Origin of the sequence: Roseibium aggregatum (assembly GCF_014692675.1) — a bacterium.
GTDB classification, from domain to species: domain Bacteria; phylum Pseudomonadota; class Alphaproteobacteria; order Rhizobiales; family Stappiaceae; genus Roseibium; species Roseibium aggregatum_C.
In genome coordinates this window covers 1-56,821 of the sequence record NZ_JABFCZ010000024.1, presented here as the reverse complement: position 1 = coordinate 56,821, position 56,821 = coordinate 1, and the positions used below count along the sequence as shown (strand labels likewise).

Genomic DNA, 56,821 nt, shown 5'->3' with positions numbered 1-56,821 from the left:
ATGTTCGACGAACCGACCGCCGGCATGAGCGTCGACGAAGTTCCGGTGATCCTCGATCTGATCAAGACGCTGAAGCAGGACATGGACCGAACCATCCTGCTGGTGGAACACAAGATGGACGTCATACGCTCGCTCGCCGACCGGATCATCGTTCTGCACAACGGCGCGCTTGTGGCCGACGGAGAACCGGCAGAGGTGATTGCCATGCCGATCGTGCAGGAAGCCTATCTCGGCAAGGCGCCGGAGGCCGCATGATGAGCGAACCGCTTCTCCAGCTTTCCGGCGTCCACACCCATATCGGTCCCTACCATATCCTTCAGGGCGTCGATCTGACCGTTCCAAAGGGCGGGGTTTCGGTTCTGCTCGGACGCAATGGCGCGGGCAAATCCACCACCTTGCGCACGATCATGGGGCTCTGGACCGCAAGCAGCGGGTCGATCACCTTCCAGGGCAGGGATATCACCCGGATGGAGACGCCGGCGATCTCCCGGTCCGGTATCGCGTTCGTTCCGGAAAACATGGGGATCTTCACGGATCTGACCGTGGCGGAGAACATGACTCTGGCTGCAACCAAAGGCCCCATCGATCCGAAACGGCTCGCCTGGATCCAGGAGCTGTTTCCGCCCGTCCGCACCTTCTGGAACTCGTCGGCGGGTACGTTGTCGGGCGGTCAGAAACAGATGCTTGCCGTCTCGCGGGCGATTGTCGAGTCGCGTGTGCTGATCCTGATCGACGAACCGACCAAGGGTCTCGCGCCGGCGATTATCAACGCGATGACCGATGCGCTGAAGGAACTGAAGGAAACGGACACCACCATTCTGCTGGTCGAGCAGAATTTCGCCATGGCCTCGAGCATCGGCGACACGGTCGCCGTCATGGACGACGGCCGGATCATTCACGACGGCGACATGGCGGAAATGGTTGCCGACAAGGAGCTGCAGGAACGGCTCATGGGGCTCAGCCTGGAGGCGCACCAATGAGCGAAGCAACGATCAAGCCGCGCATCGAAAAAGCGCCGCTCGGCGAGCGCATGATCGAAAAGCTTCCGGTGGTGCTGGTGCCGGCACTTGCGATGCTGGGGCTGATCGCGGTCGGCAATCCGGCCACCTGGCTGACGCTGACCGTCGCCGGTCTCGCCATGGGGCTGATGATCTTCATCATGGCCTCGGGGCTGACGGTGGTCTTCGGCCTGATGGACGTGATCAATTTCGGCCACGGGGCCTTCATCTCGGTCGGCGCGTTTGTCGGCTTTACCGTCCTGATCTGGCTGGGCGGCTGGACGTCCTCGCCGAGCGTCTTCCTCAATCTGTCGGCCGTCTTCATGGCCATCCTGGTGGCAATGCTTGCGACCGCGTTGATGGGCTACGCGTTCGAGCGTGTGATCGTCATGCCCGTCTACGGCGAGCATCTCAAGCAGATCCTGGTGACTATGGGCGGCCTCATCGTCGCGCAGCAGCTGATCTATGTCTTCTGGGGACCGGACGAGATGCATGTGGCCCGGCCGGAAAGCCTGCAGGGGTCGTTTGTGCTCGGCGAAGCGGCTGTTGAGAAATACCGGCTCGTTGCCGTCGGCATCGGGGTCGTTCTGTTCGTCGCCATGCGCTACGTGCTGAAATCCACCAGGATCGGCCTACTGGTTCGCGCCGGCGTCGAAAACGGCGAGATGGTCGAGGCATTGGGCTACCGGGTGCGCCGGCTGTTCCTGATGGTCTTCATGGCCGGGTCCGCGCTCGCCGGTCTGGGCGGCGTGATGTGGGGGCTCTACCAGGAGACGATTACCGCCCACATGGGGCAGGAGATCATGGTGCTGGTGTTCATCGTGGTGATCATCGGCGGGCTCGGGTCGGTCGAGGGTTGTTTCATCGGCGCCCTGCTGGTCGGCCTGTTGTCCAACTACACCGCCTTCCTCGCCCCCAAGGTCGCCCTGGTGTCGACCATCGGCCTGATGGTGATCATCCTGATGTGGCGGCCGCAGGGGCTTTACCCCGTCGTCAAGGCGAAGTGAGGAGGCAGGCCATGCTCACCAGATTGCTTTCCGGCGACAAGCCGCGCAGCCGGGTCCTGACGCTTCTGCTTCTGGTTATCGTCATCTCGCTCGCCTTTGCGCCCTTCCTGTTTCCGGGCACGAAGTCCCTGGAGACCGCGGCGCGGATTTGTATCTTCATCGCGCTGGTCGCCAGCTATGATCTGCTGCTTGGCTATGCGGGGATCGTGTCCTTTGCCCATACGATGTTTTTCGGCATCGGCGCCTATGGAACGGCGCTGGCCCAGTCCGTGACCGGGCCTAGTTTCGTGTCGATCCTGTGGGGCACGGCCGCAGGCGCCGTCGTCGCTGCGATCTTCGCGCTGGCGATCGGCCTGTTCTCGCTTCGGGTCAAGGCGATCTTCTTCGCCATGGTGACGCTGGCGGTCGCCAGTGCCTTCGCGGTCCTGGTGTCGCAGATGTCCTGGCTGACCGGTGGCGAAGACGGGCTTAACTACAGGATCCCCCGTGAGCTGACACCTGCCTTCAAGCTCATCAAGGCGAAGGTTTTCGATGTGCGGATAGACGGCAAGCTGCTCGCCTATTATCTCGTGTTCTTTGCTTCGGCCTGCCTGTTCCTGGTGATGCTGCGCATCGTCAATTCACCCTTCGGACGGACCCTGCAGGCGGTCCGGGACAACGCCTTCCGGGCGGAGGCCATCGGTTACCGGGTCGTCTGGTACCGGACGACGGCGACGGTGCTGTCTGCGGTCATTGCGGCCCTTGCCGGATCGCTGCTTGCCATCTGGCTGCGCTACACCGGGCCTGCGACCACGCTCTCCATGGAGATCATGATCGATATCCTGCTGATGGTGGTGATCGGCGGTATGGGCACGCTTTACGGCGCGGTGCTGGGCGCAACGATCTTCATTCTGGCCCAGATGTATCTTCAGGAACTGATGGGCGTTGCCTCCAACGCGACGAGCTTCATTCCCTTTGTCTCGGATTTGATCGCCGCGGACCGATGGTTGTTGTGGCTTGGCGTGCTCTTCATCCTGTCGGTCTATTTCTTCCCGACAGGGATCGTCGGCCGGCTTCGGGCTTCGCGCGGATGAGCGAAACGGGTCTTCATGTCCGCGTTGACGAGGGGAGCGGTCCGCCGCTTGTCCTTCTGCATGGCTGGTCATGCCATGGCGGTTTTTTCCAGCCTCAGATAGAGGCCCTTTCCGGCCGGGCACATGTTCTGGTGCCGGATCTGCCCGGACACGGCGAAACAGGGTCGCGGCTGCCGCTGACGATCGAAGCGGCCGCGGATGCGGTCGCTGACCTGATCGAAAACCGAAACCTCTCGGATGTCACCTTGTGCGGCTGGTCCATGGGCGCCCATGTCGCCTATTCTTACGCCGAGCGTCATGGAACCGAACGGCTGAGGCAGATTGTTGCCATCGACATGTCGCCCAAGGTGCTGAACGCGCCCGACTGGCCGAACGGCTCTCTCGGCGGCCTTGATGCCAAACGCAATATCCATGTTCTCGAGGCCATGGTGCCCGACTGGCCGAAGCTCGCGCCCAAGGTCGCGGAGCGTATCTTTGCCCGGGGGCTGGTAACGGATCCGGAGCTTCTGGCCTTCGCCAAACAGGAAATCGGGAAGGCGGATCCGGACCTGCTCAGGCCCATGTGGACCTCACTGACTGCGCAGGACTTCCGGCCGTTCCTGGAACGGCTCGACATTCCGCTGCATCTGGCTTTCGGGGCAAGGAGCGCGCTTTACGGGGCAGGGGTGCACGACTGGCATGCAGCGCATGTCCCCGATGTCAGCTTGCGCATCTTCGACAGGTCCGGGCATTGCCCGCATCTGGAAGAAGCCGACGCCTTCAATACCTGGCTGACGGATTTATTGGGCAAAGCCGGACAGGACGGCGAAGTCGCAACCTCCGCCCGAACCTGATCTTCTAGGCCTTGCCGACATCCTCCACATAGACGAGCGCCCGGCCTTCGCAGACGCGGGTACCGCTTTCGCTCATGCAGACGGTTTCCAGATCGACGAGATGCTTTTCCGGACGCAGTCGGGTAATCGTGACCGACGCAGTCAGGGCCTCGCCGAGGGGGGCGTCCGCCAGGAAGCGCATGTCCTGCTTCAGGTAATTGGTGCCGGGGCCGGGGAGTTTCACCCCGAGCAGATAGGAGAACAGCGCGCCGATCAGCGGCCCTGGCACCGTTTGTGGCACGTCGCCGTCTAGCCCTGCCTGACGGGCGAAATCGGTCATGTCCGCACGGGTATAGGTCCGGATGACTTCTGTGGTCTGGCCGATGTCGAAGGTCATTGCATGTCTCCGGAAATGAGGCATTCGCCTGAAAGGGTCACGAGCCCGTCGGCCTTGCGGGTAACCTCGACCCTAATTCTGTTCGGATTGTCTGCGGCGGGGTTGAGCCGGAACACCAGTTCTTCACCGGCGTAAGACGGATTGGGAAACATCAGCGACTGCATGTCATGGCTCGTGCCGGGCCAGTGCTTGCGCAGGAGGCCATAGACGCGGGAATAGAGCAGCATGCCGTGGGAGACGGTACGGCCGAAGCGGGTGCTTGCGGAAAAGGCCGGATCGACGTGGATCGGGTTGTCGTCGCCGGAAAGCCGGGCAAAGTCATCAAAGTCCTGCTGGGTCGGGACCCAGCTCTCCTCGATTGCTGAAATGGTCGCGGTCAACGGACGGTCTCCGGTTCTTTTGAAAGCGTTTCCTTGAGGATGTTCTTGCGGACCTTGCCGGCGGCCGTGCGCGGCAGATCATTCGCCACCTGGAAGCTCTTCGGGATCTTGTAGGGGGCGAGCCGTTCGCGGCACCAGGCCGACAGGCTTGCGGTGTCGATGGTTGTCCCCGGACGCTCGACCAGGAAGGCCGCTCCGACCTCGCCCCATTTTTCGTCTTCGACCCCGATGACGACCGCCTCGAGGATTGCCGGATGGGTGGTCAGGACCTTTTCCACCTCGGCCGGATAGACGTTTTCGCCGCCGGAAATGTACATGTCTTTGATGCGGTCGACGATGTAGTAGTAGCCGTCCTCGTCGCGGCGGGCGACGTCGCCGGACTTGAGCCAGCCGTCCCGGGTAAAGGCAGCTTCCGTCGCTTCCGGGTTGTCCATATAGCCAGGGGTGATACCGGGTCCGCGCAGCTGCAGTTCGCCTTCGCCGGCGCCTTGCACGATGTTGCCGTTCACGTCTTCAAGCCGGACCTCGGACAGGATCTGCGCCTTGCCGACAGACCCGATCTTGTCCGCAGCACTTTCCGGATCCATCAGGAAGACGGTCGGGCCGGTCTCGGTCATGCCCATGCCGTTGCAGATGGTCGCGCCACGTTCCATGAAGTCGGTGAGCAGATGGGCGGGCACCGGCGCGCCGCCGCAGCCGAAGGAGTTCAGCTTCGCAAAATCGACGTCATTGATCCGCGGATGCAGGGCGAGCGCCTGATAGATCGCAGGTACGGCGAAAAACGAGGTGATTTCGCCCTTCGCCAGATAGTCTACGACCGCATCGGCGTCGAACTTGGCCAGGATGTAGGAAAGGCCGCCCATCAGGAAAAGCGGCAGGGTCGGCAGGTTGATACCGGCAGTATGGAAGAGCGGCAGGTAGTTGACGCATCGGTCCGCGCCGGACAGGCCGGTTGCCTGGGAATAGTTGATCATGTTTGCCCAGGCCATGCCTGCTGTCTGAATGACCGCCTTGGGCATGCCGGTGGTGCCGGAAGTGAATAGCAGATACCACGGCGCGCTTGCGGCGATGCGGCCGTCGCCGACCGGATCAGACGGGGCCGCGGTAATAAGAGTTTCCAGACCGTCGGCTTCCTTCGACCCAAACGCGTAATGCGGAAGCTTCAAGGTGTTCGCCAGGTTCTGAGCGGTTTCACGGAACTCTTTGTCGTGAATGATCAGCTTGGCCCTGGACAGCGCAAGGATCGGTTCCAGTTCCGCCGGCGGCTGGCGCCAGTTCAAGGGGACCAGGATGACCCCGGTCTTCTGGGCGGCAAACAGGAGGACGAAGAAGTCGGCCCGATTGAGGCACAAGACCGCAATCCGGTCGCCCCTCTGCAGCCCAAGGGACAGGAGTGCATTGGCGGTGCGGTTGGCGCGGTCATTGACGTCTGAAAACGTGAATTCCGTCCCCGTATCATGGTCGACGAAGGCGATTTTTTGCGGCGACAGTTCGGCTCTCTTTGCCGCCATGTCCGTAAGCCATTCCATCATGTCCTCCCAACACGGTTTCGGAGCGGCAGCTCGTTTGCTTATGGTCTTCCGGTAAAGCGTTTCATGCCTTCAAGGGTGTCAGGGGCGGTGACGCGCTCCAGAAACCGGCGTTTTTCCTGATCCAGGCGTTCGCGGACGGCCGCTATGCGGGCCCTGTCCCAGACATTGGCCCGGGTTGCCTTGAGGGTGTTTGCGTTCATGTCGGCGATGGACGCCGTCCAGGCATCGATCTGGTCTTCGATGCCGCCTTCCGGAACGACGGCGTTTGCAAGACCAAGCCGAAGGGCGTCCCGGGCCGATAGCCGGGAATTCAGATATTGAAGTTCCAGCGCCTTGGCCGTTCCGACCCGTTCCGGCAACAGCGCGGTCCAGCCACCGTCGGGACCGAAGCCGACGACACCGTAGTAAGGCTGCAGGAAGGCGATTTCACTCATGGCGACAAGGTCCGCCGCGAGGATGAGGCCGAGCGATCCGCCGGTGACAGGGCCATTGACGGCCGCCAGAATCGGGGCAGGAAATTCCAGGAGGTCGATGATCACCTCATGCAGGGCACCGACGATCCGGTCGGAATAGGCAAGCAGCTCGTCCGGGTTTTCCGTATGCTCCATGAAACCGCCTATGTCGCCGCCGGTTGAAAAGCTCCGTCCCTCCGCCGACAGCACCAGTGCGTCCGGGGCGACGCCACGGGCAAGCTCCAGACAGTTTCGCAGATCGTCCAGGAGGCCGGGCACCAGCGCGTTGTGCCGCTCCGGACGGTTCAGCCGGACGCTGGCGATATTCCGGTCATGGGAGAATTTGACGAGCGAAGGCATGGGGGATCACGGCTTCAGACCGTTGACGATCAGGTCGTGGGCGGTTTCGACGACGTCTTCCACCGGGGTCTTGTCCCCCCAGATGACGGCCCGTTCGCCCAGGGAGCGGGATATGCCCATCAGGGCCCAGGCGCGGGTATCGGCATCGCCGGGTTTGATCTGTCCGGCCTTCACTGCCGCCTCAAGCCCGCTCCGGTAGCCCTCGGCAAAGGTATGGTAATAGGCGTGATAGGCTTCCGGATCGACGAAGAGCGCTTCCTGAATGATGCGATAGAGATCCGGGTGCGCACGGATGAATTCTAGGAAGGCGGTGAGGCCGGCCTTTTCGGCATCGAGACGGTTTTCAATATTCTGGGTCGCCTCGCTGAGCGCACGGCGGACCAGCCGGCCCATTTCAAGAACCAGCTCGGAAAAGACCTCGTCCTTGCTCTTGAAATAGATGTAGAATGTCCCCTGGGCGACGCCGGCTTCGCTGGTTATGTGGCCGATGGAGGCCTCGTTGAAACCGCGCTCGCCGATGACCCGTTCGGCGGCCGACAGGATCGCCTTGCGGGTGGCTTCGCCCCGGGCGGTCTTCGGCTGGATCTGCCCATTCGACTGGTCGGTCCCGGTGCTTGTTTTTCGCGCTGCTTTTGCCAAGGCCCAACTCCGGACATGTGCTTAACTGAAACATGAATCAGTATTCATATTTGTCCGAAAGATGCAAGCTTTTCCGTTTGGCGCAACGCGTTGGAGGACTTGTTGTCACCGGTGCCGGGCCCAGTGGCCCTGTCGGTGAATGGGAAAGACACGTGGCCTTAGCCGGGGCCGTTTCGGATATCGGACCAGGTCCGGGAAATCGCGGGCCAGAAAGTGACCGCGGTCCGGTACATGTTTTCGGCAGCGGAAGGATCGAGGAAGGATGCGATCGCGGTCCGGTAACTGTCTCTCTTTTTCGAGCGCTCCAGCCAGCCGGATACTTCGGGAAACTCGTCTTCCCACAATCCGTTCATCGCCAGACGGTCGAGGCGGTCGATATAGGCGAGAAGGGCAATATCTGCGAGCCCGTAGCCCGGTCCGCTGACCCAGTCGTATCGCTCCAACGTGACCTTCATGTCGGCAAATGCGGATCTCATTTCCCTCAAGGCTGCTTCGACGTGGATGGAGGCGACGCCGTTGTCCAGAAGATCGCGCCGTTTCTCCCTTGAGATGGGATCGGGGATTTTCCGGAGCATGGTTTCAAGCTGTTCCGGCGTTTTGCCCGCCATTTGTTTTGCCCGATTCACCGTTGCAAAGCTGAGGGAATTGATGGCGCCGTGGATAGCGAGGCATCGGAGCAGCCAGAGCTTCGTTTTGGCTTTCAGGTCCGGATCCGCCGGCATCAAGCCGCCCGCATTATAGGTCTCGTCCAGGTATTCCAGGATCAGGCTCGATTCAATCACGACCATCCCGTCGTCGACCAGAGTCGGGACGACTGCATTGGGATTGAGTTTCAGATAGTCGGGATCGAACTGGTCCCCTGTCATCAGATCGAGCAGGTGACCCTCGTAGGCCAAGCCCAATTCGGCCAGGCCGAGGCGTACCTTCTGGGAACAGACGCTGGTAGCGCCGTGGTAGAGGATCAACATGGGACCGTTTCCCTTCAAAGGTGAAGCAGTTCCATGGCGTTCTGATAGCAGACTTTCGTTCGTTCCTCGTCAGACAGTGGCGCGGCGTCGATCCACTTGCCGGCTTCCTCCGGCCGTTCGAACGGATAGTCGACTGAGAACATCACACGCTCGGCGCCCATGGCGTCGATGGCGCAGCGCAACGGCTCATCGGAACAGACACCGGCCGTGGTGCACCAGATGTTGCGGTGGAAATAGTCCGAGGGCTTCATGTCGAGCCTTTTGCTTCCCCGGTTGCTGATCTCCCAGCGGCTGTCGAACCGCCAGAGCTGATAGGGCAGGGTTTCGCCCATGTGGCCCAGGATCAGTTTGGCCTTGGGGAAGCGGTCGAAGACACCGCCGAAGACCAGACGCAGGGCATGGTTGCCGGTCTCCACCGTCCAGGACCACACAGGTCCGAACAGTTCCGAATGGCCGTGGTACATGTAGGGCACGTCCGGCGGATTGTAGGGGTGAATATAGACCGGTGCATCCAGGTCGGCCGCCCGCTCCCAGAAGACCGAATACCGGTCGTCGTCCAGATAGGCGCCGTTGGTCTGGCCGTTGATCATCACGCCGGAGAACCCGAGTTCCTTCACCGAGCGTTCCAGTTCGTCCGCTGCGGCCTTCGGATCCTGCATGGCGAGATGGGCGAAGCCGCCGTATCGGGTCGGATTCTTTGCGATTTCGGCGGCGAGGAAATCATTGCATTCACGTGCCTTGCGCACCGCAACGGCGGTATCCGTTTCCGCCTGCACACCGGGACCGGACAGGGACAGGACGGCTTTTTCCACTCCGATGCTGTCCATGTTTGCGATCCGGATTTCACCGAAATCCTGCAGGGCGTTCAATGCCTTGCCGAACAGCTCCGGACTGATGTTGATCGACGTCTTGTTGAAATAGTCGATAAAACCGGGCGCCATGAAATGTTCTTCCAGCGCGATCTTTGCAACAGGGTTCGTCACGGGACGTTTCCTCTAGTCGATTTCGAAGATTTTCTTTTCGGTCTTGTGCAGGCAGGCGCCCGGTCCGTCGGGGCCGATCATGTAGTTGTCGCAGATCACCGCGAAGACGGTACCGTCGTCGTAACCGGGGTGGACGGCGAGACACATGTTTTCGGCAATGGTCATGGTCTCGTCGCGCCGGATTAGCGGTCGTTCGACCATGTCGACGCCTTGCCCGTGGGCATAGAGTCGTCGCTCGACCGGCAGGCCGCGCGCCGCCATCCAGTCATCGTGTTTTGCGGCGACTTCGGCGGCGGGGACACCCGGCTTCAGCAGGGAGAGGTTGTAGTCCTGGGACTCCTTGACGGTGGCGAAGGCGTCCTTCAGGGCCTGGGTTGCCTGGCCCAGTACCATGGTGCGGGCGATCTCGACATACATGCCGCCGGGGCCGTTGACCTCGATCAGCATGGAGAAATGTTCGCCTTTCCCGATGGTCCGGCCCTGCAATTGACGCGGAGCGAAGCGCGAGGCTGAACCGAGGGGTGCGGAGGTGCCGAGGAAAATGCCCTGATCACTGCCGAGGCGGTGCGCCTCTGCCTGCGCAAAATTGGCGAGATCAATGTCCCTGAGGCCGGGCCTGATATAGCCGCAGACGGCGGCGAAGACTTTGTCCTGCAGGTCTGCGACTTCGCGGATAAGCGCGATTTCCTCCGGGCTCTTGATCGCCTTGATCGTGTCGACGAGGTCGGTTGCGTCCACGATTTCGACGCCCGTGCCGAGTTCGTTCTTGAGTGCGGAGACGAGCGCGAAGGGCAGGGCGCCCGGTGTCAGGAGGCCGATCTTTTTCGGTCCGTTCCGCTTTAGCTCCTCCACGAGCAGATCCGCGTCATAGGAATTGGTATAGCCGATGGAGACGAAGGACGGCGTGTTGACGATCCGTCCGACGCCACGGTGGATCGGGTCGCGGCCATCCAGGTCGCGGCTTGTGTCGAAAGAACCCATTTCGATCACGGTCATCGGTTGAACGGCATAGAACACGACGGTGCGCGGATAGCCGTTGGTCGCGGGGATATCGGTGAACCACCGGGCATAGCCTCCCACCCAGTCGCTGGTGTTCTGCATGACCAGCGCGTCCAGTCCTTCCGCGCGCATTGCCGAACGCACCGCCTCCCAGCGGCGTTCGAGTTCCGCGGTCGAGGTCTGGGAACGGTTGACCGGTCCTGTCATTGGGAAAAGCTCCTGCTAGCTGGGACGTTCGATGACATTCTTGAGGGCGGTGGCTCCGCCTCTGGCAAAGGCATTCAGGTTTTCGGCGACGATCGGCTGCGCCTGCTGGGCGTAGCAGTCGGACATGCCGCCAATATGCGGGGTGATGATCAGGTTCGGTGCGGACCAGAGCGGGCTCGTCTCCCGCAGGGGTTCCGTGTTGAAAACGTCGAGCCCGGCACCTGCGATCTCTCCGTTTTTCAGGGCCTCGACGACGGCATCCTGGTCGACGCAGCCGCCGCGGGCGATGTTGATCAGATAGGCGCTCTGCTTCATGGCCTTGAGAACATCGGCATTGACGATGTGATGGGTCTCGGGACCGTAGGGCACGATGACGACGACGAAGTCCGCTTCGGCAGCGGCCTCCTTGATCTGGCTGCGTTTGAAAATGCGGGCGAAGCCCTCGACTTCAGACCGTCCGTCGGAAACGCCGGTAACGCGCATGCCGAATGGATTGCAGCGGGCCGCCAGCGCTTCGGCGATCACGCCGAGGCCGACGATGCAGACGGTCTTGTCCTGCAGGAGCGGCTGCGGCCACTGCTTCCAGGCAGACGTTTTCTGGTTGGCGAGCATCGCCGGAAACTGGCGGGCGAGGGACATCATCAGCAGGACCGCAAGTTCCGACATCTGCGGACCGTGCATGCCCCTTGTGTTGGTAATGACCACGTCGGAAGCGAGCTCCGGCATGTGGAGCAGATGGTCGACGCCGGTGGTCAGCGCCTGGATCCATTTGAGCTTCGGCATGGCGCGGATCATGTCGACCGGAATGAAGGGCGCCAGTCCGCACAGGATTTCCGCATCCGCGGCCACCTTCAGCGCGTCTTCGACGGTGACCGCAGGCAGGAATGCATATCCCGGACACTGTTGTGCAAGCGTCTCGCAGTACCACTGCGCATCCGGGTCGAAGATCAGGACTTGTGTGTCGGCCATGGGGTGCCTCGGTCAGTAAAGGGCTGCGGGCAGCCAGAGCGCCAGCCCCGGCAGCAGGAACAACAGCAGGATGAGGAAGACCGGCGCGATCAGAAAGGGGCCGATGCCGGAATAAAGGGCCTTGAGGCTGACTTCGGGCGCCTGGGCCTGGATAATGAACAGGTTCATGCCGACCGGCGGCGTGATCAGGCCGAGCTCGACGACGATCACGACCAGCACGCCGAACCAGACCGGGTCGTAGCCGTAGCTGGTGACGATCGGCAGGAACACAGGCACGGTGATCAGGACCATGCCGATCCCTTCCAGGAAGCAGCCCAGGATGATGTAGAGGATGATGATCAGGGTCATGATCATCAGCGGACCGAGCCCGACTGCCTGGGCGGTTTCGATCAGAAGGTTCGGCAACCGGGTCTGGACCACGAAATTGGCGAACATCGACGCGCCGATGATGATCATGAACAGCACGGCACTGGTGATGGTCGTGGTGCGCAGGGCCCGGATCAGGTTTTCCACGGTGAGGCGGCGGCTGAGGAAACTGATGACGATGGCGGCGAAGGTGCCGACACCGGCGGCTTCGTTCGGGCTAAAAATGCCGCTGTAGATGCCGCCGATGGTGATGATGAACAGCAGATAGAACTGCCAGGGTTCAAGCAGCGCCTTCAGCCGTTCGCCGAAGGACACCTGATCGGCGGTTGGAACCTGGCCGGAGACCCGGTGGGCGACGAACAGGGCGATCGCCGCATAAAGGATCAGCAGCACAATGCCGGGGATCATGGAGGCGGCGAAGAGTTTCGGGATCGACTGTTCGGCAATCGCCCCATAGATGATCAGAATGATCGACGGTGGGATCAGAATGCCGAGCGTGCCGCCGGCGGCCACGGAGCCGGCGGAAAACGCATCTGCATAGCCTGCCTTGCGCATTTCCGGCATGGCGATCCGGGTCATGGTTGCCGCGGTCGCCACCGACGAGCCGCAAATGGCGCCGAAGGCCCCGGAGGCGCAGATCGTTGCGACCGATAGCCCGCCGCGCAATCCGGACATGATCACCCGCGCCGCGGAAAACAGTTCCGACGAAAGCCGCGACGAGGTTGCGATTTCCCCCATCAGGACGAACAGCGGCACGACCGATAACCCGTATTTGGAGGCCATGTCGAATGTGGTCGATCCGGCCATGAACTGGGCGACCTGGACGTTCGACAGGGCCGTATTCCCGGCAATGCCACAGATGGCGAGCGCCAGCCAGACCGGGGTGCGCAGGAACAGGAGGACGAACATGATCGCGATGAACAGCAGTCCGACAATCGATGCGCTCATTCCGATGCCCCCTTGTCCGCCGGGTAGGCGGGACTTCCGGAAAGTCCGCCGAACAGGTTCAGGATGGAGGCGAGAACACCGCCTGCCATGCCGCCGAGCGCGATGACCCAGACAATCCAGACCGGCAGGTTCAGTTCCAGTTTCAGGTCGCCGTAGAGATAGGCCTGTCGTGCCGGGTCGATCATCGACAGGAACATGAAGCCGAGGATCAGGGCGGAGAGAAGGCTCGAAAATCGCCGGAGAAATTCGACGAACCCGGGCGGAACAAAATGATCGATCAGGTCGATGATGATTTCATGCCGCCCGGCGATCACGGCCGGAAGGCCGTAGAAGACACTGATGACAAGCAGGATCTCGACGCCGTCATAGGCCCCGGTCAGCGGCTTGTTGATGGCAAACCGCATGGCCACGTCCGCCACGATGACCAGAATCATGAGGAACAGGGCGGTCATGGCTATTGCGAGCAGCGCACGCAGTATCGCAGCCGAAAGACGATTCAATCCGGACATTGCATCCACATTACCTGTTGCCCAAAGAAAAGGGGAAGCCGGAAACCGGCTTCCCGTGCGCTGAGCCTATTTCGTGTAGGCGTCGTAGAATGCGCGTCCGGGCTTGCCGGATTCATCGACAGCATTGATCGAAGCATCGATCATGGGTGTCACGATTTCGGTCAGTTTCTTCACCTGACCGTCGTCGAGAGTGACGATGTCGATGCCGTGATCAACCGCATACTGGCGGCCCTTGGCTTCACCTTCGTCCCACATGGCGCCGAAAGCCGCGGCGCGGGCAGGCCCGGTCGTTTCCATGATGAGCTTCTGGAACTTCTCAGGCAACGCGTTGAAGGAGTTTTCATTCATGACCACGGCGAAAGTTGCCGATGCCATTCCCGGTTCAAGTGAATATTTCACCACCTGGCCGAGATCGAACGCCATGACGGCTTCGAACGGGAAGGTCGCGCCGTCGATGACACCCTTCGCCATGGCTTCGGAGACTTCGCCGGGGGGAACCGGCATGGGGGAAGCGCCGAGGCTTTCGATCATCTGCTGGAAGACCTTGCCGGCATAGCGGATGCGCAGACCCTTGAGGTCATCGAGCGTAGCCGGCTTCTTGTCTGCGAGATTGATCTTCAACGGCGGGGTGACCGCCATCCAGAGGATCTTTGTGCCCGGATGTTCCGCAGCCAGGTATTCCGGCGCGAGTTCGGTGAGCCGTTTGGATGAAACCGCGCTGTTCGACCCTTCCGAAGGATAGGAAAGGGGCATGGCCGCAAGCCCGGTCATGGGAAACCGGCCCGGCGTGGCGGCATGCAGCACGACGGAGATGTCGGCAGCGCCCGAGGCGGCCAGATCATACTGGCGCGGAGCCGGGCCAAGCTGACCGGCGGGAAACAGGTTGATGGTGAGCTCTCCGCCGGACTTTTCCGCAAGCTCTTCCCCCCATTGGGTCAGCATGCGGTTGAAGGCATGTTTCGGCGGCAGAAAGGTCGATACTTTCAGGGTTTCTGCAGATGCGGATGCGATCGAGGCGACGCCGACAGCGAGCGCAATCCCCACTTTGCAGATAAAGGCATGTTTCATGTTTTTCCTCCCACAGTGCCGTTTGTCAGGTTCGATTATTTTTGTTCTCAACCTGATTTGCGATACACGTGTACCGTATCGTAGAACGTTTTGAATTGTCAATTTGTTTTGCTGGAATTATGCGGAAAAACACGAGCTTTTTCCGTGGTTTCATCCGGGAAAGATGACATGCACGCCTCCGTTCACGCGTTCGATAAAACGCATGTCGTGAGCCGGGAAATGAAGGCCCGATACTTCAGAAACGACCTTGGAAAATCAGGTTCTTCCGATCACTTCCAGCCTTGCAAGCTGGTCGAGGGTTTTCAGCAATTGGGCCACCAGCTTGGTTTCGGTCAGATTGAAACGGGAACTTGGGGTCGGGATCGACACTGCGTAGATTTCGCCCTGGCGATCGCCGAAGGCTGCGCCGACCGCGGAGATGCCGTCCGTATGCTGATCGCGATCGAAGGCAATCCGGTTGCTGCGGATATCATCGATCTCGGCAAGGAAGGCCTCCAGTTTTTTCGGGTCCTCGGCAACGTCCGGCGCTTCGCTCGCCATGAGTTTCATGATCCGGCCCTCGTCCATAAGAGCGAGGCATGCCTTGCCGTTGGCCGTATCGAAGAGCGGGAAACTTTCGCCGACGAAGGACACCGTGCGCAGACGATGGGTCCCGGGGATCTGGTCGATAAAGATCAGCCGTTTTCCGCGCAGCACGGCGAGATCCACCGTTTCGCCGGTGGCCTTGGCAAGTTCCACCAGATAGGGGCGCAGGATCTCGCCCATGTCGATGCGTGCGGATTCCGCCAGTGACGTGATTTCGGGACCGAGGCGGATCCCGCGGCCCGGGCTGGCGGCGATCACCAGATGTTCTGCCTGCAAGGCGCCGACGATCCGCTGAACGGTCGAGCGCGGGAGACCGACCCGTTCTGCAATCTGACCGAGGCTGAGACCGTCGTTCTCGTTTCTCAGGCTGCGCATGATTGCGACCGCACGCGCAATCACCTGCACGCCGGATCTGGAATCTTCAGTTTCTTTTGTCTTGCCAGCCATCGTCATCGCTTCTTTATCGTTCTTGCGCCGATCTCCTTAGCATGCCCGCCCGCTTTGCCAAATGTTCTTGATGGCGGGCGGTGGAGGGCTAGAAGGCGGTTCGATCCGCACCTTTCAGGTCGAGGATCTCGCGGGCTTCATCAGGTGTGGCGATCTCACAGCCCAGCTCCTCGACAATGCCGCGGATCTTGGCAACCTGCTGGGCGTTGCTTTCGGCGAGCTTGCCGCGGCTGATGAAGAGGCTGTCCTCCAGTCCGACGCGGACATTGCCGCCCATCTGGCTGGCGGTCGTGGCCATGGGGATCTGGGCCGAGCCCGCGGCCAGAATCGACCAGCGGTAATCGTCGCCGAAGAGCTTGTCGGCTGTCTGTTTCATGAACAGCAGGTTGTCGATATCGGCGCCGATCCCGCCCAGAATTCCCATGACGAACTGGATGAAGATCGGCGCCTTGAAAAGGCCGATATCCATGCAGAACTTTAGATTGTAGAGGTGGCCCACGTCGTAGCACTCGTGCTCGAACTTGATGCCGTGCGGCGCAAGCGTTGTTGCAGCTTCCTCGATGTCCCTGAACGTATTGCGGAAGATGTTGCCGTCGGAATTGGCGACGTAGTCCTTTTCCCAATCGAACTTCCATGAGTCGTAACGCTTGGCGAGCGGATGAAACGAGAAGTTCATCGACCCCATGTTCATGGAGCACATTTCCGCGCTGAAGGTGGCGGCCGGCCTGATGCGGTCCTGAATGGACAAGGTCAGGGAGCCGCCGGTGGAGATGTTTACCACCGCGTCGGTCGCCTGCTTGATCCGGCCGAGGAAAGGCTTGAAGTCCTCCGGGTCGACGGACGGCGCGCCGGTTTCGTTGTTGCGGGCATGCAGATGCAGGATCGATGCACCGGCCTCCGCCGCGGCGACCGCCTGCTGCGCGATGTCGTCATAGGTGTAGGGCAGGGCGTCCGACATGGTCGGCGTGTGGATCGCTCCGGTGACTGCGCATGTGATGATGGTCTTTTGACGCTTATTTGCCATGTCGGCCGTCCTGGGTTTCTGAGGGTTTCACCACCCGCCGTGCCAGCGGGAAAAATTCAATGCCGACCTTGGCCCGGAGCATGCCCCAGAGGCCTTTCGGAGCTCGCAACATGACGACGATTGCCACAAGTCCGAGCACCAGGAGATAGATCGTGCCAAGGTCGGCAAGGGTTTCGCGCAGGGCGAAAAAGATAATGGTTCCGATGATCGGCCCTTCCAGGGTGCCGATCCCGCCGATCACCACGATGAAGATCACGAAGGCGGTCCAGTCGTTGACTGAAAAGGCCGCGTCCGGGGAAATCCGCAGCTTCTGCAGGAAGATCAGTGCCCCGGTCGCGGCTGTCAGGGCGGCGGTCACGATATAGACGACCAGCTTCGTCTTCCAGATATCGATGCCGAGGCTCTTGGCGGCCAGTTCATTGTCCCGGATCGCCGTCAGCGCCAGGCCCTGGCGCGAGCGCAGGAACAGGAACGCCACCGCGATAACCAGGACGGCAATGCCCAGTGCCAGCCAGTAGCTGGTTGATTCCCGGGCCGAGCGGCTGGCGGCGATGGACTTGACCACGTCGATCGGCAGGCTGGTGCCCGACCCGCCGCCGAGATCGCTCACCTGCGCGAAGACCAGCCGGAAAACCTCGGCGATGACCCAGGTTCCGATGGCGAAATAGGCGCCGCGCAGGCGGAAAATCAGGATGGCGACGGGTAGGGCGACGACCGCCCCAAGAACACCGGCAATCGGAATGGCCAGAAGCGGAGATACGCCCAGGAACATGGTGAAAGCGAACAGCATGTATCCGCCGAAACCGACGAAGGCCTGCTGACCGACCGAGACGAGCCCTGCGTATCCGGCCAGGAGGTTCCAGAGACTTGCGAGCGAAAGATAAAGGAAAATCTCGCTCATGAGCCGGAGGTCCGCACGGCCTGCCCACCAGGGCGCGGCTGCCAGGAACAGGCAAAGGATGAGGCCTGCGACTGCCGCCGCCCGGCTGACCGGTGTCGATCGGGAAATGGTGTAGGTCGCAGCGCTCATCCGTCGATCCTTGGAAACAGGCCGCGCGGACGGAACGCCAGCACCAGGAGAAAGGCCAGATGGCCGGCCAGAAGCTGCCAGCCCGGATTGAGTTGGGCGCCGATATTCTGGCTGATGCCGAGAATGATACCGCCGGCAAGCGTACCCCACAGATTGCCGAGCCCGCCGATGATCACCGCTTCGAAGCCGAAGATGAGCCGTCCGGGACCGGCGGAAGGGTCGAAACTGGTGCGGATGCCGAGGAACAGGCCCGCTATGCCGACGACGGCCAGTGACAGCGCCATGGCAAGGCCGAAGACATGGGCCTTGTTGAGCCCCATGAGCTGGGCGATGTCCTGATTGTCCGACGTGGCGCGAAAGGCGCGGCCGAGCGCGGAGCGGTAGAACAGCCACTGCAACCCGGCAATGGTCGCGACCGATACGGCGAACATCAGCAGAGGCAGCCAGCCGATATTCAGATTGCCGCCAAGGTTCATGCTGGCGGTCTCCAGCGCGCCCGCGTTCATCTTCTGTGGATCGGCGCTGTAAATCTCCAGCAGCCCGTTCTGCAGGATGACAGAGAGGCCGAAGGTGACCAGCAGCGGCGGCAGGATGTCGTCGCCCAGGGTGTGGTTGAGCACCCCGCGTTGCAGGACATAGCCGATGAGACCCATGACCGGGACCACGATGACCAAGGCAACGAGCGGATGCAGGCCGACGGTGGTGGCGACGGTCAGGCCCAGATAGGCGGCCAACACGATGAAATCGCCGTGGGCGATGTTGACGAGGCGCATCACGCCGAAAATCAGCGACAGGCCGGCGGCGAAAAGCGCATAGAGCCCGCCGAGCAGCACGCCTTGAACGATTGAGTTGATCCAGTCCATGGCTTCTCTCAGATCCCGAAATAGGCGGCGCTGATGGCTTCGCGGGTGACGGTGGCGGCCGGGCCCTCCAGGGCGATACGGCCTTCCTGCAGGCAGTAGATCCGGTCGGAAACAGACAGCGCCTTGGCGATGTCCTGTTCGACGATGATCGCGCTGGTACCGCCGCCGATGATGGAAGGCAGGATCTCGTAGATCGATTTGACGATGATCGGCGCCAGTCCGAGGCTGATCTCGTCGAACAGCAGGATGTCCGGGTTGGACATCAGGGCCCGGCCGATGGCAACCATCTGCTGCTGGCCTCCCGACAGCGCGGTCGACGGGACCTTCCTCCGTTCTTCCAGGATCGGGAAAAGCTTGAAGATCTCCTCAAGGTTCCACGGTCCTTTCCGTCCGGCCTGGCCGCCGATGATCAGGTTTTCTTCGACCGATAGGGATGGAAACAATTGGCGGCCCTCAGGCACCATGGCAATGCCCAGTTGGGCGATCTGGTCCGCGCGCAGGTGGCCGATATTCCGGCCTTTCCAGCAAACCATGTCCGGGCCATTGGACAGAAGTCCGGTGATGGATCGCATCAAGGTCGATTTTCCGGCGCCGTTGGCGCCGATCACCGCCACGACCTCGCCGGCATCGACATGAAGGGTAATGCCGAAAAGCGCCTGGAAGTCGCCGTAGTAGGCGGTCAGGTCATTCACGGTCAGAAACGGGTCAGCCATCCGCATCTACCCCCATGTAGATCTCTCGGACTTCCTGAAGCGCCATTGTTTCTGCGGGATCGCCGTCGGCGATCTTTCGGCCGAAATCGATCACGATCAGCCGGTCGACCACGGACAGAAGCGCATGGACGATGTGTTCGATCCAGATGATGGAAACGCCTTCCTTGCGGACATCGTTGATCGTGTCGACCAGTTCCCGGCATTCATGCTCGGTCAACCCGCCGGCGATTTCATCGAGCAGCAGCAGTTTCGGCCGGGCACACAGGGCGCGGGCCAGTTCCAGACGTTTGCGACCAAGCAGGGTCAGGCTGCCCGCCGGCGCATTGGCGCGGTCTATCAGGCCGGTTTTCTCCAATACCTCGAGGCAATGCCGGTTGGCCTTCGAAATACTGTCGCGTGCGCCATGGGTGGCCGCCACCATCAGGTTTTCAAACACGGTCATGCCGGAAAACGGTTGCGGGATCTGGAATGACCGGGCGATGCCGGCCCTGCAGCGGTCTGCCGCGGACAGAGTCGTGATCGGCTTGCCGCAGAAATGGAGCGAACCGCTGTTCGGGGCGAAGGTGCCGGTGATCAGGTTGAACATGGATGTCTTGCCGGCACCGTTCGGGCCGATGACGCCAAGCGCTTCGCCCTCTGCAAGGCTGTAGCTCAGCTCATCGGCCACGACGACGGCGCCGAAAGCCTTGGTCACGTTCTGCAGTTCAAGGAGTGGCAAGATCGGAAACCCTGTGCATCGGATAGAGCCGGACGGACAGTCGGTCTGTCCGCCCGGCAAGCGGTGTTATTACGACAGCAGCTTGAATTCGCCGGTGGTCGGGATTTCCGGCGCATGCTTGTTGGCCGTGACCACCAGTTCGAACTTGTCGCCCTGTTTCTGCCACTGGCCGGCGACAAGCGGCGTCTTGGTGACGTTCTTGACCGGTCCGACGGCCCAGTTTACCGGCCCGACAACGGTGGTCAGGTCGGTCGTGCGGATGGCTTCCAGGATCGACTGCGGGTCGTCCAGGTCCGCCGTGCGGCGGATGACGTCGGCCGTGACTTCGAACAGCGCATGCTTGAAGCCGATCGGCTGGGTCCAGGGGCGGTTGGTCGCTTCCATGTAGCCGTTGGCGAGATCCGCGGAGCTTTCGCCGGTGAGCGAGGACGGGAACGGGTGGTTCGGTGTCCACCAGATTTCCGAGCTCAGGCCATCACCACGGTCGCCGAGAGATTCAATCACCGACGGGAACAGCAGCGCCTTGCCGATGGTGACCACCTTAGGCTTGAAGCCCTGTTGCGCCGCTTGGGACCAGAAGTTTGCGAAGTCCGGCGGGATCATGTTGCCGGTGACGATTTCGCAGCCGGCTTCCTTGAAGGCCGAAATCTGCGAGGTGAAATCGTCCGACAGGGGCTGGTAGCGGCCCGGGTCGGTCAGCGTATAACCGGCCTTGGCAAGTGCGGGCGGCAGGCCGAGTTTCGGATCGCCCCAGGCATTGCCGTCGGCGTCGTTCGGGAACAGGCCGGCGATCTTCTTGTCAGCGCCGCTCGAACCCCACAGGTCGAGGAAGGCGGCGATCACGTCCTCCAGACCCCAGAAGAAGTGATAGGTATATTCGAAGCCCTTGGCCGGATCGCCGTTGCGGCCGAAGAAATAGGGCTGCCACGGGCAGTTGGTGGTGATGCAGGGAACTTCGTTGACTTCCGCCTGGTCGGCCACCGGGTTGGTGGTGTCCGGTGTGGAGTCGCCGACGAGAATGTCCACCTCTTCGCCGAGGATCAGCTCGGCCGCCACTTCCGCAGCCCGGTTCGGATTGGATTGCGAGTCCTTGGTGATGATTTCGATCGTATAGGTCTTGCCGTTGTTCTGCAGGCCGGCATTGAAGAGCCTCTGGATCTGCGCGATCACATATTCGTCCGCCTCACCGAAGCCCGCGAGCGGGCCGGTCTTGGGGCTGACGTGGCCGACCTTGATGACCGGATTGGCCGCGTAGGCGCGGGTCCGGTACAGGATCGCCGGGGCGGCAAGGCCGACGGCGGCGCCTGCCAGAAGCTTCCTGCGTGAAATCTGGTTCTTGCTATCGAACAGCGTCATCGTTTTTCCTCCCAGAAGATGCGCTGGTCCCTGAAGGACCGCTAGTCGTCGATAATCGTCTCAAGCCTCCTCAGATGCACAGCGACCCGGCGGCGGATCTGATCCGCTTCTTCCGGCTTCCATCGGCGAAATCCTTCGCCGGATTTCATGCCCAGTTTTCCGTCATGCACCAGCTTGCGCAGGTAGGGAGACGGTTCGCCCCGATCGTCGAGGTCGAAGAGAACGTTCTCGTGAATATCAAGGGTCAGGTCCGTGCCGACCAGGTCCGCATTTTCCAGCGGCCCGAGGACGGCAAGGCGGCGGCCGAAGCTCGACTTGACGACGGTGTCGACAGCTTCCGCCGAGCAAATGCCTTTTTCGACGAGGTTGACCGCTTCGCGCCACAGGGCGTGCTGGAGCCGGTTGCCGATGAAGCCCGGAACGTCCTTTTCCACCTTGACCGGCGTCTTGCCGACGGTCGCAAGCAGATCGTAGATTGCCTGAAAGGCCTCGCCGGAGGTCCATTTAGTCCGGATCACTTCCACCAGCGGGATCATGTGCGGCGGGTTCCACCAATGGGTTCCGACAGCGCGCGTCTTGTCTTCCAGATCCTGCATGATGGTCGTGATCGGGATGACGGAGGTGTTGGAGGCGAACAGGCAGGTTTCGGGCGCTGCCTGTTCGACTTCCCTGAACAACTGACGTTTCAGGTCCGGTTTTTCCGGCGCTGCCTCAAAGACCACGTCCGCATCGCCGACGCTGTCTGCGAGGTCGGGAACCGCCCTGACGTGTGCAAGCGCGGCATCGGTCTCATCCGCGCCGCAGCCGAGCGCTTCCAGACTTGCCCGGACACGATCATGCAAGGTGGCAAGGCTTTCGGCGAACGGGTCGTAGACCCGGACGTCGTGGCCGGCGCGGGCAAAGGTCAGGGCAATGCCGTGGCCCATGAGGCCCGCGCCGAGGACAGTGATTTTGTTCAGGTCCGCCATCGTGTCATCCGGCCGTGTAGCCGCCGTCGGCGTAAAGGATGTGGCCGGTATAGAAGTCCGAGGCCTTCGAGGAGAGGAAGAGCAGGGGGCCTGCAAGATCCTCCGGTTCGCCCAGACGTCCTTTCGGGACCCGGGTCAGGAAGCCGTTGCGGACCGTTTTCGCCTCATCGGTATCCTCGAACATCCACGCAGTCAGGGGCGAACGGAATACCGTCGGAGCGATCGCGTTGACGGTGATGCCGGTCGGACCGAGTTCGCAGCCCAGCGCCTTGGTGATCCCGTCCACGGCGGCTTTCGAGGCGCAGTAGGCGGTATAGCCTGCCGGATGCCCCAAAAGTCCGCGCGCGGAGGAGACCAGAACGATCTTGCCGCCTTCGCCCTGGGCCTTCATTTGTGCGGTCGCCGCACGCGCCAGCATCCAGGACTGGGTGACATTGGCATCCATGACCCCGGTAAAGGTTTCGACAGGCATTTCGTCGATCTTGGCGACCTTGTTCATTCCCGAAGCCACGACCAGGATGTCCAGCCGTCCGAAGGCCTTGACGGCCTCGTCGACCATTGCCTTGCAGGCATCCTCGGTATCGGGCCGTGAATTGAGTTCCAGAACGTCCGCGCCAAGGTCCTTGCATTCGTCTGCAATCGCCTTGAGGGCGTCCGCATTGCCGGCGGCGAGCGCGATCTTGCAGCCGGCGCCGGCGAGCGTTCTGGCTGCGACCATGCCGAAGGCGCCGGACGCGCCGGTGATCAGCGCAACCTTGCCGGCGACCTCGAACATGGACAACGGGTTTTTCCAGGTATCGGTCATGGGTCAGGCCTTTGGCGGATAGGGGATGACGACGAGCATGGTGCACACGAGATTGGAGCGGTTCTCGATCTTGCGAACCTCTCCCGGCGCGATGGTGCAACTGTCGTATTTGCCCAGGACGGTCTCCTTGCCGTCGATGATGACGGTCATCTCGCCTTCGAGAACGACATAGATCTTTTCGAAGGGGGTGGAGTCCGGTCCGGCGCCGCCGCCGGGCAGAAACTGGCTGAGGCCGACCCATTGATTGGTCGGGCCGCCTTCCTCGAAGCCCTGCAGGCGCAGGCCGACCACATCCCAGTGGTTTGGTGCGTCATAGGGCTGTGCATCCTGAAAACGTTTGACGTGCATGCCTGATCCTCCCAAATGCTGCATGCATGGCCGCCGCCGGAGCAGCGGCCATCAATACGGGCCTAGAAGGATTCTCCGGCCTCGATGCGGTAGTTCTGACCCTTGTCGATCATGGCGACCAGCCGGATGATACAGCCGTCGCCGCGGTCCCAGTTCCACGGGAAGAAGGCAAAGGTGCAGCGCTTGCCGGTCACGGCGTCGAGATCGCCGCCGACGTTCTCGATGCCGAGAATGCCGTTGGAGAAGAGCGTGTTGTGGACGGGCTCCCATTCCGGGAAGGCTTCGTCCCAGGCAATGCCTCCGGACCATTCCTTGTATTCTTCCGCCAGATGGGGCAGCAGCGGGCCGTTGCGGTGCGGGCCGATTGCGGTCGCCAGCGGGTGGTCGTTCGCCTGGGTGTCGTGGCCGACGACCTTGATGCCCTTTTCAACCATCCAGTCGGCGGCCGACGGCACGAGGCCCGGGCAATAGGGGAAGTAGTCGCCGTCTTCGTAGACCTTGTGCCAGCCGGTGTTGATGATCAGGACATCGTTCTTGCGGATGGCATGGCCGCAGGCCTTTTCCAGGTCGTCCGCGGTGATCTGTTCCCATTTCTTTTTCGGGATCGATACGACCAGGCCGGAACCGAAGAAATGCGGCAGGGGGACTTCGTCGATGAACGGAGTGCCCTGCACCACGTGGGCCGGCGCGTCGATATGGGTAGTCACGTGCATTGTCGTGGTGATCGTCTGCGACAGCACGCCGGACTTTGCCATGTAGTGCATGCGCTCGATCTGAACATCACGGAAATAGGGCCAGTTCGGGCACTGGAAACCGTAGCGGTGGCTGAGATTGTAGAACTCCAGCCCCATGTCGTTGTTCGTGTTTTCCTGAAAGTCGATACCCCGGATCGTGATTGTCATTTTGTATCCTCCCAATCGCATCGTTCGCATGCGTTTCCATGTATTGAAATTTGATACACATGTATTGCCATGCAGTCAATACGTACCGCACTGCGGTTTGGGGTGTTATCTGCTTCGGGTCGGCCATCGCTTATTGCGAGGAGGCCGGTTGCCGCTTCTTGACCTCGGGTGAGGGCTGGTTTTCCTCGATATGGGGCGCTTCTCCGAAGGCTGTGGGCGGCGGCGATTAACGGAATATGGACCCCGGACCGTATTGACGGTTGATGCGCCCAAATACTGCATTGCACAAAAATTAATCCTGCGCATAATGCGGGCATGAGCACTTCGCTTTCCATCCTCGTTATCGACGATAACCGGATCCGCGCCTCCATTATCGAACAGGGGTTGCGCGATGCCGGGCATGATCGGGTCATTCTGATCGACCAGATGGATGGTCTCGTGCGCCAGATCACAGATATCGATCCGGATGTGATCGTCATCGATCTGGAAAACCCGAACCGGGACCAGCTTGAGCATATTTTCCAGATTTCCCGCGCCGTAAGGCGCCCGATTGCCATGTTTGTCGACAAGTCCGAGAGCGGCTCCATCGAGGCGGCGGTCGACGCCGGCGTGTCGGCCTATGTGGTCGATGGCCTCAAGAAAGAACGGGTCAAGCCGATTCTCGACATGGCGATCAGCCGCTTCCGGGCCTTTTCCCGGCTGGCGAACGAACTGGAAGAAGCAAAGAGCGAACTGGCCGACCGCAAGACGATCGATCGGGCGAAGGGCATTCTCATGAAATCCAGGGGCATATCGGAACCCGAGGCCTATGACCTCCTGCGCCGCACTGCCATGAACCAGAGCCGCAAGATCATCGATGTGGCCCAAAGTCTGATAATTGCGAGCGGATTGCTCGAAGGGTAGGCCGTTGTGACCAGAAGAAGAAACAAGGGTGGAAGACGTCTGGCAGGAAAGGAGAGGGGGTCATGACCCGTCCCTCCGCAAAGACGGTGATTGCCGGCTTTATTCCCTTGTTGGACAGCGCCTTGCTGGTGGCTGCCGCCCGGTTCGGATTTGCCGAAGAAGAAGGCATTGACCTGAAGCTTGTGCGCGAAACCTCCTGGGCCAACATCAGGGACCGGATATCCATCGGCCATTTCGACGTCGCCCACATGCTGGCGCCCATGCCGATTGCGGCAACCCTGAAACTGACATCGCTGGCGGTTCCCATGCTGGCGCCGATGACCCTCGGGCTCGGCGGGAATGCGATCACGGTTTCACTGCCGATATGGGAAGAGATGAAGGCCCATGGAGCCGATACCAGGGGCGATCCGGGGTCTACCGGGCAGGCGCTTCCCAAAACAATCGGGTCCCGGCGTAACAAGAGCGGCGACCCTTTGAGATTTGCCGTTGTTCACCCGTTTTCCGGCCATGCGTATGAATTGCGTTACTGGCTTGCGGCCGCCGGCATCGATCCGGACCGGGATGTGGAAATCACCGTTTTGCCGCCGCCGCTGATGCCGGATGCACTTCTGGCGGGTCGGATTGACGGCTATTGCGTCGGCGAACCCTGGAACACGATCTCGGTTCAAAACAGGCTCGGACGTATCGTGACGTTCAAGGACGCGATCTGGCCCGCCAGTCCGGAAAAGGTACTCGGGGTGACCCAAAGCTGGGCCGATCACAATGCGGAGACTCTTCAGGCCTTGATCCGGGCCCTGGTAAAGGCAGCCGACTGGTGTGCGGATTGGGATAATGCGGAAGACCTGGCGCATTTGCTCGCCGCGCCTGATTATCTCGATTGCGCGCCTGCGACCTGCGTCCCGGCCTTGACCGGCAAACTCCAACTGGAGACCGGACTGATGCTGGAAGTACCTGGGTTCCTGTCATTTGCCGGTCCGGATGCCCTGTGTCCGACAGGCGCCGATGGTCTGTGGTTCTATTCGCAGATGGTTCGGTGGGGGCAGGCTGCCTATTCACAACAGGACGCGGAGAAAGTTGTGAGGACTTTCGATGATCGTCTCTTCCGGGAGGCTCTTGGTACAGGGGCAGCCGGGAATGATCTATCGCAGGCCCCGAAACCACTCTTTGACGGCGTCGAATACGATCCTGCGGATCTTGCGAATTACATCGCGTCCTTCCCCATTCGGGCCCGCCCGACGCCTGTGTAGATTTATTGTGCGCTGCGCAAATTTTCATCATTGTGATTGCGCGCTGCGCTGATTTTTCGAGCAGTGGCGGATAATTCCGCAAATTCGCAACTTTGATAAGTAACGGAAATATATGGGTAATTAATCGATGAGTGAAACTGGCACGCTCCCTGCATGGTAGGTGGCGAGCCAAAGATGGCCTTCCAGAGAGTTACGTCCGACGCAGGACGTTCAGGCAAAGCCGCCGATGAGACCGAACCATGCACCTCCCGCATGTTGGTCCGTCGGCGGCTTTTTTTGTTTTTCGAAACGGCCCTGAGAAGGGTGCTTGCCAGACAGAGGGATCAGCAAGTGACCAGGAAACAGCAGACATTGACGATGACCCGCCGCGCCGCACTGGGTGTGCTGGTCGCAGCGAGCCTGACCGGGGTGTCGGGTGTCGCCTACGCCGACATGCTCGACGTGGAAAAGGACGAACTGAAGTTCGGCTTCATCAAGCTGACCGACATGGCCCCGCTCGCCATTGCCTACGAGAAGGGCTACTTCGAGGACGAGGGGCTTTATGTGACCCTGGAACCGCAGGCGAACTGGAAAGTCCTGCTCGACCGGGTGATCACCGGCGAGCTGGACGGGGCGCATATGCTGGCCGGCCAGCCGCTGGCCGCCACCATCGGTTTCGGCACCAAGGCCCATATCGTCACGCCGTTTTCCATGGATCTCAACGGCAACGGCATCACCGTTTCCAACGAGGTCTTCGAGATGATGAAGCCGCACCTGGAAACGGGCGCGGACGGCAAGCCTGTGCATCCCATCAAGGCATCGGCCCTGAAGCCGGTGGTCGACAAGTTCAAGTCGGAAGGCAAGCCCTTCAACATGGGCATGGTGTTCCCGGTCTCTACCCATAATTACGAGTTGCGCTACTGGCTCGCATCCGGCGACATCAATCCCGGCTTTTATTCCAAGACCGATATCTCCGGTCAGATCAAGGCGGATGCATTGCTGTCCGTGACGCCGCCGCCGCAGATGCCGGCCACACTCGAAGCCGGCACGATCTACGGCTATTGCGTCGGGGAGCCGTGGAACCAGCAGGCCGTTTTCAAGGGCATCGGCGTTCCGGTCGTGACCGACTACGAGATCTGGAAGAACAATCCGGAAAAGGTCTTCGGCCTGACCAAGGAGTTCACCGAGAAATATCCGAACACCACGCTGGCCATTACCAAGGCGCTGATCCGCGCGGCCAAGTGGCTGGATGAAAACGACAACGCCAATCGGATGGAAGCCGTCGAGATTCTGTCGCGGTCCCAATATGTCGGTGCGGACAAGGAAGTCATCGCCAACTCGATGACCGGGACCTTCGAATACGAGAAGGGCGACAAGCGCGACGTTCCGGACTTCAATGTCTTCTACCGCTACTTCGCGACCTATCCCTACTATTCGGACGCGGTCTGGTACCTGACCCAGATGCGTCGCTGGGGCCAGATTGCCGAATACAAGCCGGATAGCTGGTACGACGAAGTCGCCAAGTCCGTCTATCGCCCGGATATCTATCTGCAGGCCGCAAAAATGCTGGTCGATGAAGGTCTCGTCGACGAAGCGGACTTTCCCTGGGAATCCGATGGCTACCGCGAACCGACCCCCGCAGTCGATATCATCGACGGCATTCCCTACGACGGCCGCACGCCCAACGCCTACATCGACAGCCTGCCGATCGGCCTGAAGGGCGAGCAGGTGGTCGACGGCAACCAGGTGGTCGGCGGCTAAGGCCGCCGGCAGCAGGGGCGGCGGGCAATCCTCACAGTCTGCCGCCCCTCCCGACACCGGATTTGGTTTCAAGACAAAGGACCACCACCATGGCCAATGCCGATACAGCTTCCACCCGGGAGGTTGCCCGCACGGAACGCCGCGAGCGTATCTTCATGTGGATCAACAGGGCCTCGGGCTGGCTGGACGCACTTGGGTTTTCCTGGCTCGTCCCGATCCTGAAAATCGCCGCCGGCGACAATCCAAGGGAACAGATGCATGAGTTGAAGCGCGTGCTGCTGATCCCGCTGATCGGCATCGCCGCCTTTCTGGTTCTCTGGGGCGTCCTGGCGCCGCAGATCCAGACCTCGCTCTGCGCGGTGCCTGGGCCTTCCCAGGTCTGGGCCCAAACCGTCAATTTGTGGAAGGACCACGTCCGGGAACGCGAGAAAGCGGCCGCCTTTTACGAGCGTCAGGAAGAACGCAACGCCAAACTGGAAGCAGCAGGCAAGACCGATCGGGTCAAGTGGCGCAGCTATACGGGCAAGCCGACCTATATCGACCAGATCGGCACGTCGCTGGAAACGGTCGGCCTCGGCTTCCTGATCGCGACGATCATTGCCGTTCCGCTGGGGATCGCTTCGGGCCTGTCGCGAAGCTTCAACGGTGCGATCAACCCGCTGATCCAGATCTTCAAGCCGGTATCGCCGCTGGCCTGGCTGCCGATCGTGACCATGATCGTGTCTGCGCTCTATGTCGATCCGGTCGAATGGCTGTCCAAGTCCCTGCTGATTTCGGCCGTCACTGTGACCCTGTGTTCCATGTGGCCGACCCTGATCAACACGGCGCTCGGCGTGTCTTCGGTCGACAAGGATCTGATGAACGTCGGCCGGGTTCTGCAACTGCCGACAATGAAAACCGTCACCAAGCTGGTCCTGCCGTCGTCGCTGCCGCTGATCTTCACCGGTCTGCGTCTGTCGCTCGGTGTGGGCTGGATGGTGCTGATCGCGGCCGAGATGCTTGCCCAGAACCCGGGCCTTGGAAAATTCGTCTGGGACGAGTTCCAGAACGGGTCCTCCCAGTCGCTCGCCAAGATCATGGTCGCCGTCTTTACCATCGGCATCATCGGCTTTGCGCTCGACCGGCTGATGTTCGCCCTGCAGCGCGCCTTCACTTTCTCGGCGAACCGGTAGGGAGAGGCAGATGGCGTTTCTCGAAATCTCCAATATCTCCAAGTCTTACGGTGAAGGTGCAAACCGCACCGATGTCCTGGACGATATCAACCTGAAAGTGGAAGACGGCGAGTTCATTGCCATTGTCGGCTTCTCCGGCACGGGCAAGACGACGCTGATCTCCCTTCTGGCCGGTCTGATCGAGCCGGACACGGGCGGTGTCGTTTTCAAGGGTAAGGAAATCGACGGCCCGAGCCCTGAGCGCGGCGTCGTCTTCCAGTCCTATTCGCTGATGCCGTGGCTGACGGTCGCCGGCAACGTCGGTCTGGCGGTCGATGCGGTCTTCAAGAAAAAACCGAAGTCCGAGCGCAAGGCAATCGCCGACAAGTACATTGATATGGTCGGTCTGGCCCATGCCATGGACCGCAAGCCGGCGGAACTGTCCGGTGGCATGCGCCAGCGGGTGGCGGTGGCCCGGGCGCTGGCCATGCAACCGGATCTTCTCCTGCTTGATGAGCCGTTGTCGGCACTCGATGCGCTAACGCGCGCGAAGCTGCAGGACGAATTCGCCGCCATCTGCGAGCAGGAAAAGAAAACCATCTTCCTGATCACCAACGACGTGGACGAAGCAATTCTGCTCGCCGACCGGATCATCCCGCTGAAGCCGGGAACGAAGGCGACCCTGGGCCCGGAATTCAAGGTTCCGTTTGCCCGGCCGCGCGACCGGGGCGAACTCAATCACGATGACGATTTCATCCGGCTCAGGGCGGAGGTGACCGCGTATCTGATGGAGGTTGGGGCCGAGCGCGGCGCCGACCTGGACCGCGATATCGTTCTGCCGAACATCGTGCCGATCACGCAGAGGCTGCCGAAAAAGGACGACAGGCTGCCGGATGCCTACGAGCGTGCGGCCCAGTCCCCGATCGAGGATCGTTATCTGGACTTCAGCCAGTTGAAGAAGGTCTATCCGACACCGAAGGGGCCGCTCACGGTCGTCGACGGTTTCGACCTGAAAATGAAGAAGGGTGAGTTCGTTACCCTGATCGGCCATTCCGGCTGTGGCAAGTCGACGGTCCTTTCGATGGTGGCCGGGCTCAACCCGATCACGAAAGGCGCGATCGTGCTTGACGGCACGCACGTCACCCAGGCCGGCCCGGATCGCGCCGTCGTCTTCCAGGCGCCGTCCTTGATGCCGTGGCTGACGGCTTACGAGAATGTCGAGCTCGGCGTCGATAAGGTCTATCCCGATGCGTCGAAGTCCGAAAAGAACGACGTCATCGAATATTACCTGTCGAAGGTCGGGCTGGCCGACGCCATTCACAAACCGGCAGCGGACATGTCCAACGGCATGAAGCAGCGAGTCGGCATTGCCCGGGCTTTCGCCCTGTCGCCGAAACTTCTCCTGCTCGACGAGCCGTTCGGCATGCTCGACAGCCTGACCCGCTGGGAGCTGCAGGACGTCCTGATGGACGTGTGGACGCGCACCCAGGTGACGGCTGTCTGCGTCACCCATGACGTGGACGAGGCGATCCTGCTCGCGGACCGGGTGGTGATGATGTCCAACGGCCCGAACGCGAAGATCGGCAACATCATGGAAGTCGACCTGCCGCGTCCGCGCTCGCGCAAGGCGCTGCTCGCCCATCCGGACTACTACGCCTACCGCGAGGAACTGCTCGATTTCCTCGAAGCCTATGAGGGCGGGGCCAATCCCAGTTCCGAGCAACTCCAGTCCATCCAGCAAAAACGCGCTGCACGCCAGGCCCGGCAAAAGGCCGCGGTCGAGGCAGCCGAATAGCCAAACGGAGACGATGTCATGACGCCAGATCAGATCCAGCTTGTTCAGTCCTCGTTTTCCAGGGTCGCGCCGATTGCCGAAGACGCTGCAGCAATTTTTTACGGCCGCCTGTTCGAGACTTCGCCCGAACTGAAGCCGCTCTTCAAAGGCGACCTTTTCAAGCAGGGCCGCAAGCTGATGACCACGCTTGGCGTGGTGGTAAACGGCCTGAAGAACCTTGACGCCATTCTGCCGGTCGCGCGCGAGCTGGCTGTTCGCCATGTCGATTACGGCGTCAGGGCCGAAGACTACCGGCCCGTCGGCGAAGCCCTGATCTGGACCCTGGAGAAGGGGCTCGGAGACGCCTTCACCGAAGAGACCAAACAGGCCTGGATCACCGCCTACGGCGCTCTCTCAACTGTCATGATCGAAGCGGCCTATCCGGACGCAGTCTCAGCAGCAGATTAACGGAAATGACCAAACAGAAACTTGTCATCATCGGTAACGGTATGGCTCCGGGACGGATGCTCGAACATCTCATCGAAGCGGCGCCCGAGGCCTACGACATCACCATTTTCAATGCGGAGCCCCGGGTCAATTACGACCGGATCATGCTGTCTCCCGTGCTTTCCGGCGAGAAATCCTACGAGGAAATCGTCATTCACGGCGACGGCTGGTACATCGAGCACGGCATCATGCTCTACAAGGGTCACAAGATCGTAGAGATCGGCCGGGACGCCAAGACCGTCACCTCCGATCACGGTGAAGTCGCCTCCTACGACAAGCTGGTGATCGCGACCGGGTCCGTACCCTTCATCATCCCGGTGCCGGGCAAGGATCTTCAGGGTGTCCTAAGCTATCGCGACCTGGACGATGTCAACGCCATGCTGCTGGCCGCCCAAAGCCGGGAAAAGGCGGTGGTCATCGGCGGCGGACTGCTGGGGCTCGAAGCGGCTGCCGGCCTGCAGGCCCGCGGAATGGACGTCACCGTTCTGCACCTGATGCCGAGCCTGATGGAACGGCAGCTCGATCCGGCTGCCGGCCACCTGCTGGAAAAGGCGCTCGAGGCCCGCGGCATCAAGGTGATCACCAAGGCCAACACCAGGGCGATCCTCGGCGATACCAGGGTCGAGGGTGTCGAGCTCGAGGACGGCACGATTATTCCGGCCACGCTCGTCGTGATGGCGGCCGGTATCCGGCCCAACGCCTGGCTTGCCAAGGAGGCCGGTCTGGAGGTGAACCGGGGCATTGTCGTCGGTGACGGTATGCAGACCAGCGATCCGGACATCTACTCGCTGGGCGAATGCGCGGAGGTCGGCGGTCAGGTCTACGGCCTGGTCGCACCGCTCTACGAGATGGCGCGGGTCGCCGCGAACCATCTGGCGGGTGAGGGCAGCGCATCCTTCGTTCATGCCGATACACCGACCAAGCTCAAGGTGACCGGCATTGACCTCTTCTCTCTCGGTGACTTCGGCGAGGGCGAGGACCGCGAGGAAATCGTTCTGCGGGATGCGGCTGCCGGTGTCTACAAGCGTCTCGTCCTGCAGGACAACAAGATCATCGGAACGGTTCTCTACGGCGAGACCGCGGACGGGGCCTGGTTCAACGACCTGAAGAAGAAGGGGACAGATGTCTCCGAGATGCGCGATACGCTCATCTTCGGTCAGGCCTATCAGGGGGGCGAACCCCTGGACCCTACGGCGGCCGTTGCAGCCTTGCCGGATGATGCGGAGATTTGCGGCTGTAACGGCGTATGCAAGGGCAAGATTGTCGGCGCGATCCAGGAAAAGGGTCTGAAAACGCTCGACGACGTACGCGCGCATACAAAGGCCTCCGCCTCCTGCGGCACCTGCACCGGGCTCGTCGAAAACCTGATGCTGGCAACGCTCGGGGATGCCTATAACCCGGCCGCCATCAGCCCCATGTGCGGCTGCACGCCCCTGGGGCACAACGAGGTCCGGCGTCTGATCAAGGCCAAGGAACTGAAGACCATTCCCGACGTCATGCAGGCCCTGGAATGGAAATCGTCCGGCGGCTGCGCCAAGTGCCGTCCGGCGCTCAATTATTATCTCGTCGCCGACTGGCCGGACGAATATGCCGACGACTACCAGTCCCGGTTCATCAACGAACGCGTCCACGCAAACATCCAGAAGGACGGCACCTATTCCGTCGTGCCGCGCATGTGGGGTGGCATGACCTCCTCCACTGAGCTGCGGGCCATTGCCGATGTGGTCGACAAGTACAATATCCCTTCGGTGAAATGCACCGGCGGCCAGCGCATCGACATGCTGGGCATCAAAAAGGAAGACCTGCCCGGCGTCTGGGCCGATCTCGGCAAGGCCGGTTTCGTGTCGGGACATGCCTATGCCAAGGGATTGCGCACGGTGAAGACCTGTGTGGGCTCCGACTGGTGCCGGTTCGGAACGCAGGATTCCACTGGTCTCGGTGTCCGGCTGGAGAAATTCCTCTGGGGATCCTGGACGCCCGCAAAGGTCAAGCTCGCCGTTTCCGGTTGCCCGCGCAACTGCGCTGAGGCCACCTGCAAGGACGTCGGCGTGGTCTGTGTCGACAGCGGCTACGAGATCCATTTTGCGGGAGCCGCCGGTCTCGACATCAAGGGGACGGAGGTTCTCGGGCTGGTGAAGACCGAGGACGAGGCGGTCGAATACATCACCGCCCTGATCCAGATGTACCGGGAGCAGGGCCATTATCTTGAGCGGATCTACAAGTGGGCGAAGCGCATCGGCTACGACGAGGTCCGCCGCCAGATCATGGACGATGCGGACAAGCGTCAGGCCTATTACGACCGCTTCGTCTTTTCCCAGAAATTTGCACAGGTCGATCCGTGGTCTGAACGCGTGTCCGGCAAGGACAAGCACGAGTTCAATCCCATGGCGACGCTTCTTCCGGAGGCAGCAGAATGAACGCAATGACGGCTAGCTGGGTCGCCATCGGCTCGATCAAGGACATCCCGCGCCAGGGGGCGCGGTGCGTGAAAAACGGCGACATGACCGTTGCCATTTTCCGCACCGCCGATGACCGCGTGTTCGCGCTCGAAGACAAGTGTCCGCACAGGAACGGGCCGCTGTCGCAGGGGATCGTCCACGGCGGCTGCGTCACCTGTCCGCTGCACAACTGGGTGATCAGCCTGGAAACGGGTGAGGCGCAGGGCGCCGATGAAGGTGAAACACGGGCATTTCCGGTGAAGCTGGAGGGCGAGACGGTTTTTCTCGCGCTCGCAGGCTGACCGGGATCGGGGTTTAGATCAACGGACATCCAATGCGATTGAATGTCCAAAAGTTGATCGTTTTTAAAAAGTTAGAGCAGTTCGAACGCATTCGAACTGCTCGGGGAGGAAACGCCCAAAGGGGCAGCATAAGCCGAAAACGGCCACAACCTATCCAGTCAAGGGGCTAACACATGTCATATGTAACTCCACAGGAATTCGCCACAAAGATGATCGACGCCGGCGAGTCGAAGATTTTCATGTCCACCAAGGACACGCTGATCCGAGCCTACATGGCGGGCGCGATCCTGGCGCTTGCCGCCGCATTCTCCGTGACCATCGCCGTCAATACCGGGAACTTCCTGGTCGCATCGGTTCTGTTTCCGGTCGGCTTTTGCACGCTTTACCTGCTCGGCTTCGATCTCCTGACCGGGGTCTTCACCCTGGCTCCGCTCGCGGTTTTCGCCAAACGGCCGGGCTGCGACTGGAAGGGTGTCCTTCGTAACTGGGGTCTGGTCTTTATCGGCAACTTCGCCGGAGCGCTGACCACCGCCGTCTTCATGGCGATCATCTTCACCATGGGCTTCAGCCAGGAGCCGAATGCCGTCGGCCAGAAGATCGGGCATATCGGTGAAGCGCGGACGCTCGGCTATGCCGCAGCCGGTGCAGCCGGCATGCTGACGCTCTTCATCCGCGCGGTGATGTGCAACTGGATGGTTTCGACCGGTGTTGTCGCAGCGATGATGTCGACCTCCGTTTCCGGCAAGGTCATTGCCATGTGGATGCCGATCCTGGTCTTCTTCTATCTGGGCTTCGAGCACTCGATCGTGAACATGTTCCTGTTCCCGTCGGGCATCATTCTGGGCGGTAATTTCACCTGGGGCGACTACTTCCTCTACAACGAGATTCCGACCGTCATCGGCAACCTTGTCGGTGGTCTGACCTTCGTCGGCGCGATGATCTACTCCACCCACTACAGGACCTCTCCGAAGCGCAACGCCGGCTACGAAGCCGCAAAGGCTCCGGCTCCGGCTGAATAAGCCTCCCATCAAGTCGGTCCCGCCGTTCCGGCGGGGCCGATCCCAAAGGGGTGATTTCCGTGCTGATGCAAGTCCAAAACGCCAGACTGTCTCTTTCGATCGGCCAGTATTCCTCGGCCGGCCGGAAAGCCGTGAACCAGGATTTCCACGGAGCGATGGTTCCGGACGGGCAGCCGCTTGTTTTGAAGGGCGCGGCACTTGCCCTTGCGGATGGCATTTCCACCAGTGATGTCAGCGGCATTGCGGCGGAAACGGCGGTCAAATCCTTCCTGAACGACTATTATTACACCTCGGACGCCTGGTCGGCCAGGACCGCGGCCACGCGCGTCATATCTGCCGCCAACTCCTGGCTCCATGCCCAGAACACTCCGGGACTGCCGCAGGACCGCGGCCATGTGTGCACCTTTGACGCCATCGTGTTCAAGGGCCGCAACGCTCATCTCTTTCATGTCGGCGACGCCCGCATCTGGCGTATGTCCGGCGACACGCTGGAACAGCTGACCACGGACCACCGGTTACATGTTTCGGAAGGGCAAAGCTATCTGGCGCGGGCCATCGGGTTAAACGACCTGCTCGATGTCGACTACCGGGATCTGCATCTGTCGACCGGCGATACCTTTGTTCTCACCACCGATGGCGTCCATGAATTCGTGCCGCCGAAAACCATTGCGTCCCTGATCGCGGCAAATGACGATCTGGATATGGCCGCGATGGCAATCGTCAAAGCCGCATTGGACGCCGGCAGCGACGACAATTTGACCATTCAGATCGCCCGGATCGACCAATTGCCGGACAACGATGCGGTCAACATTCTGGAAGGGGAAGACACGCTTCCTCCGGCACCGCTGCTGCGGCCCCCTTCCGACTTTGAAGGCTATCGTGTTCTGCGTGAACTGCATGCCAGTAGCCGCAGCCATATTTATCTCGCTACCGACGAAGAAACGGGCCGGAACGTGGTCCTGAAGGTGCCGTCCGTGGACCTCCGTGGCGATGGCGATTATCTGCGCCGGTTTGCCATGGAGGAATGGGTCGCAAGGCGGCTCAATTCACCTCATGTCCTGAAGGTCGTACAAGCATCCCGTGAGCGCAGACACCTGTTCGCCGTCACCGAATATGTCGAGGGCCGGACGCTGCGCCAGTGGATGACGGACAATCCTCAGCCGGATCTTGAAACGGTTCGCGGCATCATCGAGCAGGTCGCGGCGGGCCTCAGGGCCTTTCATCGCCACGGCATGCTGCATCAGGATCTGCGCCCGGAAAACATCATGATCTGTTCCGACGGCGTGGTGAAAATCATCGACTTCGGGTCCGTCCTGATTTCAGGGGTTCTGGAGGCTGCCCCCGGTCTGGACGACACGGAAATTCTCGGAACTCATCAATATAGCGCACCGGAATATTTCCTCGGCTTTCGGGGCACGGAACGGTCCGACCAGTTCGCCCTGGGCGTCGTCGCCTATGAAATGCTGACCGGCAAACTTCCCTACGGCGGCAAGGTTTCCCGGGCGCACAGCCTGAAAGCGCAGAACGCACTGACTTACAGGTCGGCGGCGTCGCAGACCGCCAGGGTGCCGGACTGGGTCGACGGTGCCTTGGCGCGGGCCGTGCACATCGATCCCGGAAAACGCTACGAGGCGTTGAGCGAGTTCCTTGAGGATCTGCGCCGGCCGAACGCAAGTCTTCGCCCGGACAAGATGGTTCCCTTTGCCGAAAGGGACCCGGTGCGCTTCTGGCAAATCGTCTCCGGGGTTTTGGCAATCCTGTGCATCACGCTGTTCTTTCAACTCATTGGCAAACCATGAGGACGGAGAAGGCATATGGGCCGAGAAGGTTGGAAACAATGACCAGACAAGAAAACGGGATCAAGACAACCTGTCCTTATTGCGGCGTCGGCTGCGGCGTTGTGGTGTCCAGGGCGGCGGATGGCTCCGTGTCGGTCAAGGGCGATCCGGACCATCCGGCGAATTTCGGCAGATTGTGTTCGAAAGGGTCTGCGCTTGCCGAAACCCTGTCCCTTGACGACCGGCTTCTTTACCCGGAAATCGCGGGAAAACGGGCCGGTTGGGACGAGGCGCTCGGACTTGTCGCGGAGAAGTTCGCGGCAACCATCGCCGAACACGGCCCCGACAGTGTCGCTTTCTACGTTTCCGGCCAGATCCTGACTGAAGACTACTACGTCGCCAACAAGCTGATGAAAGGCTACATCGGCTCGGCCAACATAGACACCAATTCGCGCCTGTGCATGGCGTCCTCGGTCGCCGGCCACAGGCGTGCCTTCGGCTCGGATACGGTTCCCGGCACCTACCAGGACCTGGAACAGGCGGATCTGGTCGTTCTGGTCGGCTCCAACCTGGCCTGGTGTCACCCGGTTCTGTTTCAGCGGCTCGAGGCGGCCAAGGCGAAAAATCCGAGCATGCGCGTCGTCGTTATCGATCCGCGCCGGACGGCGACCTGTGAAATTGCCGACTTGCATCTGGCGCTGACGCCGGACACCGATGTTGCACTGTTCAACGGACTTCTGGCGTTCCTGAAGGATACCGGCACGCTCGACCAGACCTATATCGCGCGGCACACGAAAGGCTTTGAAGAAGCGCTTGAATGTGCAGGGACCTGCGACATTGCCCAAATCGCGCGGGCAACCGGCCTCAAGCCGCAGGATGTCGCGTTGTTTTATACGATGGTGGCCCGCACGGAAAAGACCGTCACCGTCTACAGCCAGGGCGTCAATCAGTCGGTTAGCGGCACCGACAAGGTCAATGCGATCATCAACACCCATCTGGCGACCGGCCGGATGGGACGGAAGGGCATGGGACCGTTTTCCGTCACCGGGCAGCCGAACGCCATGGGAGGCCGCGAGGTCGGCGGCCTTGCCAACATGCTGGCATGTCACATGGCGATCGAAAACCCGGACCATCGGCGGATCGTGCAGAGCTTCTGGAACAGTCCGGTTATTGCCGACCGTCAGGGGCTCAAGGCCGTTGACATGTTCAGGGCCGTCCGCGACGGCCGGATCAAGGCGATCTGGATCATGGCAACCAATCCGGTCGACAGCTTGCCCGACGCGGATGAGGTCGCGCTCGCCCTGAAATCCTGCCCGTTTGTCGTGGTCTCCGATGTCTCGAAAGCCGTCGACACGGTCGCTTACGCGGATGTGCTGCTGCCCGGGGCGGCCTGGGGCGAGAAGGACGGTACGGTCACCAATTCAGAGCGGCGGATATCGCGGCAGAGAGGGTTTTTACCCCTGCCGGGCGAAACACGGCCTGACTGGTGGGCCCTGAGCGAAGTGGCGAAACGCATGGGGTTTGGCGACGGGTTCGATTATTCCGGACCGGCGGAGATCTTTGCCGAATACGCGGCCTTGTCTGCTCAAGAGAACGGTGGGTCGCGCGATTTCGATATCGGCGCTTTGTCGCAATTGAATGCCGACACCTACGATGCGCTTGCTCCGATCCAATGGCCACGCAGGGCAGGGGAGCCTGAGCGTGATGTCCGGTTTTTCGCAGGCGGAGGTTTTTTTACGGAGGATCGAAAGGCGAATTTCATCGGTGTGGAGCCGGCAAAGCTCAGAAAAATGGAACGCAGGTATCCGTTTGTCCTGAATACAGGCCGGATCCGCGATCAGTGGCATACGATGACACGGACGGGGAAGACAGCTCGGCTGACCTCTCATATCGCCGAACCCTTTGCAGAACTGCACCCGGATGATGCCAGGGCCGCGCGGATTGCGGACGCCGAACTGGTGGAAGTCAGAAGTCCCCATGGCAGCGTCGTTGTGCGCGCCCATGTCAGCGGCCGGAACCGCAAGGGATCCGTCTTCGTGCCCATGCACTGGACCGATCAGTTTTCGTCGAAAGGGCGGATCGATGCGGTTGTCGCACCTAAAACGGACCTTCATTCCGGCCAGCCCGGTTCGAAGTTTACACCGGTGGCCATTAGCAAGCAGGACTGCGCCTGGTACGGCTTTGCAATCCTGAGAAATAAGCCGGCTAAGCACCTTTCGGATTATTGGGCGGTCGCCCCGTGCGACGGCGGTTGGCGGCTGGAGTTGGCAGGTTATACGGAAACGGACTTCGAGGCGTTCGCCAGGGAGCTTTGTTCCGCGTCCGGTACTGATGCCGAGCTGCTCAGTTACAAGGACGCGACCTCAGGGTCCTACAGGCTGGCTTTCTGGAAGGACGGGGACCTGACCGCGGCCTTCTTTTTCGGGTCAAAACCGGTCGAAGTCTCCCGGCAATGGGCCTGCGGTCTGCTATCCGCCACGGCAACGAGCCCGGTCGAGCGCTACCGGGTTCTTGCCGGACGGACTCCGGCGGACCGGCCCGATTGCGGGGCCATTGTCTGTTCCTGCTTTCAGATCGGCGTCAACCAGATCCTGGCAGCCGCGAAGAACGGGGCGGCGACCGTCGCGGCTATCGGCGAAGTTCTGCAGGCCGGAACGAATTGCGGGTCCTGCCGGTCGGAAATCAACGCTCTCCTCAATGACCTTGCCGCGAAAGGAACGGATGATGACGACATCGCGAAAGCCGGTTGAGGTGACACCTTCCCGTCGCGCTCCGCGAATGGAGGCGCTCGCAACCTTGCCCGTCTTTTTCCAGCTCGCGGGCAAAAAGGTGATTGTGGCCGGTGGTACGGATGCGGCCGCATGGAAGGCGGAACTCCTGGGCGCGGCAGGGGCGGAGGTTCATGTCTACTCGGAAACCCTTGATCCGGCGATGGAAAAGCTCCTGTTGACGGGAAGCGTCAGCGGATCTTTCGTTCATCATGCGAAGGAGTGGCATGCCGGCGATTTCGAAGGAATGGCGCTCGCAATCGCGGACGCGGAAACGGATAAGCAGGCGGAAGCCTTTTTCCAGGCTGCAAAAACAGCCGGGGTTCCGGTCAATGTGATCGACAAACCGGCTTTCTGCGTGTTCCAGTTCGGCTCCATCGTCAACCGCTCGCCGATCGTCGTCGGCATCTCGACCAACGGGGCTGCTCCGATCCTGGGTCAGGCGATCCGCCGGCGGATCGAAACGCTGCTGCCGCTCAGTCTGGCGGGATGGGCCGGCCTGGCCGGGCGTGTGCGCAACGCCGTCTTGGACCGGCTTGCACCGGGATCACAACGGCGGCGGTTCTGGGAACGGTTTACGGAATTCGCTTTTTCCGGGCGCGAAGCGCCGGAGGATGATCGGAGGGTCTCGGACCTCGTTGAAACCGTTGCGCGTGCGCAACCTGCCGGGCAGGGCCGGGTCACTCTGGTTGGCGCCGGTCCCGGCAGCGCGGAATATCTGACGCTGAAGGCCGTGCGGGCTTTGCAGGGAGCGGATGTCATCCTTTTCGATGACCTCGTTTCCGACGAAGTCCTGGAGCTTGCCCGGCGCGAGGCCAAACGCATGCTGGTCGGCAAACGGGGCGGACGGCAGAGCTGCAGTCAGGAAGACATCAACGACATGATGGTCTCCTTGGCCCGAAGCGGAAAAAACGTCGTTCGCCTTAAATCCGGTGATCCCATGGTTTTCGGCCGGGCGGGCGAGGAGATTGAACGGCTGAAAGACGAGGGCATTCCGGTCTCCGTCGTGCCCGGCATAACATCGGCCTCCGCCATGGCGGCCGAACTCGGCGTGTCTTTGACCCATCGCGATCATGCCCAGTCGGTTCGCTTCGTGACCGGCCATTCGAGTAAAGGCGAGTTGCCTGAAACCGTCGACTGGAGCGGGCTCACCGATCCGGCGACGACAACCGTATTCTACATGGGAGCGCGCATGGCAGGGCGGATCAGTGCGCGGCTGATCGCGGAGGGAAAGGCATCGAATACCCCGGTCGTGGCGATGGCGAATATTTCGCGTTCCGACGAGGCGCGGTGGTCAGGTCGGTTGAAAGATCTGGAAGCCGGCGTTCAGGACCTGCCGGCGGGCACGCCCATCCTGATCGGGGTTGGTCCTGTCTTCGGCATGCTCCGGCAAGTGCAGCAGGCGGTGCCCTCCGAATTGAAAATGGCCGGAGCCCTCACTTGATCGGTGGCTGGGGCAGCCGTGCTTCGCCAGGTTCCATGACCAGGGTGTGATCGAGGGAATACCAGGGACCGGTCAGGTCCGCGATGTCGGGGTGCCGATCGTCATGGCGGACGAAATGTCCTGTTGTCGCCCTGGTTACGCCGAACTGGACATCGGTTTCCAGTCGCGGATCGTCGTCGGCATAGATCTGGGTGATCAGCGTCTTGAAGCTTTCCTTGAAGGCCAGCGCATGGACATGAGCCGGTCGATAAGGATGGCGGTTCTGTGCGGCGAGCAGCCGTCCGACAAGCCCGTCGGTCGGGATCGGATAACCGGCGGGCCGGACCGAGCGGAAGCGGATCTCGCCCTTGTCGTCCGTGGTGAACTTGCCGCGCAGGTTCATGTCCGCCTGGTCCGGATCCTGGTTTTCATAAAGACCGACCGGCGACGAATGCCAGATATCCACCTCGGCGCCCACGATCGGGGACCCGGTCTGATCGGTAACGGTGAAGGTTACGAGCATCGGCTCGCCCGGCGTATCGGAGCGGACGATCGAGGCGTCGTTTTCGGTTCTGGGGGAATTCAGCCGCCAGAAGGGACCGAGCAGGTTCTGGGTTGTCTCGGTCGCGCCGTTGTTGCCGTTGTTGAGCAGGCAGACGAGCGAGGAGACGCCAAGAGAGCCGGCCATCAGCACCGCTTCATTGTGGGTATCGGTGGTCAGCTTGCCGAATTCATTCAGGATCGACGTTGCCTGACGGAATTCCTCCTCGGTCAGCCGGACGTCCCGGATGAAGCCGTGCAGATGGGTGATCAGCGAGACCATGATTTCGCGCATGCGCGGATCGGTGGTCTGTTCCATCACCTTCAGCACGGCCTCGGTGACTTGCTCCTGGCGTTCTATGGTCATGCCTTCCTCCCGGTCATCCGCTGCTCCCGTCAGCGGATCGGGCTGATCCTATAAGGAGGAACTTCAAGAAGAAGCCTCCGCAATGGTACTCCAGACCTTGTGGGGCGTCGCCGGCAGGGTAATGTCCTCCACACCGACAGGCGCCAGCGCGTCGAGCACTGCTGAGATAATCGCCGGCGTTGCCCCGACCGTGCCGGCTTCGCCCGCGCCCTTGACACCGAGCGGGTTGGTGTCCGTCGGTGTGCTCAGGGTGGAGAAATTGATCGGCGGCATGTCGGTCGCCCGCGGCATGGCATAATCCATGAAGCTGCCGCTGGTGAGCTGGCCCGTCTCGTCATAGATCACGTCTTCCATCAGCGCCTGGCCCAGCCCTTGCGCGATACCGCCGACCATCTGGCCTTCGAGCAGCATGGGGTTGATGACGGTGCCGACGTCATCGACGGAGACGATCTGCAGCACGTCGATGTCGCCTGTTTCCGGATCAACTTCGACTTCCGCGATCTGGCAGCCGTTCGGGAAGGTGAAGCCCTGCAGCAGGAAATCGCCTTCACCGGACAGCCCGATGCCAAGTTCCGGCGGCAGGATCGGCAGGAACGACATGGCCGCCACCTTCTGGATCGGCATTTTCTTGTCCGTTCCGGCAACCTTCAGTTCGCCGGCCTCGAACACGACATCGTCCGCGCTTGCTTCCAGCAGATGGCCGGCAATGGCGCGCGCCCTGTCGATCACCTTGTCGGCCGCGATCTTGAGCGACCCGCCGCCGTTGATCATGGAACGGGACGCGACCGTGCCGCGCCCGAAGGAAACGGCGTCGGTATCGCCCTGCAGGACCCGGATGCTGTCAAACGGCACGCCGAGCCAATCGGAGACCATCTGGGCATAGACCGTTTCATGGCCCTGACCGTGCGAGAAGGTGCCGGCAAGCACAGTCACGCTTCCGCCCGGATCAAAGCGGATTTCCATGGATTCATTGACCAGTCCGGCATTTTCCATGTGGAGCGCAATGCCGACGCCGCGCAGTTTGCCGTTTTTGGCTGAATCCGCTTTGCGCCGGTCCATGGAGGCCCAGTCGCTGACGTCCAGTGCCTTGTCGACAACGGCGCCGTAGTTGCCGGTATCGATCTTGTAGAGGAGCGGTGTCTGATAGGGCATCTGCTCCGGCGTCACCATGTTCAGTTTCCGGATCTCGATCCGGTCGCGGCCCGTTTCCCGGGCCGCCTTGTCCATGAGCCGTTCGATCAGATAGGACGCTTCGGGACGGCCGGCGCCGCGGTAGGGCTGGGTCGGCGACGTATTGGTGTAGATCGCGCGCGAGAGGGCGTAAGCCGCGGGCACATGGTAGCAGCCGGTCGCAAGCGTGGCCGCGAACATGGCGGATACGCCGCCGCCGGTGGCGAGGAAGGCCCCGGCATTGTAGTCGCTGGAAACACGAAGCGCCGTTATCTTGCCGTTTGCATCCAGCGCCAGTTCGGCTTCGACCAGCTGGTCGCGGCCGTGATAGTCGGCCAGAAGGGATTCGGACCGGTCGGCCTGCCAGCAGACGGTGCGGTGCAGCTTCTTCGCCGCCCAGGCAACCAGCACGTCCTCCGGATAAACGGCGCCCTTCATGCCGAAGCCGCCGCCGACGTCCTTGGCAAGGACGCGGACCTGGGTCTGTGCCAGGCCGAGCACGCCTGCGATTTCGGCGCGGACGGCATGGGGCGACTGGGTCGAGGTCTGCACGGTCACGCGGGCATCACGTGCGTCGTAGCTGCAGGTCGTTCCGCGCGGCTCGAGAGCGTTGGCCGACAGGCGATTGTTGTGCAGCGTGAGCCGGGTGACATGGGCTGCTGCATCTATGGCGGCCTTTGTCGCGGCTTCATCGCCGAGCGCGATATGAAAGGCCACATTGTCCGGCGCACTGTCCCAGATGGCAGGGGCGCCGTCGGCAAGGGCCGACGGGATATCGGTTACCACCGGCAATTCGTCGTAATCGACGTCCACCAGCTCGGCGGCATCCTGGGCAAGGATACGGCTATCGGCAATCACGACGGCAACGGCCATGCCGGCATAGAGGACCTTGTCCTTGGCAAGGGCCGCAAAAGGGGCCGTTTTGACGTTCTGATGGACGCCGGGAAAGATCGTGTGGCAGGAAATTCCGCCGATGCCGTCCGCCTCGTAGTCGGCGCCGGTCAGAACCGCATGAACCCCCGGGGCCGCCTTGGCGGCCTCGACGTCGATGGAACGGATATTTGCATGGGCGAGAGGCGAGCGGACCACATAGGCATGGAGCTTGGAGGCATCCTTGATGTCGTCGACATAAAGCCCTTGTCCGGTCAGAAAGCGCTGATCTTCCTTGCGCGTAACCGATTGACCGATGCCGTATTTCATTTATCCCTCCCAAATGTATACATGGCGGAGAGTAATCAACGGCAGCCGCAGGTCAATCGGTTCGTACCAGGTATTTCAAATTTTAAACCGTCCCACTGTGGATCCTGATTATGGGGAGCCTGCTTATAAGGCTGACTTATGGAGCCTTCGGTATTTGATATTTTTCCTTTGATCTGCCGCCACCTAATCTCTTCTGCGTGAAAAGCCGCGATACCGGCAAGCAATCGGTCGCGGCAAAAGGACCGTGCCCCTATTCAGGGAATAACGCCGATGAAGGCGGAAGCATGGTCACAAGTGGAGGAAAGAAAAAACATGAGAACGATACTGGCGGCCGCGGCAATCGTCGCGGCGGGGAGCTTGCTATTGCCTGGTGCGGCCTTTGCCGACGGTCCCCTGATTGCAGTCTTCACCAAGAACAATACGAATCCTGCCTATGCGGCAGCGCGCCGGGGCGTCGATCTCGTTGCGAAGGAGGAAGGTGCGCGCACGATGCATTTCGTGCCTGAAAAACCGGACAATGTGGATCAGCAGAAGGCCCTGGTTATCGAGGCGCTGAAAGAAAAGCCGGACCTGGTCATTTTCGTCCCTGTCGACGACAAGGCCATGGTGGAGGATGCGAAGAAATTCGCCGACGCCGGTATTCCTGTCGTCTCCTTCATCAACAGGCTGCAGGGAACTTTCGTGGCCCATGTGGGGTCGGACGATCATGCCGTCGGGTACAACGGAGCCAAGGCGCTTTTCGAAGGCATGGACGGCAAGGGCAAGGTGCTGGCGATTGAAGGAAACCCGGCGGCTCCGACCAGCCGCAACCGCGTTGCCGGGATGAAAGACGCCGCAGCCGAATTCCCGGGTATCGAGGTCCTGGATATCGTCACCGGCATGTACCAGAAACCTGCCGCCCATGAGGTGACGGTGGCTGCGCTCAAGAAATATCCGGAGATCGATGGCATCTGGGCCGCCAACGACGTCATGGTTTATGGCGCATTCGATGCTCTTAACGAGGCGGGCCGCAGCGCCAAACTCGTCGGTGCAAACGGCCTCGACGGGGCCATCCGCATGATCGAGGACGGGACCATGCTTGCAACGGTCGAATTCAGCGCCTTCAAGATCGCCTGCACGGCAGCTCGTGCCGGGCTGATGCATCTGAAAGGCGAAACCGTACCGGCGGATATTACCGTGCCTTCAGTGCTGATCGACAAGACCAACCTTGGGCCCTGGAAAGTGCCGCTCGAAGAGCGGAACTGCCCGAGCTGGGACGAAATCGTCCATTGAGGCCAGGCTCGGGGTTGTGCGGAGTGGCCTTGCGCCACTCCGCATTCCGGCGGTTCGGGACGAGCCGTCTCAGTGACGTGTTTACAGAACGAATGATCCTTTGCGTTGCATCAATGAGCGATACGGCGCCGCCTGCGAATGTCCGCTTGAAAGCAGGTGGCCATACATTCAAATTGGTCGCCACCGAGGCCTGAGCTTGTAAAGGACGGAATAGATGACCCAGGAAACTTATCCGAAACATCTCGAAGAACGGCTGCAGTCTCTCGAAGCCGAGATCGACCGGGCCAAGAAAAAGTTGGCCGAAGATTCGCCCTCCCACAAGGTTGAGGCGGCCGGGGAGCTGGTGGTCCTTGAAAAAATGCATCAGGACATTGCACAGAAGCTGAAAGATGCGACCGAGGAACATGCGGAAAACTGGTCTCTGGCGCATGAAGAGATGCAGAAGGACATGGATGCCCTGTACGAATCCCTGGATCGTTGGGTTATGAAATATTCCAGACCGGACGTCTGAAAAGCATTGACGGCCCGGCCGCAGCACGCGGCAGGCAAGCTGTCTGCGCGTGATAAGTTTGCGGCCGGGACACAAATATAAGGCGGGAAGCCTTTTTCCTTTCGTCAGAGCCTAGGGTCAGGACCCATTAATTTTACACATTCTGCGGGAGAGGATTTGTTTGCTGACAAGGCAGAGATCCGCAGGAAACCATTCGGTTTTCAAGGGTCTCTAACGCCGTCAGGGGACAAAGACACCCCGCCCTTCGGGTTTGTCAGGGAAGGCCGGCCTGACCGCAAAATCGAGCTTGGATAGGACCAACCTGTCCTGCGCTCGTTCTTACGCTCATTCCAACCTTCCCAGGCAAACAGAATGCGCAAAATTAATGGGTCCTGACCCTAAGCAGCTTTTTCGCGTTTCCCTGAAATATCGCAGATTTCACATCACCGTCGATCGGACTGTTTTTAAGCCAGTTCACGCCGTCGGTATTGGAGACATACGGCCAATCGACCGCGAACAGGATGTGATCGGGGCCCATCGTCTCCAGACAACATTGAAGGGCTGCATCGGAGAAGAACCCGCTCGTCGTGATGTGGAAATTGTTCCGGAAGACATCTGCAAAGGATGCAGAGGTGTTTTCCTGCCGCGATAGCGCTTCGTCGATCCTCGGCAGCAGGAACGGTATCGCTTCCCCGAGATGTCCGAGGACAATTTTCAGGTCCGGAACTTTTTCAAAGACGCCGCTCAGGATCAGCCGGACCGCCTGGGTGCCCGTTTCCACGCCAAACCCCCAGGCCGCCTTTACCAGCGCCGGATGGGTTTTGTCATAAGGGGCATAGTAGCTTTCGGTAACGGTTTTGTCCGGAAGGGCAGGGTGCAGGTAGATCGGGACATCGAGTTCGGCCGCTTTTTTGTATATCGGCCAGAAGTCCTCCGCATCGGTGAACCTGCCACGGCTCAGTCCGTGGATCATGGCCCCCTTCAAGCCGAGTTCTTCCACCGCGCGGGTCAACTCGTCTGCGGCCGCCTGCGGCAGCATGGTCGGGATCATGGCAAAGCCGGCAAAACGGTCCGGCGCTTCGCGGATCACGGTGGCGAGCGCATCGTTGACGGACCTGCAGGCCTCGACAGCGACATCGTCGGACAGCCGCTGGCTGCCAGGAGACTGGTGTGACAGGACCTGCATATCGATGCCGGCCGCATCCATCTCCTCAATCCGTATTCCGGCAAAATCATAAAGGCGGGCCCTAACGTTGGACGGCGGATCTGCGGCCGGGCCGAAATGCTGTGAAAGCGCCGGATGCATGAAGTGTTCTTCCAGTGCGATTATGCCGGAACCGTTTGTCCAACCGTTCATGCGCAGGCCTCCCCAGCCGATATGTTCTGCCTGATTCCAATGTCGGGATACCGGTCTTCAGAAGCAGGCGATTACCCATAATGTATGCAAACGATTGCATATTTTGCAATAAAAATTCGAATGGCAGCCGGGTCGGCGAAAAAGGACGCCCGGCCGCCTGATTGCGATTCAATCCGGTTCTAGGTGATGCGTTTCACGCTGCCGCGTTCGATCAGTTTCACCGGCAGGATCGTCGTTCTGGGGATGGTCGCATCAGGCTCGGTCATCATCTTGACGAGAAGCTCCGCGCTCATGCGCCCCGCATCGAACTGCTGGATCCGGATAGTCGTCAGGCCCGGCGGAATGAGATCCAGGAAGGGAATGTCATTGTAACCGGTGACCGACACGTGGTCAGGACAGGACAGGCCGTGGCGGTGGAGTTCATCGATGGCGCCGAGGGCAAGGCGGTCGTTGGCGCATAGGATTGCGGTAAATTTCCAGCCGGTCGCCAACAGTTCCCGTGTGCACCGGCGGCCCTCGTCTTCGTCGAAATGGGAAGAGACCGCGATGGCGTGTTCCGGCAGATCCAGGCCGAGTTCCCTGGTAGCCACCTTGAAGGCTTCCATGCGGCCGCGGCCCGTGGACAGTGTTTGTGGTCCTGCGATGTGCGCAATCTGTCGATGTCCGGAATCGTAGAGATAGTGAAGCATTTCGGCGATGCCGCCGGCATCATCGTTGATAACGGCGGGGATCTGGGAATTCTCGATCTGCCGGTTGACCGTCACCATCGGCATGCCCTGGCGGCTGACAGCCACCATCCGAGGGTCGGAACGATAGGGGGCTGCGTGAATGATGCCGTCGACACCCCGTTGAAGCAGAACATCGACAAGCTTCCCCTCGCGCTCCCGGTCGCCGTCGGTGTTGACGATGATCGAAGCATAACCTTTCGGCTCCAGGATACTTTCGACCCCGCGAACGATCGGCGGGAAAAGGGTGTTGGCGATATCGGGCAGCATCAGGCCGACGGTCATCGTCCGTCTCGTCCGCAAGCCCGAGGCAAGCCGGTTCGGCCGGTACCCCATCCGCTCCGCAGCCGTGCGAATGCGTTCCACCACCTCCGTCGTGAGGGAGGTGCGGGCATTGGGATCCAGGGCCCTTGAGACCGTCGACACGTGCACACCGGTTTCGCGTGCGATATCTTTCAATGTTACCGGCTTGGTCATCGTTTCCTTAAACGGGGCGGACTTGTCTCAACTTTCACAGAAATCTAGCTGGTCAGATTAAATTTCGCAAACGATTGCGAAAAAGACTTGACCGATAGTTTGGGCGGGCATAACGTTCAATGCAATCGATTGCGCAAAAGCAGCCAGTAGTAAAAGGCGCAGCGCATTTGATGTGGGAGGAAAGATGATCCAGGTTGCCGACATGTCGGACGCCGGTTCGCCGGCGGTTTGCCGTATTGTGCTTTCGGGTTTGGGCGAGGCCGTCTCGGTATCCCAAGGCGGGTGCAATATTTCCGGAGACAGCATTCCCGGAATGAAGGCCGCATTCCTTCGGGACGGTGGCCCCTGGGCGCTACGCCAATTCCCGGTTTTCACTGAAGAAGAAGACACCGTTTCGGACGCCGGTTATCCGGCGCCGGTCGGCTGTGCATTTTAAAGTTGGAGGATAGTCAATGAGCAGCCCTAAGATTGGATGGGTCGGAATGGGGCGCATGGGTTATCCCATGGCGGAAAGGCTCGTCGATGCAGGCTATGATGTCTACGTCTGGAACCGGACCCGCTCGAAGGCGGAACCCCTGGCAGCCAAGGGTGCGACACTGGTCGACAGCCCCAGGGACCTGGCCGAAGTCGACATTCTCGGCACCATGGTGTCCACCGGGCAGGATGTCGAACAGGTCTATTTCGGAGAAAACGGGGTTCTTTCAGGCGACAAGACGCCGAAGATCTTCCTCGATTGCTCGTCGATCGCCGATCACCAGTCCGCCGCTATCCGGGCACGGCTCGCTGAAAGAGGCGCGGAACTGATTGCCTCGCCGGTCAGCGGCAACGGCAAATGCGTAAAGGCCGGCAAGCTCAGCGCGGTTGCCTCCGGTCCGCGCGGCGCATTCGAAAAGGTGCGGCCGGTGATTGCCGCTATGGCGGCAAACGGCGTGTCTTATGTGGGCGAGGGGGAACTCGCCCGTTTCTGCAAGATTGCCCACAACGTCTTCCTCGGCGTCGTCACACAGAACCTCGCCGAAATCACCATTCTGGCGGAAAAGGCGGGAATTCCGCGGTCGGCCTTTCTCGATTTCATGAACAACTCGGTCATGGGATCGATTTTCACCCGGTACAAGACGAACGCCTTCGTCAATCTCGACTGGACCACGACCTTTACACCCGGGCTCCTGCGCAAGGACCTGGATCTCGGTCTGAGTTCCGCGCGGGACCTCGGAGTGCCCATGCCGGTCACCGCGGCGACCCGGGAAGCGTTGCAGGCCCACTTTGGAGCGGCGACGCTCAAGGACGACCCGGACGCCTATCTGCAAAAGGATTTCGCTGCCCTGCTTGAAACCGTCGCGCTTGCGGCCGGCATCGAGCTTGAGAGCGAGAACTCACCCTATCCAACCGGATTGGAATTGCCGCAGGCTGCTGAATAAGAGCAGGATTTGCGGAATAAACAGCGCCGATAAGACAACAAGCATGGCGCAGGGGATGCTGCAGGATCGATCCAGAAAATCCTGCGGCGCCGCAAAACCCTAGGGAGGGAAAGTATGAACTTTCGCACACTTCTAACGACAACCGCCGCATTGGCAATGATGGCCACGGCCGCCCATGCGGAAATCAAGATCGGCGCATCCTTGCCGCTCACCGGCGGTTTCTCGATCGCCGGAGCCAAGAACAAGCAGGGGTATGAGCTCTGTGTAAAGATGCTCAACGAACGTGGCGGCATCAACGGGCAGAAAGTCGAGTTGGTCCTGTCGGACAATCGCTCCGACCCGGCGACCGCCATCAACCAGTACGAGCGTTTCATCAACGTCGACAAGGTCGATGCCGTCTTCGGGACGTTTTCGTCGAAACTGACGTTCCCGGTCGCCAATATTCTTGCGAAATACGGCTATGTCCATCCGATCCCGGCCGGCGGCGCGCTGCGCATCTACACGCAGGGCCACAAGAACCTGTTCTATTTCCAGCCTGACGCCGCCGAATATGTCGGCCGTTCTCTGAAGGGCCTGATCGAAGATCTGGTTCCGGAGGGAGAGCGTCCGAAGACCGCCGCGGTGGTGTCGGCCGACGATTTCTTTGCCAACGCGATCGAAGCCGGTCTGCTTGGTCAGAAGGTAATGAATCCCGCTGACGGCAGCGAGGTGGCTGATCTTGCGCCGGGCTACCTTGCGGATGCCGGGATCAAAACGGTCTACACGGAAAAATGGCCCGAGGAAGGGTTCAACGACTGGCTGACCCTTGCGAATTCGATCAAGCGGTCGGATGCGGAGCTGATCATCGCGCTGACGGCCTCCGCCGAAGAGGCGGTCCAACTCACGCGTGCGCTGAAGACCGTCAAGGCCACGCCCAAGATGGTCTATTACAGCCAGGGGACCCAGTCTGAATTCTACGAAGGCACAAAGAGCGCCTCCGACGGCATTCTGATGCACACCGCCTGGCATCCGGCTGCCCCCTTCAAGGGCCTTCTGGAAGGCAAGGAGTTCACCAATGCGGATTTCGTGAAGGCCTTTACCGACGAATACGGTGAAGCGCCGGACGAAGACGCGGCAATTCCCTTCGCTGTCTGCCAGGGCATCGAACAGGCTATCGAAGGGGCCGGCTCGACCGACAACGCGGCCATGGGCAAATGGCTGTCGGAACGGACCCCGGAAAATCCGGTCCGCACGATCCTCGGCCGCTTTGCCTGGGACGACAAGGGCCTTCCCCTCAACAAGCCGTTCCTGGTCGCGCAGTGGAATGACGGTGAACTGCAGTTCGTCTATCCGACGGGCGAGTTCCCGGAAGTCTCCAAGATGACCTATCCGAAGGGTGGCTTCTAAGCATCGAACGCCTATCGGGCCCGGTTGCGGCCGGGCCCGGTATTGTCCTTAAACAGGGAGTTCCCATGCTTGAAGTGAAGGGTCTGAGCAAGCATTTCGGCGGCATCACAGCCGTCAGCAATTGCAGTTTCACGGTTGAGCGCGGTTCGATCACCGGGCTGATCGGCCCGAACGGGGCGGGAAAGACCACGGCTTTCAATTGCATCAGCCGGACGATGACACCGTCTTCCGGAGAAGTTTGGCTCGACGGCGCGCGGATCGATACGCTGCGCCCGCACCAGATCACGGCGCAAGGATTGTCCCGCACCTTCCAGATCTCGCGCAATCTCGCTGACATGACGGTGCTGGAGAACGTGATCTGCCAGTCCAAGATCCGCGGATGGCGCGATCTGTTCCGCCCGGCCATGAGCAAGGAGGAGATCGATAAGGCCTGCGGCATTCTCGATTTCCTCGGAATTACCCGGATCGCCCATGAGGACGGATCCAATCTCAGCTACGGCCAGAAAAAACTCATGGACCTGGCGGCGCTCCTGATGAGCGATCCGAAGATCATCTTACTGGACGAACCTGCCGGCGGGGTGAGTCCGACCCTTCTGGAGGAAATCATCGGCCATATCCGGAAGCTGAACGAGAAGGGACTGACGGTCCTGATCGTCGAGCACAACATGGATCTCATCATGCGGCTTTCCCATCGCATCGTCGTGATGGCGCAGGGGCAGGTGATTGCGGAAGGCGAACCGGCCGAAATCCAGGAGGATCCGGCAGTCCTGGAAGCCTATCTGGGCGGTGCAGTCGAGGAGGCGGCCTGATGGAAAAACTTCTTGAAGTCTCCAGTCTCACAGCCGGCTATGGCGACGGTCCGGCCATTCTGGACGGTGCCCACCTGTCTGTGGAACCGGGCAAGATCCATTGCATCATCGGTCCGAACGGGGCGGGTAAATCCACCTTGCTCAAGGCCATTTGCGGCATGCTGAAGATCCGCAAGGGCGATGTGAAATTCAAAGGGCAAAGCCTTAAAGGCCTCCGGCCCGACCAGGTCCTGCGCAAGGGCATCTGCTTCGTGCCGCAGGAGCGGGCGCTGTTTCCGAAAATGACCGTGCGCGAAAATCTCCGCATGGGCGGATTTTCGCTCGCCGACAAATCCGGGCTGGAAAAGCGGATCGACGAAATCGAGGAGCGTTTTCCGATCCTTCGCGAACGCCGCGACCAGCATGCCGGCACCATGTCGGGCGGTCAGCAGCAAACGCTTGCCATGGCCCGCACGCTGATCATCAAGCCGGACATCGTCATGCTCGATGAACCGTCGCTCGGACTGGCGCCGAAAATCGTCGCGGAAATGTTCGACATCATGCGGCTGATGGCCGGGGAGGGGATCACCATTCTGCTCGTGGAACAGAATGCGCTGACCGGTCTGAAGAATGCCGACTGGGGCGTGGTTCTCGATCTGGGCCGGACCCTGTTCGAAGGGCCGGCGGATGAGGTCCTTTCCGATCCGCGGATCCAGGAACTCTATCTCGGCGGAAAGAAGGCTGCGTAATGGGTGAGATCATTCAAATCGTCATTCTCGGGCTCGCACTCGGCGGCGTTTACGCCCTGATGGGATCCGGCCTCAGCCTCGTCTTCGGGGTCATGCGGATCGTCAATCTGGCGCATCCGTCCTTGATCATGGGCGGCGCCTATGTCGCTTACTGGGGCTTCAAGCTTTACGGCGTCGATCCGCTGATCATGCTGCCGGTCGCCGTCGTCATTCTCGCGGCGACCGCGGTCATTCTCTACAAGCTCGTCTTCGAACGGGAAGCGCGCTCCGCGAAATATTCCGAGATGACCGTGCTCCTGACCTTTGCCCTGGCGATGGTCGTGGAAGGCGCACTCGGCACCGCCTTCACCAACACCCAGAGGGTGACCTCGCCGGATTACGCGACCGATGCCTTCTTTATCGGAGATGTCTTCATTCCCAAGGGGCAGCTTTACGCCGGTATGGTCTCGCTGGCGATCATCGGTGCCCTGGCGCTGTTCCTGAAATATTCCCGGTTCGGCTACGCCATCCGGGCGACCACGCAGAACCGGGAGGCGGCCGAACTTCTGGGCGTCAACGTCAATCTCGTGGGCCTGGTGAGCTTCGCCATCGGCATTGGCCTTGCCGGTGCGGCCGGTTCGCTCGTCTCCTTCGTGTTCTCCTTCTATCCGTCGAAGCACTGGGAGTGGATCGCCATCCTGATGTCGCTTGTCGTGCTCGGCGGCATGGGGTCGATCCTGGGAACGGTTCTGGCTTCCCTCATTCTTTCCGTGATTGCCGCCTTCGTCGGCACCTATTTCGGTGCGACCTGGTCGACCCTCACATTCTTCGTGGCGCTCTTCGTGGTGCTCATGGTCCGGCCTCAAGGGCTCTTTGGCGAAAAACCGGAGTTGGCATAGTGACTAGCCTTGATACCAATGAAGTAATTACCGCCCGGAAAGCCTACTACGCCGGTCTCGCCGGAGAGGCGGACAAGGGACGATCCGTCTGGTTCCCGATCGCGGTTCTGGCTCTTCTGCTGGCGCTGCCGGCCCTGCAGTTCACGGGCAACTACAACTACCTGATCCATCTGGTGCTGTTTACGGCCAGCTATGTGGTGATGGCGTCCGGCTGGAACATACTCGGCGGCTTTGCCGGCTATATCTCGCTCGGCCACAACGTTTTCTTCGCTATCGGCGGCTATTTCGCCGGGATGATCTTTGCCCGTTACGGAATATCGACGATCATTCTCGCGCCGCTGGCGGGGCTCGTTGCCGCCGTGTTCGGTTATGTCATCGGTCTGATCACGCTGCGTGTCCGCGGCCCGTCCTTTATCATCTCGTCGCTGGCGCTGGTGATGATCTTCAAGATCCTGTTCGATAACTGGGATTTCGTCGGCGGATCGAACGGCCTGTCGCTGCCGGCCAATGACCTTCCCGTCCAGTGGGCGAAGCTGCCGTACTACTATGCCTTCGTCGTCATGGCCGCGTTTACGGTCTGGGCGAGCTACAGGATCAGGCATTCCAAGTTCGGACTGGGTCTCAGGGCGATCTCCAAGGACGAGATCAAGTCGGAAAGTGCCGGCATCAACACCCGCTTCTACAAGGTTCTCGCGTTTGCGATCTCGGCCTTCTTCGTCGGCATGGCGGGTGCGGTCTGGGGCGAATACCTGACCTATATCCGGCCCAATATCTTCCTGATCATCCTGGTGTCTGTGAACATGGTGCTGATGTGCATCCTGGGCGGTAAGGGAACGGTCGCGGGCCCGGTTATCGGGGCGATCCTGCTTGTGGTCTTCAACGAGTTCTTCGTTGCCACACTCGGGGCCTCGGAAATCAACATCTTCGCCACGGGCATGATCATGATGCTGTGCCTGATGTTCTTCCCGCTCGGTATCGTGGGAACCCTGGCACGGCTGAAGAAGCTGCCGAGAATCCTGAACTGGGACTGACGCCATGACCGAATTCGTCCTTTACAACGCTCCCCAGTCCACCTGTTCCCAGCGTGTGCGCTACGCTTTGCACGCAAAGGGACTGGACTTTACGGAACACAAGCTGGACCTCTTTTCAGGGGATCAGCTGAAGCCGGAGTATCTGGCGATCAATCCGAACGGCGTGGTGCCGGCGCTTGTCCATGACGGCACGCCGGTGATCGACAGCGCCGTGATCCTGGAATACCTGGAAGACGTCTTTCCCGACCGGGCGCCGATGCGGCCGGAGGATCCGCGCGAAATGGCCCGGCTCAGGGCGATGATGCGCTTTGTCGACGAGGTGCCGACGCCGGCGATCCGGGTGCCGTCCTACAATCTGGCGTTCCTGCCGCATTTCCAGGCCATGTCCGAGGAGGAGTTCCAGGCCCTTTGCGACAGCAAGCCGCTCCGCCGGGAATTCCTGATGAAGATGGGCCGGACCGGCTTTCCAAAGGCGGATATGGACGAAGCCCTCGGCAGGCTGCGCCGGGGGATCGAACGCATGGCCATTTGGCTGGCAGAAAGCGGCGGCCCCTGGATCATGGGCGAGGAGATCAGCCTGGTCGATCTGGCGATCATGCCGGTGATCGTGCGTATGGATGACATCAATCTCGGCTCCATCTGGGACGATCATCCCGAAATCGGCGCCTGGCTGGACCGGATCCGGGCCACAGAGCCCTTCCGGACGACCTATTACCACGGGGCCCTGCTCACGGAGAAATATCCGCATCTGGCGAAACTGCGGGAACAGAAGACGGTCGAGGCGTGATCCGGCGATGCAGATGTTACCTTACATGCTGGCTGCCCTGGCTGTCGGAATAGTGGTGTCGTTTCAACCGCCGTTGAACGGCATGCTGGCAAGGTCGGTCGGCAGCGCCTATGGCGCGGCGGCGGTTTCGATCGGGGTCGCCTTTGCCAGCATTCTTCTGTTCCTTCTGGTGATGGGGCATGGCGAGATCAGCCGGCGAACGCTCGGGAGCGTGCCCTGGTGGGTCTATCTCTCCGGAACTGTCGGAGCGGCTTTCGTTGCCGCGGGTGCTGCGATCGCGCCTGTGACCGGCGGACTGGTGTTTTTCATCTGCATCGTTGCGGGACAGCTGGTCGGATCGATGCTGGTGGACCATTTCGGGGCCTTCGGGCTCGAAGTCCGGTCCATGTCGTTCATGAGGCTTCTCGGACTGGTGATGGTTCTGGGAGGCGCCGTTCTGGTCAGCCGAAGCTGACCGGATATCTTGGGAAGTATTTCGTCTGCATGTGCAATCGATTGCGCCTTCAGGAAACAGAACTGTGACAGCCTCCTATACCCGAAGCCTTAAGGCCCGTAACGGGCGCCGCAAACCGGAGACAAGACAATGAACCGTGCACTGACACCGAACATTCTGACGCCGCAGGATCTTGAGCAGCACTGGCGCTGGGAGGGGCGTTTGCCCGCGTGGGGACACACGTCGGTGGATTTCGAGCGTCGTGTCGATCACGACC

55 protein-coding genes (1 of these 55 cut by a window edge) are annotated in these 56,821 nt (G+C 60.8%); 28 read left to right on the top strand and 27 right to left on the bottom strand.

Annotation, left to right across the window (positions count from 1 at the left end):
- The 5 genes in view from HK439_RS20215 to HK439_RS20195 are tightly spaced (at most 11 nt apart) and all read left to right on the top strand, a layout consistent with a single transcriptional unit that may run on beyond the window.
- On the top strand, window positions 1–255 hold the final stretch of the coding sequence (locus HK439_RS20215) for an ABC transporter ATP-binding protein (protein WP_190293287.1). 516 nt of this gene lie to the left of the window's left edge; the window shows 255 of its 771 coding nt (coding positions 517–771); its start codon lies beyond the left edge, outside the window; its stop codon occupies window positions 253–255.
- Entirely contained in the window at window positions 255–980 is a 726-nt protein-coding gene (locus HK439_RS20210; RefSeq protein WP_190293286.1) for an ABC transporter ATP-binding protein, read from the top strand. Before HK439_RS20215 ends, HK439_RS20210 begins: the two co-directional genes overlap by 1 nt.
- Window positions 977–2,005 carry a branched-chain amino acid ABC transporter permease gene (locus tag HK439_RS20205; RefSeq protein ID WP_190293285.1) on the top strand — a complete coding sequence of 343 codons (1,029 nt, stop codon included), beginning with the start codon at window positions 977–979 and terminating at the stop codon, window positions 2,003–2,005. The genes HK439_RS20210 and HK439_RS20205 overlap by 4 nt, the downstream gene beginning before the upstream one ends.
- Window positions 2,006–2,016: 11 nt before the next feature.
- A complete protein-coding gene (locus tag HK439_RS20200; protein ID WP_190293284.1) occupies window positions 2,017–3,078 on the top strand; it encodes a branched-chain amino acid ABC transporter permease in 1,062 nt (353 codons plus the stop codon).
- A complete protein-coding gene (locus HK439_RS20195; RefSeq protein ID WP_190293283.1) occupies window positions 3,075–3,911 on the top strand; it encodes an alpha/beta fold hydrolase in 837 nt (278 codons plus the stop codon). The genes HK439_RS20200 and HK439_RS20195 overlap by 4 nt, the downstream gene beginning before the upstream one ends.
- Before the next feature lie 4 nt (window positions 3,912–3,915).
- On the opposite strand, the gene HK439_RS20190 is transcribed toward HK439_RS20195, so the two are convergent.
- The 23 genes from HK439_RS20190 to HK439_RS20080 all read right to left on the bottom strand — a co-directional run bounded on the left by HK439_RS20190 (window position 3,916) and on the right by HK439_RS20080 (window position 24,426).
- Window positions 3,916–4,287 (bottom strand): phosphate acetyltransferase, encoded by a 372-nt coding sequence (locus HK439_RS20190; RefSeq protein ID WP_190293282.1) that lies wholly within the window; start codon window positions 4,285–4,287, stop codon window positions 3,916–3,918.
- Window positions 4,284–4,667 carry a MaoC/PaaZ C-terminal domain-containing protein gene (locus HK439_RS20185; protein ID WP_209011953.1) on the bottom strand — a complete coding sequence of 128 codons (384 nt, stop codon included), beginning with the start codon at window positions 4,665–4,667 and terminating at the stop codon, window positions 4,284–4,286. The genes HK439_RS20190 and HK439_RS20185 overlap by 4 nt, the downstream gene beginning before the upstream one ends.
- Complete coding sequence (locus HK439_RS20180) at window positions 4,664–6,196, bottom strand: AMP-binding protein (protein ID WP_190293281.1); 1,533 nt, start codon at window positions 6,194–6,196, stop codon at window positions 4,664–4,666. The genes HK439_RS20185 and HK439_RS20180 overlap by 4 nt, the downstream gene beginning before the upstream one ends.
- A gap of 41 nt (window positions 6,197–6,237) precedes the next feature.
- On the bottom strand, window positions 6,238–7,011 hold the full coding sequence (locus HK439_RS20175) for an enoyl-CoA hydratase/isomerase family protein (RefSeq protein ID WP_190293280.1): 774 nt from the start codon (window positions 7,009–7,011) through the stop codon (window positions 6,238–6,240).
- A gap of 6 nt (window positions 7,012–7,017) precedes the next feature.
- Entirely contained in the window at window positions 7,018–7,650 is a 633-nt protein-coding gene (locus HK439_RS20170) for a TetR/AcrR family transcriptional regulator (protein ID WP_190293279.1), read from the bottom strand.
- A 158-nt stretch (window positions 7,651–7,808) separates the two neighbouring features.
- A complete protein-coding gene (locus HK439_RS20165; RefSeq protein ID WP_190293278.1) occupies window positions 7,809–8,618 on the bottom strand; it encodes a glutathione S-transferase family protein in 810 nt (269 codons plus the stop codon).
- 14 nt (window positions 8,619–8,632) lie between these two features.
- Window positions 8,633–9,601 (bottom strand): amidohydrolase family protein, encoded by a 969-nt coding sequence (locus HK439_RS20160; RefSeq protein WP_328804205.1) that lies wholly within the window; start codon window positions 9,599–9,601, stop codon window positions 8,633–8,635.
- 12 nt (window positions 9,602–9,613) lie between these two features.
- Window positions 9,614–10,807 carry a M24 family metallopeptidase gene (locus HK439_RS20155; RefSeq protein WP_190293277.1) on the bottom strand — a complete coding sequence of 398 codons (1,194 nt, stop codon included), beginning with the start codon at window positions 10,805–10,807 and terminating at the stop codon, window positions 9,614–9,616.
- Between the two features lie 15 nt (window positions 10,808–10,822).
- The gene (locus HK439_RS20150) at window positions 10,823–11,776 is read right to left on the bottom strand and encodes a D-2-hydroxyacid dehydrogenase (protein ID WP_190293276.1); all 954 of its coding nucleotides are present in this window, start codon (window positions 11,774–11,776) and stop codon (window positions 10,823–10,825) included.
- Between the two features lie 12 nt (window positions 11,777–11,788).
- Complete coding sequence (locus HK439_RS20145; RefSeq protein ID WP_190293275.1) at window positions 11,789–13,090, bottom strand: TRAP transporter large permease; 1,302 nt, start codon at window positions 13,088–13,090, stop codon at window positions 11,789–11,791.
- Window positions 13,087–13,599: a TRAP transporter small permease gene (locus tag HK439_RS20140; RefSeq protein ID WP_190293274.1), complete on the bottom strand. Its 513-nt coding sequence runs from the start codon at window positions 13,597–13,599 to the stop codon at window positions 13,087–13,089. Before HK439_RS20140 ends, HK439_RS20145 begins: the two co-directional genes overlap by 4 nt.
- A 66-nt stretch (window positions 13,600–13,665) precedes the next feature.
- Complete coding sequence (locus tag HK439_RS20135; protein WP_190293273.1) at window positions 13,666–14,667, bottom strand: TRAP transporter substrate-binding protein; 1,002 nt, start codon at window positions 14,665–14,667, stop codon at window positions 13,666–13,668.
- Window positions 14,668–14,922: 255 nt separating this feature from the next.
- Window positions 14,923–15,699: an IclR family transcriptional regulator gene (locus tag HK439_RS20130; protein ID WP_190293272.1), complete on the bottom strand. Its 777-nt coding sequence runs from the start codon at window positions 15,697–15,699 to the stop codon at window positions 14,923–14,925.
- 88 nt (window positions 15,700–15,787) lie between these two features.
- Window positions 15,788–16,723: a 3-keto-5-aminohexanoate cleavage protein gene (locus HK439_RS20125; protein ID WP_190293271.1), complete on the bottom strand. Its 936-nt coding sequence runs from the start codon at window positions 16,721–16,723 to the stop codon at window positions 15,788–15,790.
- On the bottom strand, window positions 16,713–17,753 hold the full coding sequence (locus tag HK439_RS20120) for a branched-chain amino acid ABC transporter permease (protein ID WP_190293270.1): 1,041 nt from the start codon (window positions 17,751–17,753) through the stop codon (window positions 16,713–16,715). Before HK439_RS20120 ends, HK439_RS20125 begins: the two co-directional genes overlap by 11 nt.
- Window positions 17,750–18,616 (bottom strand): branched-chain amino acid ABC transporter permease, encoded by an 867-nt coding sequence (locus HK439_RS20115; RefSeq protein WP_190293269.1) that lies wholly within the window; start codon window positions 18,614–18,616, stop codon window positions 17,750–17,752. The genes HK439_RS20120 and HK439_RS20115 overlap by 4 nt, the downstream gene beginning before the upstream one ends.
- Before the next feature lie 8 nt (window positions 18,617–18,624).
- A complete protein-coding gene (locus tag HK439_RS20110) occupies window positions 18,625–19,329 on the bottom strand; it encodes an ABC transporter ATP-binding protein (RefSeq protein ID WP_209011952.1) in 705 nt (234 codons plus the stop codon).
- The gene (locus tag HK439_RS20105) at window positions 19,322–20,047 is read right to left on the bottom strand and encodes an ABC transporter ATP-binding protein (RefSeq protein WP_190293267.1); all 726 of its coding nucleotides are present in this window, start codon (window positions 20,045–20,047) and stop codon (window positions 19,322–19,324) included. Before HK439_RS20105 ends, HK439_RS20110 begins: the two co-directional genes overlap by 8 nt.
- A gap of 69 nt (window positions 20,048–20,116) precedes the next feature.
- Window positions 20,117–21,403 (bottom strand): ABC transporter substrate-binding protein, encoded by a 1,287-nt coding sequence (locus tag HK439_RS20100; protein ID WP_190293266.1) that lies wholly within the window; start codon window positions 21,401–21,403, stop codon window positions 20,117–20,119.
- Window positions 21,404–21,444: 41 nt separating this feature from the next.
- The gene (locus HK439_RS20095; RefSeq protein ID WP_190293265.1) at window positions 21,445–22,371 is read right to left on the bottom strand and encodes a 3-hydroxyacyl-CoA dehydrogenase family protein; all 927 of its coding nucleotides are present in this window, start codon (window positions 22,369–22,371) and stop codon (window positions 21,445–21,447) included.
- A gap of 4 nt (window positions 22,372–22,375) precedes the next feature.
- Window positions 22,376–23,176 carry an SDR family NAD(P)-dependent oxidoreductase gene (locus HK439_RS20090; protein WP_190293264.1) on the bottom strand — a complete coding sequence of 267 codons (801 nt, stop codon included), beginning with the start codon at window positions 23,174–23,176 and terminating at the stop codon, window positions 22,376–22,378.
- 3 nt (window positions 23,177–23,179) lie between these two features.
- Window positions 23,180–23,524, bottom strand: coding sequence for a cupin domain-containing protein (locus tag HK439_RS20085; RefSeq protein WP_190293263.1), 345 nt, complete (start codon window positions 23,522–23,524; stop codon window positions 23,180–23,182).
- Window positions 23,525–23,586: 62 nt separating this feature from the next.
- A complete protein-coding gene (locus tag HK439_RS20080) occupies window positions 23,587–24,426 on the bottom strand; it encodes a cyclase family protein (protein WP_209011951.1) in 840 nt (279 codons plus the stop codon).
- 315 nt (window positions 24,427–24,741) lie between these two features.
- On the opposite strand from HK439_RS20080, the gene HK439_RS20075 reads away from it, so the two are divergent.
- The 12 genes from HK439_RS20075 to cysG all read left to right on the top strand — a co-directional run bounded on the left by HK439_RS20075 (window position 24,742) and on the right by cysG (window position 41,497).
- The gene (locus tag HK439_RS20075; RefSeq protein WP_190293262.1) at window positions 24,742–25,329 is read left to right on the top strand and encodes an ANTAR domain-containing response regulator; all 588 of its coding nucleotides are present in this window, start codon (window positions 24,742–24,744) and stop codon (window positions 25,327–25,329) included.
- A gap of 62 nt (window positions 25,330–25,391) precedes the next feature.
- The gene (locus HK439_RS20070; protein WP_190293261.1) at window positions 25,392–26,576 is read left to right on the top strand and encodes a CmpA/NrtA family ABC transporter substrate-binding protein; all 1,185 of its coding nucleotides are present in this window, start codon (window positions 25,392–25,394) and stop codon (window positions 26,574–26,576) included.
- 357 nt (window positions 26,577–26,933) lie between these two features.
- Window positions 26,934–28,316 (top strand): CmpA/NrtA family ABC transporter substrate-binding protein, encoded by a 1,383-nt coding sequence (locus tag HK439_RS20065; protein ID WP_190293350.1) that lies wholly within the window; start codon window positions 26,934–26,936, stop codon window positions 28,314–28,316.
- Between the two features lie 89 nt (window positions 28,317–28,405).
- Window positions 28,406–29,488: an ABC transporter permease gene (locus HK439_RS20060; protein ID WP_190293260.1), complete on the top strand. Its 1,083-nt coding sequence runs from the start codon at window positions 28,406–28,408 to the stop codon at window positions 29,486–29,488.
- Between the two features lie 10 nt (window positions 29,489–29,498).
- On the top strand, window positions 29,499–31,262 hold the full coding sequence (locus HK439_RS20055) for an ABC transporter ATP-binding protein (protein ID WP_190293259.1): 1,764 nt from the start codon (window positions 29,499–29,501) through the stop codon (window positions 31,260–31,262).
- An 18-nt stretch (window positions 31,263–31,280) separates the two neighbouring features.
- A complete protein-coding gene (locus HK439_RS20050; RefSeq protein ID WP_190293258.1) occupies window positions 31,281–31,709 on the top strand; it encodes a globin family protein in 429 nt (142 codons plus the stop codon).
- 5 nt (window positions 31,710–31,714) lie between these two features.
- On the top strand, window positions 31,715–34,165 hold the full coding sequence (nirB, locus tag HK439_RS20045; protein ID WP_190293257.1) for a nitrite reductase large subunit NirB: 2,451 nt from the start codon (window positions 31,715–31,717) through the stop codon (window positions 34,163–34,165).
- 5 nt (window positions 34,166–34,170) lie between these two features.
- Window positions 34,171–34,488, top strand: a complete 318-nt coding sequence (gene nirD / locus HK439_RS20040; RefSeq protein ID WP_209011960.1) for a nitrite reductase small subunit NirD — start codon at window positions 34,171–34,173, stop codon at window positions 34,486–34,488.
- A gap of 173 nt (window positions 34,489–34,661) precedes the next feature.
- On the top strand, window positions 34,662–35,507 hold the full coding sequence (locus HK439_RS20035; protein ID WP_190293255.1) for a formate/nitrite transporter family protein: 846 nt from the start codon (window positions 34,662–34,664) through the stop codon (window positions 35,505–35,507).
- A gap of 65 nt (window positions 35,508–35,572) precedes the next feature.
- Complete coding sequence (locus HK439_RS20030) at window positions 35,573–37,306, top strand: bifunctional protein-serine/threonine kinase/phosphatase (protein ID WP_190293349.1); 1,734 nt, start codon at window positions 35,573–35,575, stop codon at window positions 37,304–37,306.
- Between the two features lie 38 nt (window positions 37,307–37,344).
- Window positions 37,345–40,035: a nitrate reductase gene (locus HK439_RS20025; RefSeq protein WP_190293254.1), complete on the top strand. Its 2,691-nt coding sequence runs from the start codon at window positions 37,345–37,347 to the stop codon at window positions 40,033–40,035.
- Entirely contained in the window at window positions 40,010–41,497 is a 1,488-nt protein-coding gene (gene cysG, locus HK439_RS20020; RefSeq protein ID WP_419247599.1) for a siroheme synthase CysG, read from the top strand. Before HK439_RS20025 ends, cysG begins: the two co-directional genes overlap by 26 nt.
- Here cysG and HK439_RS20015 read toward each other — a convergent pair.
- Together HK439_RS20015 and HK439_RS20010 are read right to left on the bottom strand one after the other, a co-directional pair.
- Window positions 41,490–42,383, bottom strand: a complete 894-nt coding sequence (locus tag HK439_RS20015; RefSeq protein WP_190293252.1) for a dioxygenase — start codon at window positions 42,381–42,383, stop codon at window positions 41,490–41,492. The two genes, cysG and HK439_RS20015, sit on opposite strands and share 8 nt — an antisense overlap.
- Window positions 42,384–42,446: 63 nt before the next feature.
- Window positions 42,447–44,753 (bottom strand): xanthine dehydrogenase family protein molybdopterin-binding subunit, encoded by a 2,307-nt coding sequence (locus HK439_RS20010; RefSeq protein ID WP_190293251.1) that lies wholly within the window; start codon window positions 44,751–44,753, stop codon window positions 42,447–42,449.
- A 312-nt stretch (window positions 44,754–45,065) separates the two neighbouring features.
- On the opposite strand from HK439_RS20010, the gene HK439_RS20005 reads away from it, so the two are divergent.
- Both HK439_RS20005 and HK439_RS20000 read left to right on the top strand, forming a co-directional pair.
- Window positions 45,066–46,025, top strand: coding sequence for a sugar ABC transporter substrate-binding protein (locus HK439_RS20005; protein WP_190293250.1), 960 nt, complete (start codon window positions 45,066–45,068; stop codon window positions 46,023–46,025).
- Between the two features lie 214 nt (window positions 46,026–46,239).
- A complete protein-coding gene (locus tag HK439_RS20000) occupies window positions 46,240–46,536 on the top strand; it encodes a hypothetical protein (RefSeq protein ID WP_190293249.1) in 297 nt (98 codons plus the stop codon).
- A gap of 361 nt (window positions 46,537–46,897) precedes the next feature.
- Here the strand turns inward: HK439_RS20000 and HK439_RS19995 are convergent, their stop codons facing one another.
- On the bottom strand, window positions 46,898–47,872 hold the full coding sequence (locus tag HK439_RS19995) for an amidohydrolase family protein (RefSeq protein ID WP_190293248.1): 975 nt from the start codon (window positions 47,870–47,872) through the stop codon (window positions 46,898–46,900).
- 179 nt (window positions 47,873–48,051) lie between these two features.
- Window positions 48,052–49,074, bottom strand: a complete 1,023-nt coding sequence (locus tag HK439_RS19990; RefSeq protein WP_190293247.1) for a LacI family DNA-binding transcriptional regulator — start codon at window positions 49,072–49,074, stop codon at window positions 48,052–48,054.
- Between the two features lie 184 nt (window positions 49,075–49,258).
- On the opposite strand from HK439_RS19990, the gene HK439_RS19985 reads away from it, so the two are divergent.
- From HK439_RS19985 to HK439_RS19945, 9 genes are all read left to right on the top strand, one after another.
- A complete protein-coding gene (locus HK439_RS19985; RefSeq protein ID WP_190293246.1) occupies window positions 49,259–49,510 on the top strand; it encodes a hypothetical protein in 252 nt (83 codons plus the stop codon).
- Between the two features lie 16 nt (window positions 49,511–49,526).
- Complete coding sequence (locus HK439_RS19980) at window positions 49,527–50,492, top strand: NAD(P)-dependent oxidoreductase (RefSeq protein WP_190293245.1); 966 nt, start codon at window positions 49,527–49,529, stop codon at window positions 50,490–50,492.
- A 114-nt stretch (window positions 50,493–50,606) separates the two neighbouring features.
- Window positions 50,607–51,878, top strand: coding sequence for an amino acid ABC transporter substrate-binding protein (locus HK439_RS19975; protein WP_190293244.1), 1,272 nt, complete (start codon window positions 50,607–50,609; stop codon window positions 51,876–51,878).
- 65 nt (window positions 51,879–51,943) lie between these two features.
- On the top strand, window positions 51,944–52,687 hold the full coding sequence (locus HK439_RS19970; protein ID WP_190293243.1) for an ABC transporter ATP-binding protein: 744 nt from the start codon (window positions 51,944–51,946) through the stop codon (window positions 52,685–52,687).
- The gene (locus HK439_RS19965; RefSeq protein WP_190293242.1) at window positions 52,687–53,415 is read left to right on the top strand and encodes an ABC transporter ATP-binding protein; all 729 of its coding nucleotides are present in this window, start codon (window positions 52,687–52,689) and stop codon (window positions 53,413–53,415) included. The genes HK439_RS19970 and HK439_RS19965 overlap by 1 nt, the downstream gene beginning before the upstream one ends.
- Complete coding sequence (locus HK439_RS19960; RefSeq protein WP_190293241.1) at window positions 53,415–54,293, top strand: branched-chain amino acid ABC transporter permease; 879 nt, start codon at window positions 53,415–53,417, stop codon at window positions 54,291–54,293. The genes HK439_RS19965 and HK439_RS19960 overlap by 1 nt, the downstream gene beginning before the upstream one ends.
- A complete protein-coding gene (locus HK439_RS19955; RefSeq protein ID WP_328804204.1) occupies window positions 54,293–55,324 on the top strand; it encodes a branched-chain amino acid ABC transporter permease in 1,032 nt (343 codons plus the stop codon). Before HK439_RS19960 ends, HK439_RS19955 begins: the two co-directional genes overlap by 1 nt.
- Before the next feature lie 4 nt (window positions 55,325–55,328).
- Entirely contained in the window at window positions 55,329–56,111 is a 783-nt protein-coding gene (locus tag HK439_RS19950) for a glutathione S-transferase family protein (protein ID WP_190293240.1), read from the top strand.
- Between the two features lie 7 nt (window positions 56,112–56,118).
- Window positions 56,119–56,565, top strand: a complete 447-nt coding sequence (locus HK439_RS19945) for a DMT family transporter (RefSeq protein WP_190293239.1) — start codon at window positions 56,119–56,121, stop codon at window positions 56,563–56,565.
- The last annotated feature ends 256 nt before the right edge of the window (window positions 56,566–56,821 follow it).

Excerpts from the sequence above, each read along its gene's own strand:
- HK439_RS20210 (WP_190293286.1), top strand. The coding sequence starts at position 255 with ATGAGCGAACCGCTTCTCCAGCTTTCCGGCGTCCACACCCATATCGGT.
- HK439_RS20205 (WP_190293285.1), top strand. The coding sequence starts at position 977 with ATGAGCGAAGCAACGATCAAGCCGCGCATCGAAAAAGCGCCGCTCGGC.
- HK439_RS20200 (WP_190293284.1), top strand. The coding sequence starts at position 2,017 with ATGCTCACCAGATTGCTTTCCGGCGACAAGCCGCGCAGCCGGGTCCTG.
- HK439_RS20195 (WP_190293283.1), top strand. The coding sequence starts at position 3,075 with ATGAGCGAAACGGGTCTTCATGTCCGCGTTGACGAGGGGAGCGGTCCG.
- HK439_RS20190 (WP_190293282.1), bottom strand. The coding sequence starts at position 4,287 with ATGACCTTCGACATCGGCCAGACCACAGAAGTCATCCGGACCTATACC.
- HK439_RS20180 (WP_190293281.1), bottom strand. The coding sequence starts at position 6,196 with ATGGAATGGCTTACGGACATGGCGGCAAAGAGAGCCGAACTGTCGCCG.
- HK439_RS20175 (WP_190293280.1), bottom strand. The coding sequence starts at position 7,011 with ATGCCTTCGCTCGTCAAATTCTCCCATGACCGGAATATCGCCAGCGTC.
- HK439_RS20165 (WP_190293278.1), bottom strand. The coding sequence starts at position 8,618 with ATGTTGATCCTCTACCACGGCGCTACCAGCGTCTGTTCCCAGAAGGTA.
- HK439_RS20155 (WP_190293277.1), bottom strand. The coding sequence starts at position 10,807 with ATGACAGGACCGGTCAACCGTTCCCAGACCTCGACCGCGGAACTCGAA.
- HK439_RS20150 (WP_190293276.1), bottom strand. The coding sequence starts at position 11,776 with ATGGCCGACACACAAGTCCTGATCTTCGACCCGGATGCGCAGTGGTAC.
- HK439_RS20145 (WP_190293275.1), bottom strand. The coding sequence starts at position 13,090 with ATGAGCGCATCGATTGTCGGACTGCTGTTCATCGCGATCATGTTCGTC.
- HK439_RS20140 (WP_190293274.1), bottom strand. The coding sequence starts at position 13,599 with ATGTCCGGATTGAATCGTCTTTCGGCTGCGATACTGCGTGCGCTGCTC.
- HK439_RS20135 (WP_190293273.1), bottom strand. The coding sequence starts at position 14,667 with ATGAAACATGCCTTTATCTGCAAAGTGGGGATTGCGCTCGCTGTCGGC.
- HK439_RS20130 (WP_190293272.1), bottom strand. The coding sequence starts at position 15,699 with ATGGCTGGCAAGACAAAAGAAACTGAAGATTCCAGATCCGGCGTGCAG.
- HK439_RS20125 (WP_190293271.1), bottom strand. The coding sequence starts at position 16,723 with ATGGCAAATAAGCGTCAAAAGACCATCATCACATGCGCAGTCACCGGA.
- HK439_RS20120 (WP_190293270.1), bottom strand. The coding sequence starts at position 17,753 with ATGAGCGCTGCGACCTACACCATTTCCCGATCGACACCGGTCAGCCGG.
- HK439_RS20115 (WP_190293269.1), bottom strand. The coding sequence starts at position 18,616 with ATGGACTGGATCAACTCAATCGTTCAAGGCGTGCTGCTCGGCGGGCTC.
- HK439_RS20110 (WP_209011952.1), bottom strand. The coding sequence starts at position 19,329 with ATGGCTGACCCGTTTCTGACCGTGAATGACCTGACCGCCTACTACGGC.
- HK439_RS20100 (WP_190293266.1), bottom strand. The coding sequence starts at position 21,403 with ATGACGCTGTTCGATAGCAAGAACCAGATTTCACGCAGGAAGCTTCTG.
- HK439_RS20095 (WP_190293265.1), bottom strand. The coding sequence starts at position 22,371 with ATGGCGGACCTGAACAAAATCACTGTCCTCGGCGCGGGCCTCATGGGC.
- HK439_RS20090 (WP_190293264.1), bottom strand. The coding sequence starts at position 23,176 with ATGACCGATACCTGGAAAAACCCGTTGTCCATGTTCGAGGTCGCCGGC.
- HK439_RS20085 (WP_190293263.1), bottom strand. The coding sequence starts at position 23,524 with ATGCACGTCAAACGTTTTCAGGATGCACAGCCCTATGACGCACCAAAC.
- HK439_RS20080 (WP_209011951.1), bottom strand. The coding sequence starts at position 24,426 with ATGACAATCACGATCCGGGGTATCGACTTTCAGGAAAACACGAACAAC.
- HK439_RS20075 (WP_190293262.1), top strand. The coding sequence starts at position 24,742 with ATGAGCACTTCGCTTTCCATCCTCGTTATCGACGATAACCGGATCCGC.
- HK439_RS20070 (WP_190293261.1), top strand. The coding sequence starts at position 25,392 with ATGACCCGTCCCTCCGCAAAGACGGTGATTGCCGGCTTTATTCCCTTG.
- HK439_RS20065 (WP_190293350.1), top strand. The coding sequence starts at position 26,934 with ATGACCCGCCGCGCCGCACTGGGTGTGCTGGTCGCAGCGAGCCTGACC.
- HK439_RS20060 (WP_190293260.1), top strand. The coding sequence starts at position 28,406 with ATGGCCAATGCCGATACAGCTTCCACCCGGGAGGTTGCCCGCACGGAA.
- HK439_RS20055 (WP_190293259.1), top strand. The coding sequence starts at position 29,499 with ATGGCGTTTCTCGAAATCTCCAATATCTCCAAGTCTTACGGTGAAGGT.
- HK439_RS20050 (WP_190293258.1), top strand. The coding sequence starts at position 31,281 with ATGACGCCAGATCAGATCCAGCTTGTTCAGTCCTCGTTTTCCAGGGTC.
- nirB (WP_190293257.1), top strand. The coding sequence starts at position 31,715 with ATGACCAAACAGAAACTTGTCATCATCGGTAACGGTATGGCTCCGGGA.
- nirD (WP_209011960.1), top strand. The coding sequence starts at position 34,171 with ATGACGGCTAGCTGGGTCGCCATCGGCTCGATCAAGGACATCCCGCGC.
- HK439_RS20035 (WP_190293255.1), top strand. The coding sequence starts at position 34,662 with ATGTCATATGTAACTCCACAGGAATTCGCCACAAAGATGATCGACGCC.
- HK439_RS20030 (WP_190293349.1), top strand. The coding sequence starts at position 35,573 with ATGCAAGTCCAAAACGCCAGACTGTCTCTTTCGATCGGCCAGTATTCC.
- HK439_RS20025 (WP_190293254.1), top strand. The coding sequence starts at position 37,345 with ATGACCAGACAAGAAAACGGGATCAAGACAACCTGTCCTTATTGCGGC.
- cysG (WP_419247599.1), top strand. The coding sequence starts at position 40,010 with ATGACGACATCGCGAAAGCCGGTTGAGGTGACACCTTCCCGTCGCGCT.
- HK439_RS20015 (WP_190293252.1), bottom strand. The coding sequence starts at position 42,383 with ATGACCATAGAACGCCAGGAGCAAGTCACCGAGGCCGTGCTGAAGGTG.
- HK439_RS20010 (WP_190293251.1), bottom strand. The coding sequence starts at position 44,753 with ATGAAATACGGCATCGGTCAATCGGTTACGCGCAAGGAAGATCAGCGC.
- HK439_RS20005 (WP_190293250.1), top strand. The coding sequence starts at position 45,066 with ATGAGAACGATACTGGCGGCCGCGGCAATCGTCGCGGCGGGGAGCTTG.
- HK439_RS20000 (WP_190293249.1), top strand. The coding sequence starts at position 46,240 with ATGACCCAGGAAACTTATCCGAAACATCTCGAAGAACGGCTGCAGTCT.
- HK439_RS19995 (WP_190293248.1), bottom strand. The coding sequence starts at position 47,872 with ATGAACGGTTGGACAAACGGTTCCGGCATAATCGCACTGGAAGAACAC.
- HK439_RS19990 (WP_190293247.1), bottom strand. The coding sequence starts at position 49,074 with ATGACCAAGCCGGTAACATTGAAAGATATCGCACGCGAAACCGGTGTG.
- HK439_RS19985 (WP_190293246.1), top strand. The coding sequence starts at position 49,259 with ATGATCCAGGTTGCCGACATGTCGGACGCCGGTTCGCCGGCGGTTTGC.
- HK439_RS19980 (WP_190293245.1), top strand. The coding sequence starts at position 49,527 with ATGAGCAGCCCTAAGATTGGATGGGTCGGAATGGGGCGCATGGGTTAT.
- HK439_RS19975 (WP_190293244.1), top strand. The coding sequence starts at position 50,607 with ATGAACTTTCGCACACTTCTAACGACAACCGCCGCATTGGCAATGATG.
- HK439_RS19970 (WP_190293243.1), top strand. The coding sequence starts at position 51,944 with ATGCTTGAAGTGAAGGGTCTGAGCAAGCATTTCGGCGGCATCACAGCC.
- HK439_RS19965 (WP_190293242.1), top strand. The coding sequence starts at position 52,687 with ATGGAAAAACTTCTTGAAGTCTCCAGTCTCACAGCCGGCTATGGCGAC.
- HK439_RS19960 (WP_190293241.1), top strand. The coding sequence starts at position 53,415 with ATGGGTGAGATCATTCAAATCGTCATTCTCGGGCTCGCACTCGGCGGC.
- HK439_RS19950 (WP_190293240.1), top strand. The coding sequence starts at position 55,329 with ATGACCGAATTCGTCCTTTACAACGCTCCCCAGTCCACCTGTTCCCAG.
- HK439_RS19945 (WP_190293239.1), top strand. The coding sequence starts at position 56,119 with ATGCAGATGTTACCTTACATGCTGGCTGCCCTGGCTGTCGGAATAGTG.